The organism is Pseudomonas sp. BRG-100, from assembly GCF_000737955.1.
Classification (GTDB): Bacteria; Pseudomonadota; Gammaproteobacteria; order Pseudomonadales; family Pseudomonadaceae; genus Aquipseudomonas; species Aquipseudomonas synxantha_A.
Window position 1 is genome coordinate 3,345,139 of the sequence record NZ_JPRX01000001.1, and the last position, 57,302, is coordinate 3,402,440.

Annotated in this window: 48 protein-coding genes (2 of these 48 only partly in view); 23 read left to right on the plus strand and 25 right to left on the minus strand. The window is 60.4% G+C overall.

The genetic code is table 11. The features are described from left to right. On the plus strand, positions 1-865 hold the 3' end of the coding sequence (locus tag JH25_RS12615) for a cation:proton antiporter (protein ID WP_005792568.1). Its footprint begins 899 nt before the window's first position; only the last 865 of its 1,764 coding nucleotides appear in the window; its start codon lies off the left edge, out of view; the stop codon is at positions 863-865. Between the two features lie 16 nt (positions 866-881). Here the strand turns inward: JH25_RS12615 and JH25_RS12610 are convergent, their stop codons facing one another. The 3 genes from JH25_RS12610 to uvrD form a co-directional block, all read right to left on the minus strand. Next, positions 882-1,289, minus strand: a complete 408-nt coding sequence (locus JH25_RS12610; protein ID WP_032878652.1) for an SMI1/KNR4 family protein — start codon at positions 1,287-1,289, stop codon at positions 882-884. 135 nt (positions 1,290-1,424) lie between these two features. Further along, positions 1,425-2,294, minus strand: a complete 870-nt coding sequence (locus tag JH25_RS12605; protein ID WP_032878653.1) for a Tim44 domain-containing protein — start codon at positions 2,292-2,294, stop codon at positions 1,425-1,427. Between the two features lie 273 nt (positions 2,295-2,567). Then, complete coding sequence (uvrD, locus tag JH25_RS12600; RefSeq protein WP_032878654.1) at positions 2,568-4,751, minus strand: DNA helicase II; 2,184 nt, start codon at positions 4,749-4,751, stop codon at positions 2,568-2,570. 279 nt (positions 4,752-5,030) lie between these two features. Between uvrD and JH25_RS12595 the strand changes: the two genes are divergently transcribed. From JH25_RS12595 to JH25_RS28130, 3 genes are all read left to right on the plus strand, one after another. Beyond that, complete coding sequence (locus JH25_RS12595) at positions 5,031-7,904, plus strand: EAL domain-containing protein (RefSeq protein WP_032878655.1); 2,874 nt, start codon at positions 5,031-5,033, stop codon at positions 7,902-7,904. A 163-nt stretch (positions 7,905-8,067) separates the two neighbouring features. Further along, entirely contained in the window at positions 8,068-8,934 is an 867-nt protein-coding gene (gene hexR, locus JH25_RS12590; RefSeq protein WP_003177007.1) for a transcriptional regulator HexR, read from the plus strand. Between the two features lie 211 nt (positions 8,935-9,145). Further along, on the plus strand, positions 9,146-9,343 hold the full coding sequence (locus tag JH25_RS28130; RefSeq protein WP_078822668.1) for a PA3496 family putative envelope integrity protein: 198 nt from the start codon (positions 9,146-9,148) through the stop codon (positions 9,341-9,343). Here the strand turns inward: JH25_RS28130 and JH25_RS12585 are convergent. Continuing rightward, the gene (locus JH25_RS12585; RefSeq protein WP_032878656.1) at positions 9,273-10,247 is read right to left on the minus strand and encodes a LysR family transcriptional regulator; all 975 of its coding nucleotides are present in this window, start codon (positions 10,245-10,247) and stop codon (positions 9,273-9,275) included. The genes JH25_RS28130 and JH25_RS12585 overlap by 71 nt on opposite strands. Before the next feature lie 196 nt (positions 10,248-10,443). Between JH25_RS12585 and JH25_RS12580 the strand changes: the two genes are divergently transcribed. Further along, positions 10,444-11,859 carry an acetyl-CoA carboxylase biotin carboxylase subunit gene (locus tag JH25_RS12580; RefSeq protein ID WP_003195732.1) on the plus strand — a complete coding sequence of 472 codons (1,416 nt, stop codon included), beginning with the start codon at positions 10,444-10,446 and terminating at the stop codon, positions 11,857-11,859. A gap of 11 nt (positions 11,860-11,870) precedes the next feature. After that, positions 11,871-13,679 (plus strand): sodium-extruding oxaloacetate decarboxylase subunit alpha, encoded by a 1,809-nt coding sequence (oadA, locus tag JH25_RS12575; protein WP_032878657.1) that lies wholly within the window; start codon positions 11,871-11,873, stop codon positions 13,677-13,679. 67 nt (positions 13,680-13,746) lie between these two features. Here the strand turns inward: oadA and JH25_RS0127195 are convergent, their stop codons facing one another. From JH25_RS0127195 to JH25_RS12560, 4 genes are all read right to left on the minus strand, one after another. After that, complete coding sequence (locus tag JH25_RS0127195) at positions 13,747-15,138, minus strand: hypothetical protein (protein ID WP_050549375.1); 1,392 nt, start codon at positions 15,136-15,138, stop codon at positions 13,747-13,749. A gap of 125 nt (positions 15,139-15,263) precedes the next feature. Then, the gene (locus JH25_RS12570; RefSeq protein WP_032878658.1) at positions 15,264-16,559 is read right to left on the minus strand and encodes an autotransporter outer membrane beta-barrel domain-containing protein; all 1,296 of its coding nucleotides are present in this window, start codon (positions 16,557-16,559) and stop codon (positions 15,264-15,266) included. Positions 16,560-16,723: 164 nt separating this feature from the next. Next, positions 16,724-17,494, minus strand: coding sequence for an amino acid ABC transporter permease (locus tag JH25_RS12565; protein ID WP_032878659.1), 771 nt, complete (start codon positions 17,492-17,494; stop codon positions 16,724-16,726). Continuing rightward, positions 17,491-18,312: an ABC transporter substrate-binding protein gene (locus tag JH25_RS12560; RefSeq protein WP_032878660.1), complete on the minus strand. Its 822-nt coding sequence runs from the start codon at positions 18,310-18,312 to the stop codon at positions 17,491-17,493. Before JH25_RS12560 ends, JH25_RS12565 begins: the two co-directional genes overlap by 4 nt. A gap of 114 nt (positions 18,313-18,426) precedes the next feature. On the opposite strand from JH25_RS12560, the gene JH25_RS12555 reads away from it, so the two are divergent. Then, positions 18,427-19,329 (plus strand): homocysteine S-methyltransferase family protein, encoded by a 903-nt coding sequence (locus tag JH25_RS12555; protein ID WP_032878661.1) that lies wholly within the window; start codon positions 18,427-18,429, stop codon positions 19,327-19,329. 42 nt (positions 19,330-19,371) lie between these two features. Here the strand turns inward: JH25_RS12555 and JH25_RS12550 are convergent, their stop codons facing one another. From JH25_RS12550 to JH25_RS12540, 3 genes are read right to left on the minus strand one after another with little or no spacing between them, the layout of a single operon-like run. Continuing rightward, a complete protein-coding gene (locus tag JH25_RS12550) occupies positions 19,372-20,043 on the minus strand; it encodes a GNAT family N-acetyltransferase (protein WP_032878662.1) in 672 nt (223 codons plus the stop codon). 10 nt (positions 20,044-20,053) lie between these two features. Further along, positions 20,054-20,500 carry a GNAT family N-acetyltransferase gene (locus tag JH25_RS12545; protein WP_032878663.1) on the minus strand — a complete coding sequence of 149 codons (447 nt, stop codon included), beginning with the start codon at positions 20,498-20,500 and terminating at the stop codon, positions 20,054-20,056. Beyond that, on the minus strand, positions 20,497-21,135 hold the full coding sequence (locus JH25_RS12540) for an FMN-binding negative transcriptional regulator (protein ID WP_032878664.1): 639 nt from the start codon (positions 21,133-21,135) through the stop codon (positions 20,497-20,499). The genes JH25_RS12545 and JH25_RS12540 overlap by 4 nt, the downstream gene beginning before the upstream one ends. 87 nt (positions 21,136-21,222) lie before the next feature. On the opposite strand from JH25_RS12540, the gene pdxR reads away from it, so the two are divergent. After that, complete coding sequence (pdxR, locus tag JH25_RS12535; protein ID WP_032878665.1) at positions 21,223-22,761, plus strand: MocR-like pyridoxine biosynthesis transcription factor PdxR; 1,539 nt, start codon at positions 21,223-21,225, stop codon at positions 22,759-22,761. Positions 22,762-22,780: 19 nt separating this feature from the next. On the opposite strand, the gene JH25_RS12530 is transcribed toward pdxR, so the two are convergent. The 7 genes from JH25_RS12530 to aspA all read right to left on the minus strand — a co-directional run bounded on the left by JH25_RS12530 (position 22,781) and on the right by aspA (position 35,153). Then, complete coding sequence (locus tag JH25_RS12530; protein WP_032878666.1) at positions 22,781-27,388, minus strand: dermonecrotic toxin domain-containing protein; 4,608 nt, start codon at positions 27,386-27,388, stop codon at positions 22,781-22,783. Between the two features lie 151 nt (positions 27,389-27,539). Then, a complete protein-coding gene (locus JH25_RS12525) occupies positions 27,540-28,631 on the minus strand; it encodes a polyamine ABC transporter substrate-binding protein (protein ID WP_032878667.1) in 1,092 nt (363 codons plus the stop codon). Further along, positions 28,628-29,662 (minus strand): histone deacetylase family protein, encoded by a 1,035-nt coding sequence (locus JH25_RS12520; RefSeq protein WP_032878668.1) that lies wholly within the window; start codon positions 29,660-29,662, stop codon positions 28,628-28,630. The genes JH25_RS12525 and JH25_RS12520 overlap by 4 nt, the downstream gene beginning before the upstream one ends. 132 nt (positions 29,663-29,794) lie before the next feature. Further along, on the minus strand, positions 29,795-30,787 hold the full coding sequence (locus JH25_RS12515; protein ID WP_032878669.1) for an AraC family transcriptional regulator: 993 nt from the start codon (positions 30,785-30,787) through the stop codon (positions 29,795-29,797). A 49-nt stretch (positions 30,788-30,836) separates the two neighbouring features. After that, on the minus strand, positions 30,837-31,814 hold the full coding sequence (locus JH25_RS12510) for an asparaginase (protein WP_032878670.1): 978 nt from the start codon (positions 31,812-31,814) through the stop codon (positions 30,837-30,839). 76 nt (positions 31,815-31,890) lie between these two features. After that, positions 31,891-33,336, minus strand: a complete 1,446-nt coding sequence (locus JH25_RS12505) for an alanine/glycine:cation symporter family protein (protein WP_005792545.1) — start codon at positions 33,334-33,336, stop codon at positions 31,891-31,893. 392 nt (positions 33,337-33,728) lie between these two features. Next, positions 33,729-35,153 carry an aspartate ammonia-lyase gene (aspA, locus tag JH25_RS12500; RefSeq protein ID WP_032878672.1) on the minus strand — a complete coding sequence of 475 codons (1,425 nt, stop codon included), beginning with the start codon at positions 35,151-35,153 and terminating at the stop codon, positions 33,729-33,731. A 183-nt stretch (positions 35,154-35,336) separates the two neighbouring features. On the opposite strand from aspA, the gene JH25_RS12495 reads away from it, so the two are divergent. The 5 genes from JH25_RS12495 to JH25_RS12475 all read left to right on the plus strand — a co-directional run bounded on the left by JH25_RS12495 (position 35,337) and on the right by JH25_RS12475 (position 39,272). Beyond that, positions 35,337-36,245, plus strand: coding sequence for a LysR substrate-binding domain-containing protein (locus JH25_RS12495; protein WP_032881175.1), 909 nt, complete (start codon positions 35,337-35,339; stop codon positions 36,243-36,245). Positions 36,246-36,717: 472 nt separating this feature from the next. Then, on the plus strand, positions 36,718-37,209 hold the full coding sequence (gene purE / locus JH25_RS12490; RefSeq protein ID WP_003195648.1) for a 5-(carboxyamino)imidazole ribonucleotide mutase: 492 nt from the start codon (positions 36,718-36,720) through the stop codon (positions 37,207-37,209). Positions 37,210-37,220: 11 nt separating this feature from the next. Then, a complete protein-coding gene (locus JH25_RS12485) occupies positions 37,221-38,303 on the plus strand; it encodes a 5-(carboxyamino)imidazole ribonucleotide synthase (protein WP_032878674.1) in 1,083 nt (360 codons plus the stop codon). A 109-nt stretch (positions 38,304-38,412) separates the two neighbouring features. Continuing rightward, complete coding sequence (locus tag JH25_RS12480; protein ID WP_005792540.1) at positions 38,413-38,658, plus strand: GlsB/YeaQ/YmgE family stress response membrane protein; 246 nt, start codon at positions 38,413-38,415, stop codon at positions 38,656-38,658. Positions 38,659-38,735: 77 nt separating this feature from the next. Continuing rightward, positions 38,736-39,272 carry a DUF3299 domain-containing protein gene (locus tag JH25_RS12475; RefSeq protein ID WP_032878676.1) on the plus strand — a complete coding sequence of 179 codons (537 nt, stop codon included), beginning with the start codon at positions 38,736-38,738 and terminating at the stop codon, positions 39,270-39,272. Positions 39,273-39,389: 117 nt separating this feature from the next. On the opposite strand, the gene JH25_RS12470 is transcribed toward JH25_RS12475, so the two are convergent. Then, positions 39,390-40,289 carry a D-hexose-6-phosphate mutarotase gene (locus JH25_RS12470; RefSeq protein WP_032878677.1) on the minus strand — a complete coding sequence of 300 codons (900 nt, stop codon included), beginning with the start codon at positions 40,287-40,289 and terminating at the stop codon, positions 39,390-39,392. Between the two features lie 59 nt (positions 40,290-40,348). After that, on the minus strand, positions 40,349-40,753 hold the full coding sequence (locus tag JH25_RS12465; RefSeq protein ID WP_003176975.1) for an acyl-CoA thioesterase: 405 nt from the start codon (positions 40,751-40,753) through the stop codon (positions 40,349-40,351). Positions 40,754-41,158: 405 nt separating this feature from the next. Between JH25_RS12465 and JH25_RS12460 the strand changes: the two genes are divergently transcribed. From JH25_RS12460 to JH25_RS12420, 9 genes are all read left to right on the plus strand, one after another. After that, complete coding sequence (locus JH25_RS12460) at positions 41,159-42,448, plus strand: MFS transporter (RefSeq protein ID WP_005792537.1); 1,290 nt, start codon at positions 41,159-41,161, stop codon at positions 42,446-42,448. A gap of 197 nt (positions 42,449-42,645) precedes the next feature. Continuing rightward, positions 42,646-43,632: a phosphate ABC transporter substrate-binding protein PstS gene (locus JH25_RS12455; protein WP_005792536.1), complete on the plus strand. Its 987-nt coding sequence runs from the start codon at positions 42,646-42,648 to the stop codon at positions 43,630-43,632. 484 nt (positions 43,633-44,116) lie between these two features. Then, a complete protein-coding gene (locus JH25_RS12450; protein ID WP_177327432.1) occupies positions 44,117-46,150 on the plus strand; it encodes an ABC transporter permease subunit in 2,034 nt (677 codons plus the stop codon). A gap of 15 nt (positions 46,151-46,165) precedes the next feature. Continuing rightward, a complete protein-coding gene (gene pstA, locus JH25_RS12445) occupies positions 46,166-47,836 on the plus strand; it encodes a phosphate ABC transporter permease PstA (protein WP_032878679.1) in 1,671 nt (556 codons plus the stop codon). A gap of 164 nt (positions 47,837-48,000) precedes the next feature. Beyond that, entirely contained in the window at positions 48,001-48,834 is an 834-nt protein-coding gene (gene pstB / locus JH25_RS12440; protein ID WP_005792533.1) for a phosphate ABC transporter ATP-binding protein PstB, read from the plus strand. A gap of 70 nt (positions 48,835-48,904) precedes the next feature. After that, positions 48,905-49,666: a phosphate signaling complex protein PhoU gene (phoU, locus tag JH25_RS12435; protein ID WP_032878680.1), complete on the plus strand. Its 762-nt coding sequence runs from the start codon at positions 48,905-48,907 to the stop codon at positions 49,664-49,666. A gap of 167 nt (positions 49,667-49,833) precedes the next feature. Further along, positions 49,834-50,733 (plus strand): response regulator, encoded by a 900-nt coding sequence (locus JH25_RS12430; RefSeq protein ID WP_032878681.1) that lies wholly within the window; start codon positions 49,834-49,836, stop codon positions 50,731-50,733. Positions 50,734-50,919: 186 nt separating this feature from the next. Then, entirely contained in the window at positions 50,920-51,243 is a 324-nt protein-coding gene (locus JH25_RS12425; RefSeq protein ID WP_005792530.1) for a type II toxin-antitoxin system RelE/ParE family toxin, read from the plus strand. A gap of 4 nt (positions 51,244-51,247) precedes the next feature. Beyond that, on the plus strand, positions 51,248-51,547 hold the full coding sequence (locus tag JH25_RS12420) for a helix-turn-helix domain-containing protein (RefSeq protein ID WP_005792529.1): 300 nt from the start codon (positions 51,248-51,250) through the stop codon (positions 51,545-51,547). A 62-nt stretch (positions 51,548-51,609) separates the two neighbouring features. Here JH25_RS12420 and JH25_RS12415 read toward each other — a convergent pair whose 3' ends face one another. From JH25_RS12415 to phoB, 3 genes are all read right to left on the minus strand, one after another. Further along, positions 51,610-52,950 carry a hemolysin family protein gene (locus JH25_RS12415; RefSeq protein WP_005792528.1) on the minus strand — a complete coding sequence of 447 codons (1,341 nt, stop codon included), beginning with the start codon at positions 52,948-52,950 and terminating at the stop codon, positions 51,610-51,612. 208 nt (positions 52,951-53,158) lie between these two features. Further along, positions 53,159-54,445 carry a phosphate regulon sensor histidine kinase PhoR gene (gene phoR, locus JH25_RS12410; protein ID WP_236648093.1) on the minus strand — a complete coding sequence of 429 codons (1,287 nt, stop codon included), beginning with the start codon at positions 54,443-54,445 and terminating at the stop codon, positions 53,159-53,161. A gap of 81 nt (positions 54,446-54,526) precedes the next feature. Further along, entirely contained in the window at positions 54,527-55,216 is a 690-nt protein-coding gene (gene phoB / locus JH25_RS12405; RefSeq protein ID WP_005792526.1) for a phosphate regulon transcriptional regulator PhoB, read from the minus strand. 154 nt (positions 55,217-55,370) lie between these two features. Here phoB and JH25_RS12400 point away from each other — a divergent pair, with 154 nt between their 5' ends. Further along, positions 55,371-55,754, plus strand: coding sequence for a COG4315 family predicted lipoprotein (locus JH25_RS12400; RefSeq protein ID WP_032878683.1), 384 nt, complete (start codon positions 55,371-55,373; stop codon positions 55,752-55,754). Positions 55,755-55,862: 108 nt separating this feature from the next. Here the strand turns inward: JH25_RS12400 and ubiA are convergent, their stop codons facing one another. Both ubiA and JH25_RS12390 read right to left on the minus strand, forming a co-directional pair. Next, positions 55,863-56,753, minus strand: a complete 891-nt coding sequence (ubiA, locus tag JH25_RS12395; protein WP_032878684.1) for a 4-hydroxybenzoate octaprenyltransferase — start codon at positions 56,751-56,753, stop codon at positions 55,863-55,865. Beyond that, positions 56,753-57,302, minus strand: partial view of a chorismate--pyruvate lyase family protein gene (locus JH25_RS12390; RefSeq protein WP_032878685.1) — the 3' portion only. It continues 14 nt past the right edge of the window; the window shows 550 of its 564 coding nt (coding positions 15-564); its start codon lies off the right edge, out of view; the stop codon is at positions 56,753-56,755. Before JH25_RS12390 ends, ubiA begins: the two co-directional genes overlap by 1 nt.

Consider the following 57,302-nt stretch of genomic DNA (forward strand, 5'->3'; position numbering starts at 1 on the left):
GATCACCGTGGCTGTGGTACTGGGCAAAATGCTCTCCTGTGGCCTGGGCGCTTTTATCGCGGGCAATGATGGTCGTACTTCGTTGCGGGTCGGTATGGGGCTGTCACAGATTGGCGAATTTTCTTTCATCATCGCAGCGCTGGGGATGACTTTGCAGGTGACCAGCGACTTCCTGTACCCGGTGGCCGTGGCTGTTTCGGCAATCACGACCTTGCTCACCCCCTACCTGATTCGCGGGGCTGACCCGCTGTCGTTGAAGATCGCAGCGGTAATGCCCAAGCGCATGAGCCGGGTATTCGGACTGTATGGCGAATGGCTGCGCAGCATCCAGCCCCAGGGCGAGGGTGCAATGCTGGCGTCGATGATCCGCAAGATCATCCTGCAAGTCGGGGTGAATCTGGCACTGGTGATCGCGATCTTCTTCGCCGGCAGTTTTTTCGCGGCGCGCATCGGCGGGTATCTGGAAGGCTGGATCAGTGATCAGAGCTGGCAGAAGGCGTTGATCTGGGGCGGGGCGCTGCTGTTGTCGCTGCCGTTCCTGATTGCGGCGTATCGCAAGCTCAAGGCGCTGTCGATGTTGCTGGCCGAGATGAGTGTGAAGCCGGAGATGGCCGGGCGGCATACCCAGCGTGTGCGAAGGGTGATCGCGGAGCTGATTCCGCTGCTCTCGTTGCTGGTGATCTTCCTGCTACTGGCAGCCTTGTCGGCCAGCATTCTGCCGACCAACAAGTTGCTGGTGCTGATCGCCGTGGTCACGGCGGCTGTGGCTGCGGTGCTCTGGCGCTGGTTTATCCGGGTGCATACGCGGATGCAGGTGGCCTTGTTGGAAACATTAGATAACCACAAGGATACGCCGGAGCACTAAAGGTTGGGTGTGGGACTCAGCTTTCCAGCCAGACGTCCCGCGCCCAGTGCCACACCGATTCCCAGGATTCTTCGGTGACGATTTCTTCTTCGCCAGACCACAGCACCACGGTGCCGTCTTCTTCGACGCAGTAGTAGTCGTCACCGTCTTGGCAGATTGGGATCAGCTCACGAGGTACACCAAGGTCCCAGGCGTTTGCAGCCACTTCAGGCAGGTAGGTATGGGAGCCCGGGTCAGTAATGGTCACTGGCTCCAAGCTGCCGTACACCACATCACTGACGGTCAGCAGGAATTCCTTAAAGACGAACGGAATATTGATGAACAGCTGTTCTTCAACTTCCACCAGTTGGTCTTCGTCAGGCAGCTCCAAAGGAACCGGGACCGGTTCGTTGGCTTCACGCAATTGTTCGATGATTTCTTCCACGGCCGGGATCCTCTTGCTAGATGGCGCGGTTTATAGGGGCGTTTTATACAGTAGCTCGCTATAAGTGCAACCGTGAAATAGAAAACCCCGGACATGTCCGGGGTTTTTGTTACCGCTTGCTCAAACGCGTGAGTATCAGCTGTTCTGGCGGATACCGGCGACCAGCCATGGCTGGTTCTCGCCCTGAGCACGTTCCATGTTCCAGCTTTCGCTGAACACTTCGCCCTGGTCGAAACGCGACGACTTCGACACGCCGCTGAAGGTCAGGGTGGCGATAGTCTTGTCGGCACGATCATCCACACCTTCAAGCTGTACGCGCAGGTCGTCGATGTAGGTCGACTGGAACGCATCGCCGATCTCGGCGCGTTCGCGCTTGAGGAACTCCAGCAGTTGCGGAGTCACGAACTCGGCAATCTTGTCCATTTCGTTAGCGTCCCAGTGCTGTTGCAGGGACTGGAAGTGGCTGCGGGCCGCTTCGACGAAACGCTCTTCGTTGAACCAGGCCGGAGCATTGATCACCGGACGGGCGGCGGCAGGTGCTGCCGAACCACCGAAGATCGAACCCATGGCTGGCTTCTGCTCGAACACTTCACGCTGCATCGGCGCGCCGGCTGGAGCAAGGTGCTCCTGCTGCTTGCGGCGACGGGCAGCGATAAAGCGGAAGATCACAAAAGCGATGACGGCCAGGATCAGGATGTCGAAGATCTGCATGCCCTGGAAGCCGCCGCCCATGAACATGGACGCGAGCAGGCCACCGGCGGCGATACCGGCCAGAGGGCCCAACCAGCGCGAAGCACCGCCGGCCTTGGCAGCAGCGCCAGCCGCACCGGCTGCACCCGCAGTTGCGGCAGCACCGCCGGCACCGGCGGAGGGAGCCATTTGACTGGTTTGGTGAGTCGGCGCTGCGCCAGAGCTTTTGCCGCCACCGAAGCGTTTGGCGTTGGCGTCCAGGCTCATCGTCAAGCCGATGCACAACGCCATGGCGATGCTAAGAAAACGTTTCATAAAGGGAATTCCCATTTGTGGATTGCACGCGCGCCATGTTGCACAGGTGTCGTGGCAGTGGCTAGCGGCATAATGTTTCGGGCTTTTGCGTAAGACCAAATCCGAAGGGTCTGTAGGACTAACTACAGATATTGGCCCGTGCTCTTCTAAAACAAGGGTGGGCCAATAATCTTCATGTTACGCAGTGTTTCTTGTGGCGAGGGAGCTTGCTCCCGCTGGGCTTCGCAGCAGCCCCAAAAAACGGGCGAGCTGCCTCGCCACAAACAGCTCGCTTCAGACCGCTTCGAGCTTCGCGTAACCCATCATCAGCCACTTGCTGCCTTCGGCGAAGTTCACCTGCACCCGGGCCTGTGCACCGGCGCCTTCGAAATTGAGGATCACACCTTCGCCGAAGATCGCATGTTTGACCTGCTGGCCAAGGCTGAACGGGGTTTCAGGAATCTCGGAACCGGCAAACATAGTGCTGGAGTTCTGCTGCTGGCCGCCCCCGAACGGGCGACTGACGCTGTTGGACAGGCGCACTTCCTGGATCAAGCCTTTCGGCACTTCACGTACGAAACGCGACACCTTGTTGTAGGTCTCGCTGCCATACAGGCGCCGGGTCTCCGCGTAGGTCATCACCAGGTTCTGCATTGCCCGGGTAATGCCCACGTAGGCCAGGCGGCGCTCTTCTTCAAGGCGGCCGGGCTCTTCCAGGCTCATCTTGTGGGGGAACAGGCCTTCTTCCATGCCCACCAGGAACACATAGGGGAATTCCAGGCCCTTGGCGCTGTGCAAGGTCATCAACTGGATGCTGTCTTCATGCTCATCGGCCTGGGTATCGCCGGCTTCCAGTGATGCATGACCCAGGAAGGCGGCGAGCGGCGTCAGCTCTTCATCTTCCTCGGTGTTTTCAAAGGCGCGGGCAGCGCTGACCAGTTCCTCAAGGTTTTCTACCCGGGCCTGGCCTTTCTCGCCTTTTTCCGCCTCGTGGTAGGCGATCAGGCCGGACTGCTCGATCACGGTCTGGGTCATCAGGTGCAGGGGCATTTCTGCGCACTTGGCGGCCAGGTTCTCGATCAGCTCGACAAACACACCCAGCGCCCCGGCCGCACGGCCGGTCAAGCCTTTGTTGGCGATGAGCAAACGCATGGCTTCCCACATCGACACATCGGCATGGCGTGCATGGTCGCGGATCGCTTCAACGGTTTTCTCGCCAATGCCGCGGGCCGGGATATTGATCACCCGCTCCAGCGCCGCGTCGTTACCACGGCCTTCGAGCAAGCGCAGGTAGGCCATGGCGTTCTTGATTTCGGCACGTTCGAAGAAACGCTGGCCGCCGTAGATGCGGTACGGGATACGCTCGCGCAGCAAGGCTTCTTCCAGCACCCGCGATTGGGCGTTGGAGCGGTACAGAATCGCGATATCGCTACGGGCCAGCCCGGTTTTCAGCGCGCTTTCGATGGTTTCCACCACGTAGCGTGCTTCATCGTGTTCGTTGAACGCGGCATACAGGTTGATCGCTTCGCCTTCGCCGCCATCGGTCCACAGCTCTTTGCCCAGGCGCCCGGTGTTGTTGGCGATCAAGGCGTTGGCGGCCTTGAGGATCCCGGCGGTGGAGCGGTAGTTCTGCTCCAGACGGATGGTCACCGCGTCCGGGAAGTCCTCGGAATACTGATAGATATTCTCGATTTTCGCGCCGCGCCAGCCGTAGATCGACTGGTCGTCATCACCCACCACCATGAGGCTGTCGCCGCCCTTGGCCAGCAGGCGCAACCAGGCGTACTGCACGGCGTTGGTGTCCTGGAACTCGTCCACCAGGATGTGGCGGAAGCGCTTCTGGTAATGGGCCAGCAAACCGGGGTTGTCACGCCACAGGTCCAGCGCGCGCAGTAACAGTTCGGAGAAGTCGATCACGCCGGCGCGTACGCAGGCCGCCTCGTAGGCTTCATAAATGCTGCGCATGGTGGCCAGGAACAGGTCGCCGCTGGCCTGGATATGTTGCGGGCGCAGGCCCTCGTCTTTCTGGCCGTTGATAAACCACTGGGCCTGACGCGCCGGCCAGCGTTGTTCATCCAGGCCCAGTTCGCGGATCACCCGTTTGACCAGGCGTTGCTGGTCATCGCTGTCGAGGATCTGGAAGGTCTGGCTCAGCCCCGCTTCCTGCCAATGGGCTCGCAACAGGCGGTGCGCCAGGCCGTGGAAGGTACCCACCCACATGCCGGCCGGGCTGATGCCCATCAACTGCTCGATGCGATGGCGCATCTCGGCAGCGGCCTTGTTGGTGAAGGTCACCGACAGGATGGAATGCGGGGACGCGTTTTCGACCTGGATCAACCAGGCGATACGGTGCACCAGCACTCGGGTTTTACCGGAGCCAGCACCGGCCAGGACCAACTGACGGCCAACGGGGGCCGCTACGGCCTGGCGTTGGGCATCGTTGAGGGAGTTCAGCAAAAGAGAGAGATCATCGCGCATCGACGCATTCTATGGGCCTAAAGGGGCTCGGGCAAATCCCAATGCCCGGTGGTCGACGCAAAACACTTCGCACACCACCCAGCGGGCAAAAATTCTGTCGTGCGGGATGACCGGTTGGTCATGGGCCGCAGCCCGCGCCGCGTCTTGCTCGAGCTGTCTGGGCCAAAGGTTTGCGGCCCATTGCAGGCGGTTTTTTATGACGTGGGGCAGTTTGGCCCAGGCGCTTGCTTGTGTATGCTCCGTCGACGTTTCGGGCTCACCATTATAAGAACATCGCCTATGACCCTTAGCACTGATCTGTTTGGCCCCTCAGTGGCGCCCGCGCAGGTCATCCGCAAACACTATGCAACCCAAATGGCGGTCGAGCGCACACGCCTGCTGTATCAGGGCTCGTTGCTGCCGACGCTGCTGATGCTGGTCAATGGCCTGGTCTGCGCCTGGTTGTTGTGGAATCCCGAGCACTACCTGCTCGACAGTCTCTGGTTGCTCTGGTTACTCGCTCTGGTGGCGATGCGCGTGATCCAGGTGGCGGCTTTTGATTCGGCCATGCCCAGCCGCCAGGCCCAACCGGTGTGGCGGCGTATGTTCATGCTCGGCTCAGCGGTCAGCGGCCTGACCCTGTCCATTGCCGCCATCGCCCTGGTACCCGCCGACAGTTTCATGCATCAGGCCTGGGTGTTCGGCCTGATCGGCGCCGCTACCTTGTCGGCCAGCGTGGCCTATGCCGTGAGCCTTTGGGCCTTCCTGTCATTTGCCTTGCCCTGCCTGTTGCCGGCCATTATTTATCTTTTCTGCAATGGCACCCCACAGCAGCAGGGCTGGGGCGTGCTTGGCCTGATCCTGCTGGCGTCCCTGAGCCTGGTGGCGTGGCAGGTCAACCGCTTGATCCAGCGCGGGCTGTTGCGTCGCTTCCAGAACCAGGCCCTGATCGAGCACCTGCAGCAGGCCCGGCAGCGCAGTGAGCAGCTGAACCTGGAGCTGGTGCGTGAAGTCGAGCAGCGCCGCCAGGTCGAGCAGGACCTGCGCGAAGCCCAAATCGGCCTGCAAGACCGCGTGGCGCAACGCAGCCAGGAACTGGATGCCGCCAGCCTCGCCCTCAATACCAGCGAAGCGCGCCTGGCCATGGCCCTGCAAGCCAGTGAACTGGGCCTGTGGGACTGGAACCTGCAAACCGACGAAGTCCATCACACTCAGCTCAAGGAGCTGTTCGGCCTGGAGCCTGAATACGTCAAGGCGATGCTCAGCCACCTCAAGCCGCGCCTGCACCCCGACGACCTGCCATTGCTCAAGCACGCGCTGGTGGAGCACTTGAAAGGTCGCAGTGAGGATTATCAGGTGGAATACCGGATACGTCATGGCGATGGACATTGGATGTGGATCCAGGACCGTGGGCGTGCGGTAGAACGTGCGCCCAATGGCCGCGTCGTGCGGATGCTCGGCACGCGCCGCGACATCAGTGCCAGCAAGGCGCTGGAAGAACAGCAACGGCTCGCCTCGACGGTGTTCGAGGCGGCCAGCGAAGGCATCGTGATCCTTGATCCCGAGTACGCGCTGATCGCGGTGAACCAAGCGTTCAGCCGTGTCACCGGTTTTGACATCGACGACATGCTTGGACGCAATGTCGTGGAGCTGCCCAGCAGTCGCGATGCGCGGCGCCACTTCCCGATGATCCGCCAGGCCCTGCTCAGCCATGGCACCTGGCAGGGCGAGCTGGTAGAAACGCGCAAGAACGGCGAGCTCTACCCGCAGTGGCTGCAATTGAATGTGGTGCGCGATGTTCGGGGAAACGTCAGTCATATTGTAGGCTTTTTCGCCGATCTGTCGGCACGGCGCGAATCCGAAGAACGTATGCGCTACCTTACTCACTATGACGAGCTGACCGGCCTGGCCAACCGTTCGCTGTTTCGCGAACGGCTGCACGAAGCCCATCAACGCGTGCGCCAGGGCGGGCGCAGCCTGGCGCTGCTGCATATCAACCTGGACCGCTTCAAGTTGCTCAATGACAGCCTGGGCCATGAAGTGGCCGACCAGTTGTTACAGAAAATGGCCCGGCGTTTGATCAATGCGCTGCCTGAAGCCGACACCATTGCGCGCTTGTCCGGCGATGAGTTCGCGGTGCTGTTCGATGCCTACGGCAATTTGTCGAGCCTGGCGCGCGTGGCGACGCGGCTGTTGGCGAAACTGCGGGTACCGGTAACGGTGGAGGGGCACGAACTGGTGGTCAGTGCTTCTATGGGGGTCAGCTTGCTGCCGGATAATGCGCGGGAGATCTCTGCGTTGGTCAGCCAATCGAATATGGCAATGCAGCACGCCAAGCATCTGGGCGGCAATAATTTCCAGTTTTACACCGACAGTTTGCAAGCCAGCACCCTGGAGCGTCTGCAGTTGGAAAACCACCTGCGCAAAGCGATCGAGGAGCGCCATCTGAGCGTGTTCTACCAGCCGAAGTTGTGCCTGGCGACCGGCAAGCTGAATGCCGCCGAGGCGCTGATTCGCTGGGAGCATCCGCAGTGGGGCATGGTGCCGCCGGGGGACTTTATCGGCCTGGCTGAAGAAACCGGCTTGATCGTGCCGTTGGGAGAGTTCGTGCTGCGCCAGGCGTGCCGGCAAGCTTGTGAGTGGCAGCGCCAGGGGCTGGCGCCGATTCGCGTGTCGGTGAACCTGTCGGTGCATCAGCTGCGTCAGGGCAAGCTGGTCAGCCTGGTGCGTCAGGTTCTGGAAGAGACCGGGCTGGACCCGCAATACCTTGAGTTGGAACTCACCGAAAGCCAGTTGCTCGATAGCGTTGAGCACATCATCGCCACTTTCCAGCAGTTGCGTGACCTGGGGGTGAAGCTGGCCATCGACGATTTTGGCACCGGTTATTCGTCCCTCAGTTACCTCAAGCGTATTCCTGTGGATTACGTGAAGATCGACCAGGCCTTTATCCGTGGCCTCGGTCAGGCGCGTGAGGATGCCGCCATCACGCGGGCTATCATTGCCATGGCCCATGGGCTGGCGCTCAAGGTGGTGGCCGAGGGCGTGGAGGATCAGCAGCAGCTGGATTTCCTGCGCGGTGAACAGTGCGATGAGGTGCAGGGTTATCTGATCAGCCCGCCAATGCACGCCGAAGGGCTGGCGGATTTGTTACGCAAAAATGCAGATTTTTCTTAACGCCGCGTTGGCCGCCTTTATGGCTACATGGCGTCTGCCCGCTGAAACCAGAGGGGAGCAGGGCGATTTAGTGATGCATCGAACGGGCAAAACGACAATTCTTGTAGTATAACTACAAGCTTGCTACATCCCTGGCACCTGCCAATAACAAGAGTCCTGCCCTTTGAACCTGTTGCAACATATCGCCCAGTCGCGCCACCTGTTACGCAAATCGGAACTCAAGGTTGCCGATCATGTGCTGCTTGACCCTGCGGCCGTGATGCACAGTTCCATGGCCGATCTGGCTCACAGCGTGGGTATCAGCGAGCCGACCATCGTGCGCTTCTGCCGCGCCATTGGTTGCTCCGGGTTTCAGGATTTGAAACTCAAGCTGGCGCAAAGCCTGGCGGCCGGCGCGAGCTTCGGCCAGTTTGCGATCCATGAAGACGACTCCGTCGCCGACTACAGCCTGAAAATCTTCGACACCACCCTGCACACCCTGATGGAAGTGCGCGAGAAGCTCGACCCGGTGGAGCTGCAAAAGGCTGTGACCGCGATGTCCCAGGCCCAGCGCGTCGAGTTCTATGGCTTTGGCGCTTCCGGCGCGGTGGCTGCCGATGCCCAGCACAAATTCTTCCGTCTGCTGCTGACGGCCGCGGCCTACAGCGACCCGCACATGCAGGCGATGTCGGCAGTGACGTTGAAGCCCACTGACGTGGCCATCTGTATTTCCCAGTCCGGTCGCTCCAAAGACCTGCTGATCACCGCCAACCTGGTGCGTGAAAGCGGCGCTTCGCTGATCACCCTGTGCCCGAGCCAGACGCCATTGGCGGAGCTGTCCACGGTTAACCTGGCGATCGACGTGCATGAAGACACCGAAATCTACACACCGCTGACCTCGCGTATTGCCCACCTGGTGGTGATCGACGTGTTGGCGATGGGCGTGGCCATGGCTCGCGGCCCGAGTCTGGTCAACCACCTCAAGAGCGTTAAACGCAGTTTGCGCAGCCTGCGTCTGTCACCCAAGTCCGTCAAAGCCCTGGACGACTAAATACCTGCACACAGAACTCAATGTGGGAGGGGGCTTGCTCCCGATAGCAGTAGGTCAGTCAATGAATCTGTGACTGAAACTCCGCTATCGGGAGCAAGCCCCCTCCCACATTAGATTCTCCATGCATCCAGAATCTTCATGAGGCTGTCATCCCCCCGTCATCCGTCGCGCCCATCCTGTACTCCCCCGTACTCGCATTGGGAGACTCCACATGACTCGGCATTACGAAGACAGCAACAGCACCGTCAAGACCCGTCGTCAGCAGGAAGACCAGCGCCGCATGGCGTTCCGTCGCGCCATCGAAGACCGTTGCGAAGAGCGCCAGTTGCTCCAGAGCATCAGTGACTACCCGGAACTCCATTGGCAGGCACCCGTGGCTGCCCAGCGAAACGCTCAGCCAGTGCGCTGATCTGCACCCGTTCGCTGCGGATAAAGCCCAGGAACGCATGGGCCACCGGTGACAGGCGTTTGGCCTTGGCCTGCACCAGGCACCAACTGCGGTACAGCGGCAGTTCTTCCACCGGCAGCTCTTTGAGCCCGCCGGTGGCCAGTTCCAGGTTCAAGGCGTGGCGCGTCAGCAGCGCCACACCCAAACCTGCGACCACGCACTCTCGTTGCGCCTCGGCCGAGGCCACTTCCACGGTCTGTGTGAAGTGCACGCGTTTTTCCTTGAAGTACTCTTCGCACGCCAGCCGCGTGCCGGAACCCGGCTCGCGGATAAGTAGCGTGTAAGGCTCCAGGTCTTGCAGGCGCAGCGGCCCTTGCAGGCTCAACGGATGATCCGGCAGCGCCACCGCGACAATTGGATTATTGAGAAACGGCAGGAATTCCAGGCCCATGTCCTGGGGCACCATGGACATGATCACCAGATCATCGCGGTTATCCGAAAGCCTGCGGATTACCTGGGCACGATTGACCACGGTCAGGTGCAGTTGCACTTCCGGGTGCTGGCGCTTGAAAGCCGCAAACAGGTGCGGCACGAAGTACTTGGCGCTCGATTCCACCGCCAGCTTCAGTTGGCCCTGCAGTGAGCCCTGCATATCCGATAGCTGCATATCGAGGTTTTCCAGGCGCCCGAAAATATCGCGACTGGCCCGTTGCAGGGCTTCGGCGGCCTCGGTCATGTAGAGCTTCTTGCCGACGTAATCGAACAGCGGTTGGCCGATCAGTTCTTCCAGCTGGCGGATTTGCAGGCTGACGGCCGGTTGCGTCAGGGACATTTCCTCGGCGGCACGGCTGTAAGAGCGCAAATCGCACACCTCATGAAAGATCTGAAGTTGCCTTAATGTCAGCCTCATCAATGACTTACGCATTATTTATCCCCTCTCAACCCCGGCCATACCGTCAACTATAAGTCTTTGCTTATGCATGACCCAATAATTATTGATTTTTGTTAATCCCTTGGCGGGCTTAGTGTGTGTCTCGCGACTGTCATGAAACATTTGGTCACGCGCTGACCCACCTCAAGCGGGTCGAAGAACGCAGCAATCGGCTCAAGGGAATTTCCAAGTGATAAAAAAGATCCTGATCGCCAACCGTGGTGAAATTGCCGTACGAATCGTGCGTGCCTGCGCCGAGATGGGCATTCGCTCGGTCGCGGTTTACTCGGACGCCGACCGCCACGCGTTGCACGTCAAACGTGCCGACGAGGCCCACAGCATTGGTGCCGAGCCCCTGGCCGGCTATCTCAACCCGCGCAAGCTGGTGAACCTGGCGGTGGAAACCGGTTGCGACGCGCTGCATCCCGGCTACGGCTTCTTGTCGGAAAATGCCGAACTGGCGGATATCTGCGCCGAGCGCGGCATCAAGTTCATTGGCCCTTCGGCCGAAGTGATTCGCCGCATGGGCGACAAGACCGAAGCGCGCCGCAGCATGATCAAGGCCGGTGTGCCGGTCACTCCCGGCACCGAAGGCAACGTCGCGGATATCCACGAAGCGCTGACCGAAGGCGACCGCATTGGTTACCCGGTGATGCTCAAAGCCACTTCCGGTGGTGGCGGGCGCGGTATCCGTCGCTGCAACAGCCGTGAAGAACTCGAACAAGCCTTCCCCCGCGTGATCTCCGAGGCCACCAAGGCGTTCGGCTCGGCGGAAGTGTTCCTGGAAAAATGCATCGTCAATCCCAAGCACATCGAAGCGCAGATCCTGGGTGACAGCTTTGGCAACGTGGTGCACCTGTTCGAACGTGATTGCTCGATCCAGCGTCGCAACCAGAAGCTGATCGAAATTGCCCCCAGCCCGCAATTGACGCCTGAACAGCGCGCCTACATCGGCGACCTGTCGGTGCGTGCGGCCAAGGCCGTGGGCTATGAGAACGCCGGTACCGTGGAGTTCCTGCTCGCCGAGGGCGAGGTGTACTTCATGGAGATGAACACCCGGGTGCAGGTGGAACACACCATCACCGAAGAAATCACCGGCATCGATATTGTCCGCGAGCAGATTCGCATCGCCTCGGGCCTGCCGCTTTCGGTCAAGCAGGAAGATATCCAGCACCGTGGCTTTGCGTTGCAGTTCCGTATCAACGCCGAAGACCCGAAGAACAACTTCCTGCCCAGCTTCGGCAAGATCACCCGTTACTACGCCCCCGGCGGCCCCGGTGTGCGTACCGATACAGCGATCTACACCGGCTACACCATCCCACCGTTCTACGACTCCATGTGCCTGAAACTGGTGGTGTGGGCGCTGACCTGGGAAGAAGCCATGGACCGCGGCCTGCGTGCCCTGGACGACATGCGCCTGCAAGGCGTGAAGACCACTGCCGCCTACTACCAGGAAATCCTGCGCAACCCGGAATTCCGCAGCGGCCAGTTCAACACCAGTTTCGTGGAAAGCCACCCTGAGCTGACCAACTACTCGATCAAGCGCAAACCCGAAGAGCTGGCCCTGGCCATCGCCGCCGCCATCGCCGCCCACGCAGGCCTGTGAGGAATATAAGAATGAGCAAGAAGATTTTCGTAACCGACACTATCCTGCGCGACGCCCATCAATCGTTGCTGGCCACTCGTATGCGCACCGACGACATGCTGCCGATCTGCGACAAGCTCGACAAAGTCGGCTACTGGTCCCTGGAAGTCTGGGGTGGCGCAACGTTCGACGCCTGCGTGCGCTTTTTGAAAGAAGACCCGTGGGAGCGCCTGCGCAAACTGCGCGCCGCGCTGCCTAACACGCGCCTGCAAATGCTGCTGCGTGGCCAGAACCTGCTGGGCTACCGCCATTACAGCGACGATGTGGTCAAGGCCTTCGTGGCCAAGGCTGCCGTCAACGGTATCGATGTGTTCCGCATCTTCGACGCCATGAACGACGTGCGTAACCTGCGCGTGGCCATCGAAGCGGTCAAGGCTGCCGGCAAACATGCCCAGGGCACCATCGCCTACACCACCAGCCCGGTGCACACCGTCGATGCATTCGTGGCCCAGGCCAAACAATTGGAGTCCATGGGTTGCGACTCCATCGCGATCAAGGACATGGCCGGCCTGCTGACCCCGTATGCCACTGGCGAACTGGTCAAGGCGCTCAAAGCCGAGCAGAACCTGCCAATCTTTATCCACTCCCACGACACCGCCGGTTTGGCTGCGATGTGCCAACTCAAGGCTATCGAAAATGGTGCCGACCATATCGACACCGCCATCTCCAGCTTCGCCTGGGGCACCAGCCACCCGGGCACCGAGTCGATGGTCGCCGCCCTTAAAGGCAGCGAGTTCGACACCGGCCTGGACCTGGAGCTGCTGCAGGAAATTGGCCTGTACTTCTACGCGGTACGCAAGAAGTACCACCAGTTTGAAAGCGAGTTCACGGCGGTCGACACCCGTGTGCAGGTCAACCAGGTACCGGGAGGGATGATTTCCAACCTGGCCAACCAGTTGAAAGAGCAGGGCGCTCTCAATCGCATGAGCGAAGTACTCGCCGAAATCCCGCGTGTACGTGAAGATCTCGGCTTCCCGCCGCTGGTGACCCCGACGTCGCAAATCGTCGGCACCCAGGCGTTCTTCAACGTGCTGGCCGGTGAGCGCTACAAGACCATCACCAACGAAGTGAAGCTCTACCTGCAAGGCGGCTACGGCAAGGCCCCGGGCACTGTGAACGAAAAGCTGCGCCGTCAGGCCATCGGCAGCGAAGAGGTCATCGACGTTCGCCCGGCTGATTTGCTCAAGCCGGAAATGACCAAGCTGCGCGGTGAAATCGGCGCGTTGGCCAAGTCCGAAGAAGACGTGCTGACCTACGCCATGTTCCCGGATATCGGGCGCAAATTCCTTGAAGAACGCGACGCAGGCACCCTGGCCCCTGAAGTCCTGCTGCCGATTCCGGAGGCAGGCGGTGTGGCCCGTGCCGGTGGTGAGGGCGTGCCGACCGAATTCGTCATCGACGTGCACGGCGAAAGCTACCGTGTAGACATCACCGGTGTCGGCGTGAAGGCTGAAGGCAAACGCCACTTCTACCTGTCCATCGACGGTATGCCGGAAGAAGTGGTGTTCGAGCCGCTCAACGAGTTCGTCAGCAGCGGCGGCAGCAAGCGCAAGCACGCCACCGAACCCGGCCATGTCAGCACGGCGATGCCGGGCAATATCGTCGACGTGCTGGTCAAGGAAGGCGATGTGGTCAAGGCCGGCCAGGCTGTATTGATTACCGAAGCCATGAAGATGGAAACCGAAGTGCAGGCCGCGATTGCCGGCAAGGTGACCGCTGTTCATGTGGCCAAGGGCGACCGGGTCAACCCGGGTGAGATCCTGATTGAGATCGAAGGCTGATAACAGCCTTCGACACTACCGCTTAATCCTCGGGGGGGCAGGTGCCCTCCTTTTTTTTGCCTGAAACTCAGGCCTCTGTAGAGGTTTTGCGCCTGAAACTGACAAAGACCCCGCTGGGTGTGTAGATCAGCCTCGGCGTCAAGGTTTTAAGGTTGCTGGTGATCCTGTTGAAGCGTCCCTCAATCTGAGCAGCGTCGATAACACGTAACTGGCGGGTAAGCAGTTCGTCGTTTTCGTGTTCGACCTGGATATTCAGTGTTGTGCCCTTGAGGCGGGCCCTGTTGCCGACTTTCAAGGTGCTGTGCGCTTCACCCATGCCGAGGGTGAAGGCCAGGGTCGACCCGTTTGCCAGGTCAAGGTCGTGCTTGATTCGCGTCTGGCTTTTCAGCGCAGGGTCCAGCAGCAGCGTGCCGGCAACGTCAAGATTGGTTACCGTGCCTGCGGTGTAGGTTGCGCCTGCATCAATCGTCATTGTGCCCCCGATGTAACTCTGGTTGATCAGCGTTGCCCCGCGAGAGACTCGGCCTTGCTGATTGGCGTCCAGCGCACCGTCGAGGGTCCAGGCACCGCTGCCTATCCACAGGTGCTGGATACGAAGGGCGCCGTTGAAAGTGCCACCTTGGACATCGTCCAGCACGACGTGATTGGTGCCACTGCCACCGTCTACTTTGCCGTTGAATTGAGCGTTACCGCGCACAGTCAACACATCATCGCCACCCCCCATATCCAGGGCGATGCCTTTGGTGCCGCTTATCAGCCCATCGTTGGTGACTTGGTCATTGTGTTCTCCGATCAGCCTCACGCCGTAGCCGTTGCGACCGGTGATGATGCCCTCGTTGATCAGCGAGGTGCTCCCATAGGCCGGGCCCAAGTCCCCATCGTCCACCAGCACCCCATGATGTGCGCCGCGAATAACTCCACGGTTATAGATTTCGCCGCCGCCCATGGCGATGCCTTCGCTGGTGTTGGGGGCTCCGTTCTTGTCCGCGCCATTGGCCCCGGTGCCTTCAATGAGCCCGTAGTTGTGCACGCGTGCACGTTTGTCGATGTCCAGGCCATCACCGTCGCCATCATTCTCTTTGGATCGCTGGGCATCCGCGCCCCTGATGATGCGGTAGTTGACGACGTCTGCATTGCCCTTGGATTTCAGACCGGCCCCTTTATGGCCGATGATTACGCCGTAATTGATCAGCGTCACATCGTCGGTGGCTTTGATGCCGTTGCTGCCACCCGCTACCGCTCCGTGGTTGACGATTATGCTTGCTGCGCTGTTCGCGCTTATGCCGCTATACGACTCCTTGAAGCGCGTGGAAGGCCCGGTGGATATGTGCCCGTAGTTGGTAAAATGACCGCCGGTGGCGAGTTCGATAGCGTTACTTTTTTCAGCATAAACAGGGGCTGCTGCCGAACAGCCAGGCAGGGGGATATAGGCCGCAAGCTGGTGGGGTACTCGTAACATTGGGTTTCGACCTCAAGTGTGCTTGAGGTCGAAAACTAACGCAGGTAACAGCCGACAGATGTCGGCTGGCAGAGCAGATGGTTGTAAGAAGGCTCGCTGTCGGGATGTCGTCTGACGATGCTCGGTTAAAAGCTCATCGTCCATTGCCCCTTCAAACCCTGGTTGCGGCTATGGGTGCCAGCTTGGCCGCTGTAGGCCAGGCCCAGGGTGTGTTGCTTGGATAACGCAAGATCAACGCCCAAGTTTACGTCGAGGCTATTGCGGTCCAGGGACGTGCCGGTAATGGTGAAGCCATCAAGCGCAACGGGCGCATTGCGATAGGTTTGGTGCACCTGGCTGTCAACCGCGCCGTAGAGGTGTTTCCAGCCGGCGCTGAGGTGAGGCGTGAGGCTGACCTGATCATCGAACCTGTAAACCGTCGCCAAGCGCAGGCCAACGGTGCTGTTAAGGTTCTGCTGGGTCTGCGCGCCGACGTTCAGCGCGGTCAGGCCGCCACTTTCCTTGAAACTGTCGCGGTGATGACGCTGGTAGCCGAGGCCAGCGAAAGGCTCGATGTGGAGGTCCTGGCTGCCCAATTGATAGCCGAGCTCAGAGAACAGCGTTTGGCTTTGAGCATCGTAACGAGACTTGAGCGAGTCCTTGTAAACGAGCAGGTTGACGTCGCGCCGGTTGGTCCCGGCATGGCTGCTGTAAATCGCCCCCAGGCGCAGGGCCAGCGGGCCGTCCTGACGCACCGCGTATGCGCCCAGGTGCAAGCTGTCCAGTTCGGTAGAGAAGCGTTGCGCCTTTAGGTCACTGGCCGATTTTGCCCCCATAACACCCACACGCCAGGCGTTATCCACTGCCCAGTCGGCGCCCAGCATCAGACCCTTGCTATCGTGCTTCAGTCCGGCGCTGCCGCTTCGTTGGTCGAGGTGGCCGCCGTTACTCACCCCTTGTACCCAGAAACGACCGTTGTCATCGTCGGGCAGGTTGCGCAGGGACGAGAGCAATTGGCTGCTGATGTGGCTGGTGACGGCGTGCGTGGCGCTGAGCAGGTTCGCGTTTTGGCTACCGGCCAATTGCTCCAGGGCTGCGCCGATGCCGCCGGGCTGTGCGGCGAGTGCGTCATTTACCTTTTGCAGCTCCTTGAGCTTCTCCGAGGTCAATTCGCCGGACTTGAGCAGTTCAAGCAGTGCGGGCTCCAGCACCTTGGCCACTTGCACGCCATTGTAGGTGGAGGCTTGGCCAATGAAGTAGCCGGGGTAGGGCCCAGGGATTGGCGGCGTATCGACTTCAGGTTTGAAGGCCCCCTCAGCGTCGAGCGAATCATAGGGTTGGTGAGGCCTGTATTCAATATCGCCTCGTGCGTGCGCAGGTTGCACACTGAGGGCAATTACAAGACTGATAAATGCTGCGATTCTTTGCGGTGTAAAGGGCATGAATTACCGACCTCTGATGAATGAGGCCGGGAATGTAGCGGGGGCACAGGCGGATAACTGTCAGGCCATTGACCGCTGGTTTGCGGGAGTTGTCTTTAGTCAGGTGCGATAAAAAGCCCATCTGCGTTTGGCCGACCAAGGCGCTATACAACGGGTGCTGCGCTTTAACTGCGGTGCATATACCCCTTGCCGAAATGCCGCTCCATGCGCGCCTGGATCAGCTCCAGTCCCAGTGACAGTACCCAATAAATGATTGCCGCCGTGGTGAGCATCTCGATGTAGCGGTAGCTGGAGCGGCCATAGGACTGTGCCAGGAACATCACTTCCCATACCCCCATCACCGAGACCAGCGACGAGTCCTTGAGCATCGAGATGAATTGGTTGGTGGCCGGGGGGATGATGGTGCGCATGGCCTGGGGCAGGGTGACGTGCCAGAAAATTTCCCTGTCACGCATACCCAAGGCCAGCGCGGCCTCGCGTTGACCATGGGGCACGCCGAGGATGCCGGCGCGGAAAATCTCGCTCAGGTAGGCACCATAGTTCAGCGACAACGCGATGATCCCGGCGACGATGGCGCCCGGCACCAGGCCCAGTTGCGGCAGGCCCAGGTAAATCAGCAGGATCTGGATCAGCAGCGGCGTGCCACGAAAGAACGAGGCGTAGAAACTGGCAATGCCAAACGCCACCGCGCTTTTCGACAGGCGCCCCAGCGCGGTGATAAAGCCCAGCACCGATGACGCAAGCATGGCGCACAGGCACAGGAATAGCGTCAGCGCCGCACCTTGCAGAAAACCGTTGGGCGCCAGGTGCAGGCCGACCAGGTTGGGCAGCTTGTCGAGAATGATCGAGAACTTCAGGTCAAAGCTCAGGAAGAAACTGGCAAACAGGGCGAACAGCGCCGCCCAGGTCAGGTAAAGCCGTATGCGAAAACTCATTGGCTGATGTCGGCGCCGATCCATTTTTGCGACAGCTTGCTCAAGGTGCCGTCCTGTTTAAGCTGGGCGAAGACCTCACGCACTTTGCTGTCCCACTGCGCGTCGCCTTTCTCGATGGCTACCGAGTTGGGCTCCGAATACAGCGGTGCGCCGGCCAGCTTGAAGCGCTTGTCCTGGGTCAGGCGCGGCTGCGCGGTAACCAGGTTGGTGAGGATTGCGTCCAGACGCACGCCGGCGCCCAGGCCCAGGTCCTGGAACGCCACATTGTCGGTATCGTACGGGGCGATCTGCACCTCTTCGAACGGGTACTGCAGCTGCGTGTCTTCGGCGCCTTCGATGACCAGGTTCTTGTTCAGGTAACTCTCGTAGCTGGAGGCACTGGTGAGCCCGACTTTCTTGCCGCTCAGGTCCTTGGCTTCGTGGATGCGATCATCCTTGGCGTTGACCACGATCACCGCGGGCGAGGCGTAATACTCAACCGGGAAGTCGAACACCTCGGCGCGTGCCTTACTCGGGGTCATGGAGCAGATGCAAATGTCATAGCGCCCGCTCCAGCGGCCAGCGGCAATGACGTCCCATGAAGGCGTTTCCAGGCGCAGCTTCACGCCAAGCTTTTGCGCCACGGCCTTGGCCACATCCACATCGAAACCGTCGAGCTGGTTCTGCTCGTTGAGGAATGAAAACGGCGGGTAGCTTTCCATCAGCACGCCAACCAGTTCCTTCTTCTGCTCGATACGATCCAGCGTGGCACCGCCAAAGGCTTGGGTGGAAGCAGCCAACATCGTCAGGCCCAGGGCCAACAGCGGTCTGAATTTCAAAATCGAACACCTGAATAAAAAAGAGGTTGTTATTAACCGAACGGTACGCATTAAATAGTTATAAGAACGACTCTCATAGTGAGTTATTTTCATAAGCATATGAGTAAAAAGCATATGGGCGCAGCACGCACAGTAATTCTCGATGGTGGCATGGGCCGTGAACTGCAACGCCGTGGCGCGCCGTTCCGCCAGCCGGAGTGGTCGGCATTGGCCTTGAGCGAAGCGCCGCAGGCGGTGGAGGCGGTACACGCGGCCTATATCGACAGCGGTGCCGACGTGATTACCAGCAACAGCTACGCGGTGGTGCCCTTTCATATTGGTGAGGCGCGCTTTGCCGCCGAAGGCCAGGCGCTGGCCGCATTGGCCGGTGAGTTGGCGCGACGGGCGGTGCAGGCGTCCGGCAAGGCGGTGCGTGTCGCTGGCTCCTTGCCGCCGCTGTTTGGCTCGTACCGGCCCGACTTGTTCCTGCCGGAGCGGGTCAGCGAGTTGCTGACACCGCTGGTGCTGGGCCTGGCGCCTCACGTCGACCTGTGGCTGGCGGAAACCCAGAGCTCAATCGTTGAAGCGCGAGCGATTCATGCCGGCCTGCCGCAGGACGGTAAACCGTTCTGGCTGTCGTTCACCTTGAAAGACGAAGACACCGACGACGTACCGCGCCTGCGCTCCGGCGAACCGGTAGCGGAAGCGGCCGAGGCGGCGGCGCAGTTGGGTGTGCAGGTGTTGTTGTTCAACTGCAGCCAGCCGGAAGTGATCGGCGCGGCGATCGATGCCGCGCGGGAGACCTTCGAGCGATTGGGCGTAGCGATTCAGATCGGTGCCTACGCCAACGCCTTCCCGCCGCAACCCAAGGAAGCCACGGCCAACGATGGCCTGGACCCGTTGCGCGACGACCTCGACCCGCCGGGTTACCTGCATTGGGCTGCTGATTGGCAGGCGCGTGGCGCTAGCCATTTGGGTGGGTGCTGTGGCATCGGGCCGGAGCATATTGCGGTGCTGGCGCAGCGCCTGACCAACTGATCCACCGCCCCTCCCACATGGGTTTTGTGTTGCGAGTGAGATCTAGATTCGGCAGTCGGCCAGCGTTTTCAGCTGGCCCGAACCACTCTGGTTCGCCTCAGACAACCAGGCCTCAAATCCCGCGCCCACTTTGGGCCATTCCGAATCGATGATTGAATACCACGCGGTATCCCGGTTCTTGCCCTTGACCACAGTATGCTGGCGGAACACGCCTTCAAAGCTGAAGCCCAGGCGCTCAGCCGCGTACTTGGAGCGGGCGTTGGCGTTGTTGCACTTCCATTCCAAGCGGCGATTGCCCTGCTCGAAGGCGTACTTGGCCAACAGGTACACCGCCTCGGTGCTTTTGGGCGAGCGTTGCATCGGAGCACCGAAGGTGACGTGGCCGATCTCGATGCGGCCTTGCTCGGGCACGATCGACATCAGGCTGAGGATGCCCTGGACCTGGCCGCTCGCGCGGTCGATCACGCTGAAGAAATACGGATCGTTATGGGCCGCGTGATTATTCAGCCAGGCATCGAATGCGCTGCGTTCAGGGAAGGGGCCGTAGGGCAAATAGTCCCATAGCTTGGGATCGGCGCCGGGGCCTTGCAGGGCGTTGAACAGATCATCGCCGTGGCGCGCCGGATCGAGTTTTTCCAGGCGGATAAAGCGCCCTTCAAGCAGTTGAACCGTGGGTGACGGGACGCCTTTCCAGTCGGCGAGGGAAGTGGACATGCTGGGCTCCTTAAAGACCTTGGCGAAATTGGATGAAACCAGGGCGTTCGGCGATGCGTTCGTAGAGTTGGATCGCGGTGGCGTTGGTCTCGTGGGTCAACCAGTGCACTTTGCAGCAGCCATCGGCCTTGGCGGTGGCGTAGACGAACTCGATCAGCTTACGGCCTACGCCGGTGCCGCGTTGGGATGGGTCCACTAAAAGATCCTGCAGGTAGCACGAGTTCTCGATGCTCCAATTGGAGCGGTGATAGATGAAGTTAACCATGCCCACCGCCTTGCCGTCCTGCCAAGCCAACGCCGAGTGGGTCGGCTCGCGGGCGTCTATCAGGCGTTGCCAGGTGCTTTGGCTGACGGCGTCCGGCAGTTCGGTGTTGTAGAACTTCAAGTAGGCCAGCCACAACGGTAGCCAGGCGGCGTGGTCCGCGGCGGTGACTTGGCGGATGTCGATCGGGGTCATTCTGCAACTCCTTGGGGAATGAAACGGGCGAGATTCTGGTCGCGCAGATCAGCGCTGCCGGCCAGGGCTTCACGTACGCCGGCCATATCGGCTGCGCTGCGGTTCTGACTGAGCTTGCGTTTGCCGACCAGGCGGTCGATAGGCAGGGCAAAGCCAACGATGGCCTTGAGCATCGCGTCGATGTAGTCGGCCGGCGCGTCGCCGACGGCCCAGGGTTGGGCGCGGCCGCGTTCGTGGTGATCAGTGAGGGCGCCGACGACCTTGAGTAATCGCTCGCCGTCGCTGAACACGTCGGCCTTGCCGTAGGCGTGCACGGCGAGGTAATTCCAGGTGGGCACCACTTTGCCGTGCTCAGCCTTGGAGGGGTAAAACGCCGGGCTGACATACGCCTCGGCGCCAGCAAAGATGACCAGTGCTTCACTGCCGTTTTGCAGGTCGCGCCACTGCGGATTGGCCTTGGCCAGATGCCCATAAAGCGTACCGTTGGGTCCTTCGTCGGGATTGAGCAGCAACGGCAGGTGGCTGGCCTGCAGGCCGTTTTCACCCACGGTCACCAACTGCGCAAGGCGCGTGTGCTGGATCAGTTGCTGGATTTGGGGCAAATCATCGAGGGCGAAGGCGCGAGGTGTGTACATGGAAATTTTCCTTGGCGAATGCCTGCATCCTAGGCAGGCTAATGGCTCGTTGTAAGAGCCATCTAGCCCTCATTTCATAGGTCCAATATGCCACCCGTCATCCCCTCGATGTCGTTCGACCCTGCTGGCATCGAGTTGGATCGCCGCCAGGGCCTGACACGCCAGCTATACGACGCCCTGCGCCAGCGCGTGCTGGATGGGCGACTGGTCAGTGGCACGCGCTTGCCTGCCACCCGTGATATGGCGGCGGCGTTGTCGATCTCGCGCAACAGCGTGGTACGCGCATACGATCAGTTGTATGCCGAGGGGTTTATTGAAAGCCGGGTGGGAGACGGCACCTACGTCTCACAGCTGCCCACCGCAAAAAAACTATCCACAAAACTATCCACAGGGTTTTCAACAGGCTTACCCACAGCCTTATCCACAAATCGTCTGGATAATGCGCACACTCAGGCCAGCGAAGTTATCCACAGTGGTGGCCTGGACAGGGTCAGACATAACCATTTGGTCCAGCCTCCTTGCGGTCCGCCACGGGCTTTTCGGGTGGGGGTACCGGCCTTCGATCTATTTCCTTTTGAGGTGTGGGCCAAGCTTAATGGGGCGTTCTGGCGCAAGCCGGACCTGGCGCAGTTGTGCTACGGCGACCCGGCCGGTGACGAGCGTCTACGTGGCTTGATCGCCGCTTACCTGCGCACTGCGCGAGGTCTGCAGTGCACGACTGAGCAAATAGTGATCACCAGTGGCGCGCAACAGGCAATCAGCCTTTGTGCACAGTTGCTGGTGGAGCCTGGGGATTGCGTGGCGGTGGAAAACCCGGGTTATCGCGCGGCAGGCCATGCCTTTGCGTTGGCAGGTGGTCGATTGAAGGGTGTGCCGGTGGATGGCGAGGGTATTGACTGCGAGGTCTTGAACCGCCTGAAGGATTGCCGGGTGACCTATGTCACGCCGTCCCATCAGTACCCGTTGGGCGTGGTGATGAGCCTGGCGCGACGCCTGCAATTGCTGGCCTGGGCCGAGCGTACTGGCGGTTGGATCGTCGAAGACGACTATGACGGTGAGTACCGTTACACCGGAGCCCCCTTGTCGCCCTTGGCGGCGCTGGACCGTAGTGGGCGCGTGCTTTATGTCGGCACATTCGGCAAGGTGGCATTCCCGGCTTTGCGCCTGGGTTACCTGGTATTGCCGCCGGGTCTGGTAGAGGCCTTTGCTCAGCGCCGCGCCGTGGACATGCGTCATTCCGAAGTCAGCACTCAGGCCGTAATGGCCGAATTCATGGCGGCGGGGCATTTCCAGCGCCATATTCGGCGTATGCGCCGTGCGGCCCTGAACCGCCGCAACGCTTTGTTGGTCGGCTGGCCCAGCGAATTGCCAGGTGTCGGGGCCTTGCCCAGCGTTGCAGCAGGCTTACACCTGACGGTGCGCGTGGACAGCCTGGCCCGTGAGCAAGCGCTGCTTGCCCAAGCCCGCGCGGTAGATGTCGAGATCAACGGCTTGAGCGGCTACTGGCTGGCAGATACCGGCCCACCACCGGACCAGCGTGCCGGACTGGTGCTGGGGTTCGCTGCCGTGCCTGAGGCGGCCATCGAACAGGCGCTGGCCCGCTTGCGTCGGGTGTGGCTGGCTTGAATACGATCCGGCACTGAGGTTACTTCACCTTGAAAAACAACCGCTGGGCCTGGTCCCGGTTTATTTCGCTGAGGTAGAACGCGGTTTTTTGCTGTTCGTTGAGGCCGTCAAGACTGTCGGCATCTACTCCCCGGGCGTGCTCTTGCGGGGTTTTCAAGCGGCCCCTGAGAAAAGCCCTGGCGGGCACCCATTCGGCCGAATAATGGAAGTGTGCATACCACAGCACAGTTTTATCACTGCGGTTACTCAGGGTGTACTCATCCAGGTAGACCTTGACAGGCCCTTTGAGCCGGCGGCGCTTGACGGTTCTCTTGATTACGATCTCGTTGTTTTGCTTAAGCCATTCCACGCTACTGATGGTGGGTGGGCGTTTCTTGATCATTTGCAGTTTCTGGCGAGCCGCCTCTTGATAGAGTGCCTGCGCCGCTTCGCTCAGTTGTTTGTTGACCAGAGCCGCAGAGCCCCCGTTGCTCTCGGTGGAGTTGCTTTGGGTCAGAGCCTGCTCAATGTTTGCAGAGGCCTGTTCCAGTTTTAACGCATGCTGGTGGTACAGCCATTCAATGCCAGTAGCGCTGCGCTCCGGTTTGATCGCCTGTTGGCCAGTGCGCTGCTTGAAGGCCCCCAACCCGTCCAGAAGCTCCTGGGCCTGGCTGATACTGGTGGCGACGTCCAGAGTAGTGGTGGTAGTGGTGGTCTCGACGGGATTGACGTGCTGCACCCACACACCTGGGGTTTTTTCGTGAAAGGTCGCCATGATCTGCTGGTTGAGAGGAGAGATGACATCCACCATGCCGGTTTCATCGCCAGCTTCTGTCAGTCGTGGTACTCCCACCAATACCCCGTTGTAGCGCGTGTGAATGATTTTTTTCTTTGCTCTTGGCGGTGTTGAAGGCGGTGTCGGGCGACTTCTGAGCGTGTCCCGATCCGCGTGCAGCAGTTCCAGGCTACCCAGGGTTTCGCGGTAGAAATCGCGGATTTTTTCGCGCAGGGTCGTGATACGTGCAGGCAGGGTTGCGTCAGGAAACTCGTCCGGAAAATCCTGCAGGCGTTCGTCGATGATCTTGAACTGTTCCACCAGGCTGCCAAGGGTTTCGATGCGTTCATCCAAGCGTGGCTGGCTACGCTCCATCGACGTTTCATGCAAGGCCTGAATCGACAGGTTGGCGGCGTCGACGATGGTGTCAATGGCACTCCAGGCTGACGAGGCTGTGGCGATGCTGCTGCCGTCCAGGCATAAGTTGCGCGCCATCGACACTTGCAAGGCCCTGAGGTCGCGGGCGGTGTAGCTTGGCAATTTACTCCGGTAATTGCGAATTTGCTCGAATCCCAGCTCACCCAGCGCTTTGAGTTGGGTAAGCCGCGATTGGCTGTAGTTCAGGCGCTGGATCATGTCCTGGCTCAATTCGGTCATGATGCGGGCATCGTCGATATGACGTTCCTCTGGATGGCTGATTTGATGTTCGATCTGGTCGAGCACGGTTTTGAGTTTAGGTGTGAAGGCGACTTGCGCCTCGGTGATACCGGTCCGAGTCAGCTCCAGTTGGGCGCTCACGTAGCGGATTGCGTGTTGCTGATAGTCCGCGCTGGGCGAGAACACATTCAATATCTTGAGCTGTTGCAGTGCCTTTTCGTAGTCGCTGCTCTGGCTCTTGAGTTTTTGCAGGTAGGTTTGGCGGCTGATCTCGGATGAAGTGGATGACGCGGTGTCCGACATTGCCAGACGGGCCTGCTGCAACTCCAATTGCGCAGTGGGTTTGTTTTGTTCAAATAGCGTCAGGCGTCTTTTGGCTTCTATCGCGTTGATCTCAGCTTTGGATTTTGACTGCTCCTGCAGCTGCTTGGAACCGGCGCCGCGCAGGCGCAGACGAGTGTCGATGAACCATTGGCCCTGAGCGTTGTGAATCAACGCAGGTCCTGTTCGACCGGGCTGCTTCGGGTCGATGATGACTACCGCTTCATCTTCACCGGCACTGACCTCAAACCAGCGCTCCCCTACGGGGACGTAATACTTCTGTGCCTGATGAAAGAGATGCTGGTATTGGTTTTTTGAGGTTTCAGCCGCGCCGAGGCCTTGCGGTTTGCTGACCTTGAAGCTGTCGAGCACGGTTGCGAGTTCGCTGGGTATGCGCTTGATTGCGCCGCTGGTGTGCAGGTGCGGTAAATGTGTGGCCGGCAGCTCCTTGGTCAGGGTCACCTCTTGTTTGATCGTGACCTGCTTTGTGCTGGTCGCTTTGGTCAGCTTTGGCGTGGTCTTGCGTGGGTAGCCGGTACGGTGGCTGCGGCTGGCGGCGTGCAACGTGATCGCCATGCCGAGGTTCAACAGGACATCGGTGAGTGCCGACCACTCGGCTTGTTTTTCGTCGTGGTCATGGGCTTGCACAAAAGTTTGCAGTTGATCGACCACCTGCCAGATCCAGGCGCCCGTGCCGATGGTGCGCCCCAGAAACGGCAGCACCCCATTGAAGATCACCCAGCCGGCGTGTTTAAAGGTCGCCCAACGGCTTTCGGCGTTGGACACCGATTGGCGGTCGGCCAGTTCTATCAGGGCCTGGGCATTGGCCTTGAACATTGTGGTGAATCGATCACCGTTGAGTACTTCGGTGCCCAGGGTCATTGGCCCGCTCATGGTCCATAGCTTGTCGGGCTCCACCAGGTAATCGGCGACCGCCCAAGGTGAAGGCAGCGAGCCGGGAAATACATAGTTGGTATAGTCGCTGCGGACCGCATCCGGCAGCCAGGCCAAGACCGACTCGCACAAGCTGCTCGATTGCGCGATCGTATAGATGAGGTTGGCCGGCGACGGGAACTGCATCAGGGCTGGCGTGAACAGCGGCCGGTACAAGAGGCATGGCCCGGCCGCCGGGTCTTCGGGGCCTATCACGTACATGTTGGCGACCGTGTCCACAGAGGTGTCCGTGCGTCGGGTGGGCACGAAGGCCAAGGGCCTGAGTACGATGGTTTGCCCGTCCACTTTGCTGTCAGTGGCCTGTTCTTGCATCACCGCGGTCACATAACGGTAGCCCTGCTCGTCAATGCTGCCTTCCTGGCGGATCTTGGCCTGCAAGGCCTGCATCGGCAGTTGGATACGCAGGTGTTGGCTATATAGCGTATTGCGGCGTGCAGATTCCCGAGTGTCATCCAGCAGCTTTTCCTTGATCAGCGCAGGGTAGGTACGGCCAATATCGGCATCGGTGGCCAGCGATTCAAAATAGGCAGGGGTCATCCACTCAGGCAGGTGGGAACCATTGCTGGTCTTGACCACTTTGTTACCGACGGGCACTGCAATCAGGTTTTGCAGGGCCAGTTCAACCAGGCTGAACGTGTTGCTCTCAACCTGGCCCGGAACGACGAAAGCGCCCCACACGACCGGGCTCTCTATTTGCAGGAAGATCTTCTCCAAGGGCAGGTTAGTGCTATCCGGGTGGTCCTTGATCACCTTTGCCTTGATGACCTTCAACGCGTACGCCTCGATAGTAGGGACGTCGTCCAGGAACGACCGACCGGCATTCTGGTTATGCAGCGCGGCGAGGTCTTTGAGGTGCCGAGCATAGAAATTCGAGTCGCTGGGTGAAGCGTTTGTCAGCCAGTCGGGCATCTGCTCGCGGTACCAGGCCAGATCCGGGCTGCTTTGCGCAGGCGGAGGGGCAGCAGCAGGTGGCGTGCCCAGTGCCATATCGACGTTGTTGGTTTTGCGCAGGTCGGAGAAGTCGATTTCAGCGATGGTATCGATCTGCAATGACACCAAGGCACAGGCTTGGTGATCAAAGAAATTGCCGTCCGGTTCAAACAGACGCCATTGGATTTGCGGGTCCGTGACAGAGCCCGACAGGTGCGCGGGCAAGGATTGGCCCAGGTGCTCCAGCGAAGGAAACTTTTCATAACCCTTGAGCAGCGAATGCGTGAGGACTGTGGTTTTGCCTTCGTGTTCGCCGATCAATACCGCGATGATCACATCATTGACGTGCTTGACCTGCCCTTCATCGTCGACTCGGTCGATATCAACCAGGCAAGCCCTGAGCTTGTAGAGGTCGTTGCCCTTTCTGTCGGCTTTGTCGGGGTGAGTGAACAGGGCGCGAGCCATGGCACACTCGGTGGCGGTCCAGTCATCGGCGGCCTCGACATCCCACACCGTGCGCAGCAGGTTCGACAGCTCGTGCCAATGTGGGCCGCTGCCGTTGGTTTGATTCCAATAGTTGATCGTTTGTTGCTGGTAGGCCCGCAGCATCGAAGGCGCAAGTTGGTTGATGGTCTTGGCGATTTCAGTCACGCGCACGGGCAGGTGTACCGCCGGCTCGATGATCGGTTGCTGCGTGAGAAAGTGCTCGCCCTGAAGGTACAGGATCGGCACCGCCAGCACTGCCTGCCTGGCAAGGATGTCACTCAGGGCCTGGTACTCGGTGGGGCCGGCGCTGACCCGGTCGTCATCCAGGTTCCAGGTGGGCGTTGCGAGCATGACGGTGTCCGGGTCGATATCCAGCGTCGGGTACTGCTCCTGTAGCGCCTCGCGCAGCAGCAGGGTTGCAGTCTCCCTGAACGAAGGACCTGTAGAGAATTGGGTGAGCAGCGCTATGCGTGCATCCGGACGCGATGTGTTCGAGGGCGTGGTCGTTGAAGCGGGGGCGTTCATGGTGAGGCTTCCCTGTCTGGCCGTTTGGTGGAACCAGCCCTGAGGTCAAGGCTAGAAATTTCCATGCTAGGGCGCGGCCACACAGAGAGGCGGTGCTTAGATAGGCCACCTTCACAAGCGCATTCGAAGGTACACGTCAAACCAAGGTGCTTCAGGTGCCGGATTTGATCCTGGTCCAGGCCCTTGTCCTGGCGCGTTCGGCTTTGCTGTCCAGGGGGATGAGGGTGTAGAGCGTGGCCATGGCGGTGTCGGTCGGGTACAGGTTGGGGTTGTGGCGAATGGTCGGGTCGACCCTCTCGGTAGCGTCCCTGTTTGGATTGGGGTACCCGACGAAGTCACTGATGGGCGCGATCACTGTGGGTTGCAGCAGGTAGTTGATGAAGGTGTAGGCGTCGTTCGGGTTTTTGGCGCCTTTGGGAATGGCGAGCATGTCGAACCAGATCGGCGCGCCTTCCTTGGGCAGGCGCATGTCCACGGTCACGCCATTCTTGGCGTCTTTGGCACGGTTGGCGGCTTGGGAAAAACTGCCGGAATAGCCCACCGCCACGCAAATATCCCCGTTGGCGATGTCGGCCATGTACTTGGAGGAGTGAAAGTAAGTGATAAACGGGCGGATCTTCATCATCAGTGCTTCGGCCTTGTCGTAGTCCTTGGGATTGCCGCTGTTGGGGTCCAGGCCAAGGTGTTGTAACGCCAGGGGCAGTATTTCCGAGGGCGAGTCCAGCAGTGCGACGCCGCATTGCTTGAGCTTGCTGAGGTTTTCCTCCTTGAAGATCAGGTCCCAGCTGTCCACGGGGGCGTTGTCGCCCAGGGCCGCCTTGACCTTGGCTGGGTTGAAGCCGATCAGGATGGTGCCGTACATGTAGGGCACGGCGTATTGATTGCCGGGGTCGTTGGCTTCGATCAGCTTCATCAGCTTGGGGTCCAGGTGCTTCCAGTTGGGCAACTGGCTTCGATCCAGGGGCTGGAACACACCGGCTTCGATCTGCTTGGCCAGGAACACATTGGACGGCACCACCACGTCATAGCCGGAGTTGCCGGTGAGCAACTTGGCTTCCAGGGCTTCGTTGGTGTCGAAGATGTCATACACCAACTTGATCGACGGGTTCTGTGCCTTGAAGTCTTCCAGCGCCTTGGGCGTGATGTAGTCGAACCAGTTGTAGACCTTCAGGGTTTTTTCTTCGGCCTGGGCTGCGCCACTGACAACCACGGCACACAGGGCGAGCGACTTGAGTATGTTCATTGGGCTGCTTCCTCGAAACCTTCCAGCACGTTGACGGCGTTGATGCCGATTTCCTCCACCGCGTAGCCGCCTTCCATCACGAACAGCGTGGGCTTGCCCAGGCGGGCAATGCGCGCGCCCATGGCCAGGTAGTCCGGGCTGTCGAGCTTGAACTGCGAGATAGGGTCGTCCTTGAAGGTGTCCACGCCCAGGGACACCACGATGATGTCGGCGGCGTAGCGCTCGATCTCTGTGCAGGCTTGTTCAAGCGCTGCGCTCCAAGCCTCCCAGCCTGAACCTGCGGGTAGCGGGTAATTGAAGTTGAAACCTTCTCCGATGCCTTCTCCCTGCTCATCTGCATACCCGAGGAAGAACGGAAACTCTGCCTCCGGATGGCCGTGGATCGAGGTGAACAGCACGTCGCTGCGTGCATAAAAAATCGACTGTGTGCCGTTGCCGTGGTGGTAATCCACGTCGAGGATCGCGACCTTTTTGCAGCCCTGATCAAGGAACGCCTGGGCCGCGATGGCTGCGTTGTTGAGGTAGCAATAACCGCCCATCAAATCGCTGGCGGCGTGATGCCCAGGCGGGCGGCACAGCGCGAAGGTACTGTGGGCGCCTTGCGCGATGGCGGCCTGGGCTGTGAGGGCGACTTGCGCGGCGCTGTAGGCTGCTTGCCAGGTGCCGGCGGTAATCGGCGCGCCACCGTCGAAACTGTAATAGCCCAACTGGCCGTGCAGGCTGGTGGGAATCACGCGGCGCAACGTGCGGGCGGGCCAGGTGTAGGGCAGCAGGTCGCCGTCCTGGCCGTATTCGGTCCAGCGTTGCCAGGCGCCTTTGAAGAAATCCAGATAGTCGCGGCTATGGACGCGTTGCAGCGGCGCCAGGCCAAAATCCTGCGGGGCCTGCACGGGGCCCAGTTCCCGCGTCTTGACCCGTTGCAGCACGTGGTCGGCACGCGAGGGCATTTCAAAGCAGGGCATCAGTTGCCCGTCCATCAGTTCACAACGGCCGTGGTGCAGGTGGTGATCGTCCGAGTAGATCGTCAGCATTTGTTGTTCTCCGCAAGCTGTATCGGTGTATGCAGTCTTGCGGTGGGCGCGGTTTATGAGAACGTCAGGAGCGGCCAAAAGGGGATCAATATGGCCAAAGTGTGTGTCCGCAATTCGCCCCTCATTGGCGCGTCATGCACGAAATTGGCTTGGCGTTACGCCGCTCCAGCGCACGAAGGCATGTCTGAAACTCGCCGTTTCGCTGAACCCCAGCGTCTCGGCAATTCGGTGGATCGGCCACAGGTTGTCAGCCAACAACTGTTTGGCGCGTTCAAAGCGCAACTCATCGAGCAGTTCCTGATAGCTGCAGCCCAGGTCATGCAGGTGCCGGCGCAGGGTGCGCGCCGAACAGTTCATCTGCTGCGCCAGGCCATCGAGCCCAGGGGCGGCGTGCAGTTGTGCGGCCAGCAACTGGCGGATTCGCCCCAGCCAGGCCTCGCGCCCGGTGAATTCGGTGTTTTGTTTGCGGCAACGTTCGACCATGGCCTGGTGGGTGACCGTGTCGGCCAGGGGCAACGGTTGGGCAAGCCAGCGTTTATCAAAGGCGAACGCGTTGGCAATAGCCTGAAACTGTAGCGGGCAGTCGAAGCTCTCGGCGTAGCGCGCCTGATAATCCGGCGCGTCGTGCTCAAAACGAGCGCCCAGCAAGGGCAGGGGATGGCCGAGCAGGTCGTCACAGATGACCTTCAGTGATCCCAGACACAACTCGACATTGAAGGCGGTCAGGGCCGGGTTTTCGCGGTAGTCGCCGGCCGTGAACCAGATACGTTCGCCGTCTTCCTCCAGGCTCAGTTCGAAGAGTGTTCCCAACAGCGCCGGATACCGCAGGGCCAGGTGCAAAGCGTCACCGAAAGTGGCACTGGTGAGCAGGGCATAGCCCAGTATGCCGTAGGAAGAAACATGCATACGCCGGCCAACGATCAGGCCGATATCGCGCTGACGGGCCACGGCATTGGCGCACACTTGCATCTCCTGGTGCGTGGCGATGCGCGTGTCGGCGCGGCTCAAGTCCGCCGCGCAGATGCCGCTGCCGGCCAGCAACGCTTCGTGGGGCAAGCCTTCGGCCTCGAAGGTACTGAGTACCAAGGACACGGCATTGAGGGTGGTGAGGTGGGAGTGCAGCATGGGAACTTCCAGCCAGGAGAGGCTGGAAGTAGAGCAAGTTACATGCCGGTCAGCTCAGTTCGCCGCACAGGTCCAATTCCACCAGGCGACGGATTTCGCTGGTCTCCAGCCCGGCACCGAGCAGGGCGTTGAGCTTGCCGAACGCTGCCTCGCGGGTCATGCCGCCACCGGACAGTACGCCCACATCGCGCAGGCGGCTGCCGGCCTCGTAGACGTCCAGTTCTACACCGCCTTCATGGCATTGGGTGATAGCAACCACCACCACATCCTGGTCCTGCGCACGTTGAAGGCTGGCCAGGAAGGCTGGGTTGTCACTTGGCCCGGTGCCGCTTCCGAAGCACTCCAGTACCAACGCCTGAATGCCGCTGCCAATTACAGCGTCCAGTTGCGCGGCATCAATACCCGGCACCAACGGCAGTACGGCGACATTCGCCAAGGCTTTGGGCTGACGGTAATCCAGCGCGGCCGGCAGGGACTCGGTGCGGGCAATGCCACCCTGGCGTTGCAAGGTCGCAAACGGATTGCGCCCGAAACTGCGAATTTTCGCGCAACGGGTCGGCGCCATCAGCGCGCCGTGGAAGTACAGGTGTACACCCGCTGCCAGGCCTTCGCCCAATGCCGCCAAAGCACCGCTGACATTTTCCCAGGCATCACTGTCCGGCACGCCGGCCGGCAACATCGAGCCGGTGAACACCACCGGTGCGGGCAAGCCCAGCAATTGGAAACTCATGGCCGCCGCGCTGTACGCCAGGGTGTCAGTGCCGTGCAGGATCAGCACCGCGTCGCAGCCGTCGTCCACGGCTTCAACCACGGCGGTACGCAGGCGCTGCCAGTAGGCGGGGGTCATGTTGGCGCTGTCGATCAGTGGCGACATTTCCCGGAACCGCCACGTGGGCACTGGCGCGTCGGCAAGCTGTTCGCGCATACGCGCCTCAAAACCTGAAGCGGGTGCCAGGCCATTGGCGCTGGCCTGCATACCGATGGTGCCGCCGGTGTAGAGCACCATCACGTTGTTAGCTGGTTGCATGAGAAATCTCCTGAACGAAAAACGCCGCCGGGCCCAGAGCATGCCCAAGGCCGGGCGGCGTGTCATCTAGCGGTGATCAACGTTGCGCTTGAGCGCTCAGTTCAGCCGAGGGTGCTGCTTCAGGCTTCACCGGATTGGCCGGCCAGGCCTTGCGGTCCAGGTCCAGGTCAGGGAACTGGCTGGAGTCGAACACCGGGGTCTTGATGCCCGCTGCACGCTGGTTGTCGTAGTCGTTGAGGATGCGCATGGCGATCTTGAACAGGAATGCCAGGGCGAACAGGTTGACGAACGCGAGCATGGTCATGGTGATGTCGGCGAAGGCGAACACGGTGCTCAGGTTCTCGATCGAACCCCAGAAAATCAGCACCAGCACCAGTGCGCGATAGCCCATCAGCACCTTGCGGTTATTGCCGACCAGAAAGCGCAGGTTGCTCTCGCCCAAGTAGTAGTTGTACATGATCGAGGTGAACACGAACAACGCCAGGGCCACCGAGATGAACATGCGGCCCCAGTCACCGACCACCGCCGCCAGGGAGTTCTGGGTCAGGGCAATGCCGTCGCCTTCAAAGCCTGGGGTGTAGAAACCCGACAGCAGGATCAGCAACGCAGTACAGGTGCAGATCACGAAGGTGTCGAGGAACACGCTGAACGCTTGCACCACGCCCTGGGCGATCGGATGCTCTACCGAAGCCACCGCGGCTACGTTAGGCGCACTGCCCAGACCTGCTTCGTTGGCGAACACGCCGCGCTTTACACCCATGATGATCGCGCTGCCCACCAGGCCACCGAAGGCTTGGTCGAGGCCGAACGCGCTCTTGACGATGGTCGCGAGCATGGCCGGCACGTGGTCGAATTGCAGCACGATCACGTACAGGGTCACGGCGATGTACACCAGGGTCTTGACCGGTACCAGCAGGTCGGCAATCGACGCAATACGCTTGATCCCGCCGATGAACACCAGGCCCAACAACACCGCCAGCGCGAGGCCGGTGTAAGTGGTGTCGAGGCCAAAGGCGTTATTGAGCGAGTGGGTCACGGCGTGGGCTTGCAGGCCGTTGAAGGCAAAACCGAAGGTCACCAGCAGCAGGAACGCCATGACCATCCCCAGCCAACGCTTCTGCAGGCCGTGCTGGATGTAATAGGCCGGGCCACCACGGTAGGTGCCTTCAGCGTCGGTGCGCTTGTACAACTGGCCGAGGGAGCACTCGATAAAGCTCGAAGACATGCCCACCAGCGCGGTGACCCACATCCAGAACACCGCCCCCGGACCACCCAGGGTCACAGCAATACCGACACCCGCGATGTTACCGGCACCCACGCGGCCGGCCAGGCTGAGCATCAGCGCCTGGAACGAGCTGAGTTGACCGGCGCTGCTCTTGAGGCTGTCTTTAAACACCGAGAACATGTGGAAAAAGTGACGCAATTGAACGAAACGCGAGCGGATCGTGAAATAACCGCCGAGCCCGACTATGAGCACGATCAGTACTTTCCCTGAGAGGAAGTCGTTGATGACTTCGAGCATGGAGTGTTCCTCGCTGATTTTTCTGATGGCAAACGCAGGACGGTCCGACGCATCGCTCAGCACCAGGCAGTGCACGACGCTTCGATCCCCATCCTTTTGCGGGTGTTGTTATTCATGCGGTTTCGCGTGGTACCCGGGCCTCGTTACCGATGGCCGCAGACGCGAGAGGGGCGGCACTATACCTAGGCGAGACTGATCCGTCTGCACGGGCTGATTAAAGGTTTCAGCCACGCGGTGGCAAGCAAGGTGGGTTTGCAGGGCGATATTGGAGTTTTTATGGGCTTCATTTCACAACCTTGAGGCAAAAAAAAGGGCCTGAAGAACGAGCCTTCAGGCCCTCAAAAGGTGAGAGGTGTCTAGTCCCTCAGCCTGGTGAGCGGTGCAACAAACGCTTAGGCCTTCAGCGGGACCAAGCGTGGAGCGATCATGTTTTCCGGGCGCAGGATGTCGTTGAGCATGGCGTCGTCGAGCAAGCCTTCTTCACGCACCAGTTCCAGCACGCCGCGGCCGCTTTCAAGAGCGATACGCGCGATGCGGGTGGCGTTTTCATAGCCGATGTAGGGGTTCAGCGCGGTGACCAGGCCGATGGAGTGCTCCACCAGTTCGCGGCAGCGTGCTTCGTTGGCGGTGATGCCGACGATGCAATGCTCGCGCAGCATGTCCATGGCGCGTTGCAGCAGGCGGATCGAGTCGAAGATCTTGAAGGCGATCAGCGGCTCCATCACGTTCAGTTGCAATTGGCCGCCTTCGGCCGCCATGGTCAGGGCCAGGTCGTTGCCGATGACCTGGAATGCCACCTGGTTAACGGCTTCCGGAATCACCGGGTTGACCTTGCCGGGCATGATCGAGCTGCCTGGCTGGCGCGCCGGCAGGTTGATCTCATTGATGCCGGTGCGTGGGCCGCTGGACAGCAGGCGCAAGTCGTTGCAGATCTTCGACAGCTTCACCGCGGTACGCTTGAGCATGCCGGAGAACAGCACGAAGGCGCCCATGTCGGAGGTGGCTTCGATCAGGTCGGCCGCCGGTACCAGCGGCTGACCGCTGATGGTGGCCAGGCGTTGTACGGCCAGGGCCTGGTAGCGTGGGTCGGCGTTGATGCCGGTGCCGATGGCGGTGCCGCCCAGGTTCACTTCGGTGAGCAGCTCCGGCGCCAGGGTCTTCAAGCGCGCCAGGTCTTCACCCAGGGTGGTGGCGAAGGCGCGGAATTCCTGACCGAGGGTCATCGGCACGGCGTCTTGCAATTGGGTACGGCCCATTTTCAGCACATGGCTGAACTCGGCGCCTTTGGCGGCGAACGCCTGGATCAGGCTGTCGAGGCTGGCCAGCAGCGCGTCATGGCCCAGCAGCAGACCCAAGCGGATCGCGGTCGGGTAGGCGTCGTTGGTCGACTGCGCCATGTTCACGTCGTTGTTGGGGTGCAGGTACTGGTATTCGCCTTTCTGATGGCCCATGGCCTCCAGCGCGATGTTGGCGATGACTTCGTTGGCATTCATGTTGGTTGAAGTGCCAGCGCCGCCTTGAATCATGTCCACCACGAACTCTTCGTGGAAATCGCCGCGGATCAGGCGGGCACAGGCTTCGCTGATGGCAGCGTGCTTGGCTTCGCTGAGCTGGCCCAACTCGCGGTTGGCGTCAGCCGCTGCTTGCTTGACCATTGCCAGGCCGACCACCAATTTCGGGTAATGCGAAATCGGAACGCCCGAGAGGCGGAAGTTGTTCACCGCTCGCAGGGTCTGGATGCCGTAATACGCTTGAGCAGGTACTTCGAGTACGCCAAGCAGGTCTTTTTCTGTACGGAAAGATGCAGCAGAGGACATGACGGAAATCATCTCGATATGGACCCGGAACTGGCCGGAACGCTGCGAATGCTAGGCTTGTAGAAGTTTTTGGGCCAATGCTGTTAAACACTGGGCTATGCACAAACGGCATAATGTGGATGTGACCCAGCCATGATGGCGGGCGTGTGTGCCAAAATGGTGCATTCGGCGTGGGAGGCAATGATGAACCTTGAAAGCAAATGGCTGGAAGACTTCAGCGCCCTGGCGGCGACGCGCAGCTTTTCCCAGGCTGCGGAGCGGCGTTTTGTGACGCAGCCGGCGTTCAGTCGCCGTATTCGCAGCCTTGAAGCCGCGTTGGGCCTGACGCTGGTCAACCGCTCGCGCACGCCCGTGGAGCTGACAGCGGCGGGGCAGTTGTTCCTGGTGACGGCGCGCACCGTGGTCGAACAGCTCGGCGAAGTACTGCGGCATTTGCATCATCTGGAAGGCGGGCAGGGTGAAGTCATGCAGGTGGCGGCCGCACACTCGCTGGCACTGGGGTTCTTTCCACGTTGGATCGCACAGCTGCGCAACGAGGGGCTGAACATCGCCACGCGATTGGTTGCCACTAACGTCGGCGACGCTGTGCACGCCCTGCGCGAAGGCGGTTGCGACCTGATGCTGGCGTTTTACGACCCGGATGCCGCCATGCAGATGGACGCCGAGATATTCCCATCGCTGCACCTGGGCAACACCGAAATGCTCCCGGTGTGCGCCGCCGATGCCGATGGCAAGCCGCTGTTCGACCTGGAAAGCGAGGGCAGTGTGCCGTTGCTGGCCTACAGTGCCGGGGCGTTCCTCGGCCGCTCGGTGAATTTACTGCTGCGCCAGCGGGCCCTGCGGTTCACCACCATTTACGAAACCGCCATGGCTGACAGCCTCAAGAGCATGGCTCTTGAAGGCTTGGGCATCGCCTGGGTGCCTCAACTGAGCGTGCGTGCCGAACTGGCTCGCGGCGAACTGGTGGTGTGCGGCGGGCCGCAATGGCACGTGCCCCTGGAGATTCGCTTGTATCGCTGTGCGTTGGTGCGCAAGGCGAATGTGCGGTTGCTGTGGCGCAAACTGGAAGGAGGCGCGGCGCAAAGTACCTGAGCCTGACACAGATCCAATGTGGGAGGGGGCTTGCTCCCGATAGCGGTGTGTCAGGCGCTGATTAGGCCACTGAAACACCGCTATCGGGAGCAAGCCCCCTCCCACAGGGTTTTGCGGTGCAGGGGACTGACTCAAGAGTCAATAAAACCGCCGGTTTGAGCGGCTAGACAGATGGTCATTCCAGGGGCTGTTTATCTGGATTATTACGGTATACTGCGCGGCCTTCGGCCGGTTCAACCGGCCGCGTTTCGAGGTCAGAACTCGCCGAGCGAAGATCAGGCAAGGCAAAAACAAGCGAGGAAGCGGAGTTGGCTTTAGCCAATGAGCATTCCGAGTTTGTTTTTAACGCAGCCTGATTGAGCGCAGGCAGTTCTGGCCCGAAACTAATTCGTACAACAAGCCACGCCGGTCTCCTGCGTGGCTTGTTGTTTTTTGACGCGCCTGCGGGCGCCCAGAGAGAAGAGGCACGACGATGAGTGCATTGGTTGGCGTGATCATGGGCTCCAAGTCCGATTGGTCCACCCTTAGCCACACCGCCGATATGCTGGAAAAACTCGGCATTCCGTATGAAGTGAAGGTGGTCTCTGCCCACCGCACCCCGGATTTGCTGTTCCAGTATGCCGATGAAGCAGAATCCCGTGGCATCGAGGTGATCATCGCCGGTGCCGGCGGCGCGGCGCACTTGCCAGGTATGTGTGCGGCCAAGACGCACCTGCCGGTGCTTGGCGTGCCGGTGCAGTCGTCGATGCTCTCGGGCGTGGATTCGCTGTTGTCCATCGTGCAGATGCCGGCCGGTATCCCGGTAGCGACCCTGGCGATCGGCAAGGCCGGCGCGATCAACGCTGCATTGCTGTCGGCCAGTATCCTGGGCGCCAAGCACCCGCAGTTCCACGCGGTGCTGAAAAAATTCCGTGCTGAGCAGACAGACAGTGTGCTGGACAATCCAGACCCACGCATCGCCTGAGGTTGTTGACGATGAAAATCGGTGTAATCGGTGGTGGCCAACTCGGTCGCATGCTGGCCCTGGCGGGCACTCCGCTGGGGATGAACTTCGCTTTCCTGGACCCGGCGCCAGATGCCTGCGCCGCCGCCCTGGGTGAACACCTGCGCGCTGACTACAGCGACCCGGATCACCTGCGCCAACTGGCCGACGAAGTCGACCTGGTGACGTTCGAGTTTGAAAGCGTCCCGGCCGAAACCGTGGCCTTCCTGTCGCAGTTCGTACCGGTGTACCCGAGCGCTGAAGCCTTGCGCATCGCCCGGGACCGCTGGTTCGAGAAGAGTATGTTCAAGGACTTGGGCATCCCCACCCCGGCCTTCGCCGACATCCAGTCCCAGGCAGACCTGGACGCCGCTGTCGCCAGCATCGGCCTGCCTGCGGTGTTGAAAACCCGCACCCTGGGTTACGACGGCAAGGGCCAGAAAGTGCTGCGTACCGCCGCCGATGTGGTTGGCACCTTCGCTGAGCTGGGCAGCGTCGGCTGCCTGCTGGAAGGCTTTGTGCCATTCACCGGTGAAGTATCGCTGATCGCCGTGCGTGCCCGTGATGGTGAGACGCGCTTTTACCCGCTGGTGCACAACACCCACGACAGCGGCATCCTCAAGCTGTCCGTGGCCAGCACCGACCACCCACTGCAGGCCCTGGCCGAAGATTATTCCAGCCGCGTGCTCAAGCAACTGGATTACGTCGGCGTGATGGCGTTCGAGTTCTTTGAAGTCGACGGCGGCCTCAAGGCCAACGAAATCGCCCCGCGTGTTCACAACTCCGGGCACTGGACCACCGAAGGCGCCGAGTGCAGCCAGTTCGAAAACCACCTGCGGGCGGTGGCGGGCTTGCCGTTGGGCTCCACGGCCAAGGTCGGCGAGAGCGCCATGCTCAACTTCATCGGCGTAGTCCCGCCGGTTGAGCGGGTGATTGCCATCGATGACTGCCACCTGCATCACTACGGCAAGGCGTTCAAGGCCGGACGCAAAGTCGGGCACGCAAACCTGCGCTGCAAGGATCGCGCAACGCTGCAGGCGCAGATCCTCAAGGTCGAAGCGCTGATCGCCGAGTAATAAGCCGGGAGTCGGCGGGAACCATTGGTCACCGTCGTCTCTCTGATTGCAGGATGATAAAGCCTGACTAGGCTTTGTCATGACTCACATTCAATCAGAGGGAAATGCCATGGGTATCATTGGAACCATCTTTATCGGCTTGATCGTTGGCCTGCTGGCGCGTTTCCTCAAGCCGGGTGACGACAGCATGGGCTGGATCATGACCATTCTGCTGGGTATCGCCGGCTCCCTGGCCGCGACCTATGGCGGCCAGGCACTGGGGATCTACCAGGCAGGCCAGGGCGCGGGCTTCATCGGCGCGCTGGTAGGTGCCATCGTGTTGCTGGTGATCTACGGCCTGATCAAAAAGAAGTAATCAGCCGACAAAGTCCTCTGCGCTGCGCAGGCGCAGAGGGCTAGAATGCTCGGCACTTGTATTTGCCGAGCCTCTCCATGCGCCGTCTATTCTTGACTCTCCTCCTGCTGGGCTCTGGCCTGGCGCACGCTGGCGAACTGCCGGAAACCGACTGGCTCGACCTGATGCCGCTTTCGGACCAGAAAGCCCTCGAAGCCATGCCAGAGATCGACCATAACTCCCCCGAAGCCCAAGGCACGTTCACTGAAAAAGGTGGCTTGAAGCAGAGCAAAGGCTTGCCCGCAGTGATGTATTCCACCAAGACCGTGGCGGCCATGAACGGCAAGAATATCCGCATTGGTGGGTATCCGGTGCCGTTGGAAACCGATGCCAAAGGCCGCAGCACGCTGTTCTTCCTGGTGCCGTATCCGGGCGCCTGCATCCATGTGCCGCCACCGCCGCCTAACCAACTGGTGCTGGTGCGGTATCCCAAGGGGTTGAAGCTGGATGATATCTACACGCCGCTGTGGGTCACGGGCATGTTGAAGGTGGAGAAGGTCAACAATGACTTGGCCGATGCAGCGTATGCGCTGGAGGCGGGGAAGGTGCGGGTGGTGAAGGAGTCCGATCTCTAACTGGCGCTACCAATCCCTGTGGGAGCTGGCTTGATCTGCGATGCAGGCGACTCGGTGTGTCAGTTGCACTGAGGCGATGCTATCGCAGGCAAGCCAGCTCCCACATTCTGACTGGGTTTACAAAGTGATATTGGTGATACGAACGCCCAAGGTGTGGCTTTTACCGGGGGCCAGGCTTACCACATCATCCAGCACATTCGCCGTCTCGATGCACAACATGCCCTGCCAGCCATCGTCAGCCATGTCATCAAGTGCCTTGGCCCGTTCGGTCCAGGGGTTCCAGATCACGGTGGACTTCGAGCCTTCGCTGGTGAGTTGGACGCGGCGCTGCCAGTCTTTATCGACAATGCTCAACTGCGCCGGTGTATCCAGGTATATGCGATCGGTTTCGCCAGTGAAGTGCAGCAGCCCGGATTGCTGTTTCTCGGTCCACCCATCAGCAGTATCGATATAGGCCAAGCCATCCACCCCCTCGACCTGCACGTTGCGCACGTCGCTCACAGCAAAGTAGGTGTGCAGTGCCTGGCTGAAGGTCACGGTGTCGGTGCCACGGTTGTGGCTGGTGAGGCGGATATGCAGTTGCTCGTCCAGCAGCAGGCTCAGCGTCAAGTCAACCTGATGGGGCCAGCCGGGAAAGCCGTTCGCAGGAGTCGGCAGCACCAGCTCGATACGCAGGGCTTCACCTTCGATTGCCGTCCCGGCCAACTCCCAGAGCGCGGTGCGCACAAAGCCGTGGGCGCCGGCAGGCTGATCGCTTTGGCGCATGGCTTTTACGCTCTGCGGGTTACGGTCGAAAACACCAAACCACGGCCAGCACACCGGCACGCCGGTACGGATGCCTTTGCCCCGCTTGAACACCGCCGCGGGGTTCGGCCATATCAGTGGCTGTTCGCCCTCGCGCTGGTAACTGAAGATATGCGCACCCTGTTGGGCCACCATCAGCTCGGCGCCGTTGTGGCGGATGCGCCAGCAGTCCAGCTCGTCGATTTTCATCGTCTCAACGTGGGGCGTAGGCATAACAAAGCTCTCTCAAGTGGCAGGCAATGGGGCAATTGACCGTTAAAACCCGGCGAGGTTTAACGCGCCCGTGACGGTACCGAACGGGTGCGACCGCTGCCGTCGATGGCGACGAACACAAATACCGCTTCGGTGACCTTGCGCCATTCGCTGGACAGCGGGTCATCGCTCCACACTTCGACCATCATCTGGATCGAGCTGCGGCCAATTTCCAGAGCCTGGGTATAGAAGGAAAGCTGTGCACCCACGGCTACCGGTACCAGGAAGGCCATGCGATCAATGGCGACGGTGGCTACGCGCCCGCCGGCGACCTTGCTGGCCATTGCCGTGCCTGCCAGGTCCATCTGCGCGACCAGCCAGCCGCCGAAGATATCGCCAAAACCATTGGTTTCACGCGGCAGTGCAGTGATTTGCAGGGCGAGATCGCCTTGCGGGATAGGATCTTCTTGTTCGAGTTCGATCATGCCGAGGGTGCCTCTGACCCGTGACGCTTCATGGGTATTTGAAGTGGATAGCCGTCTTCTGGAAAAACGTTTCAGCACCAACATACACCGCTCGATGCGTTTCTCGTAAGGCGAACTAAAGGGAAACTCTGCCAAATCGGCTGGATGGTACCCAACAACGTTTTGGCACAGCAGCCCCTCAAGACAGCGGGTCTGGCGCTTGCACTGGCGAGTATATCGAGACCCTGGCGCCACGACGACCTCCGGACGCTCATTTGGTCGGTAAATAGACGCTGTATCGGGGCTTTTGCGCGCAACTGTGTTCCTGGCGCTGTGCTTTTTCAGGCGATTTGCTATCTTGCCAAACCCGCCGCAAGTCACGGGCGTGCAGTCCTTTACGATGATTACTATAAGAGAAGCCTTGCCATGTCCTCCGTGCCCGCAAGCAGTGCGCAGCCCTCGCGCCCGCTGACCCGCAACGACTACAAAACCCTGTCGCTGTCTGCCTTGGGCGGGGCGCTGGAGTTCTACGACTTCATCATCTTTGTGTTTTTCGCCACCGTGGTCGGAAAACTGTTCTTCCCCGTCGACATGCCCGAATGGCTGCGCATGATGCAGACCTTCGGCATCTTCGCCGCCGGCTACCTGGCCCGCCCACTGGGCGGCATCATCATGGCGCACTTCGGCGACCTGCTGGGGCGCAAGAAGATGTTCACCCTGAGCATCTTCATGATGGCCGTACCCACCCTGATCATGGGCCTGCTGCCCACCTACGCGCAGATCGGCCTGTGGGCGCCGCTCTTGCTGCTGCTGATGCGCGTCATCCAGGGTGCGGCGATTGGCGGCGAGGTACCGGGCGCCTGGGTGTTCGTCTCCGAGCACGTTCCGCCGCGCCACATCGGCTACGCCTGCGGCACCCTGACCAGCGGCCTCACCGCCGGTATTCTGCTCGGCTCGCTGGTAGCTACTGCGATCAATACGGCCTATACCCCGGAGCAGGTCTCCGATTACGCCTGGCGGATCCCATTCCTGCTTGGCGGTGTATTCGGTCTGTTGTCGGTGTATCTGCGCCGCTGGCTGCATGAAACGCCGATCTTCGCTGAGATGCAGCAACGCAAGACCCTTGCTGCCGAGCTGCCGTTGCGTGCAGTGCTGCGTGACCACCGTGGCGCCATTGTGTTGTCGATGTTGCTCACCTGGCTGCTGTCCGCCGGCGTCGTGGTGGTTATCCTGATGACGCCGACCGTGCTGCAAACCGTCTACCACTTCAGCCCCACGGTGGCACTGCAAGCCAACAGCCTGGCCATCGTGACCCTGAGCCTGGGTTGCATCGCCTCGGGTGCCCTGGCCGACCGTTTTGGCGCCGGTCGCGTGCTGGTCACCGGTTGCGCACTGCTGCTGGCGACCTCCTGGACGCTGTATCACAGCCTGATGGCCCACCCGGACTGGCTGTTTCCGTTGTACGCATTGACCGGTTTGTTCGTGGGCACCATCGGTGTAGTGCCCTACGTGATGGTCAAGGCGTTCCCGCCAGTGGTGCGCTTCAGCGGCCTGTCGTTCTCCTACAACGTCGCCTATGCCGTATTCGGTGGACTGACGCCATTGGCGGTGTCGCTGCTGATGAAGGAGAGCCCGATGGGCCCGGCTTACTATGTGGCCGTCCTGTGTGTGATGGGGATGTTGGTGGGTGGGTATCTGTGGAAACGCGGTCGCTAACGCCAGCCTGATCTACTGTGGTGAGGGAGCAAGCTCCCTCGCCACAATGAGAGTGCCTGTTCCGTTTTTTACTTCGCATACCTTTGCTTCCCGATAGTGGCCTTTCATCTAATTGTCACATTGCAGACATAGAGTGTTCACACGGCCTCTCGATACTTGGCCCCGATCCAATTATCCCTATCTGCTAGGAGCAAGGCATGAAACTGAAACGTTTGATGGCGGCAATGACTTTTGTCGCTGCTGGCGTTGCGACCGCCAACGCGGTGGCCGCTGGTGTTGATCCGGCAATCCCGGCGTACGTCAAGACCACTGGTGTGTCGGGTAACTTGTCCAGCGTCGGCTCCGACACCCTGGCTAACCTGATGACTTTGTGGGCTGAGGGTTACAAAAAGGAATACCCGAACGTCAACATCCAGATTCAAGCTGCCGGTTCCGCCACCGCGCCACCTGCGCTGACTGAAGGCACCTCTAACCTGGGCCCGATGAGCCGCAAGATGAAGGACACCGAACTGGCGGCCTTCGAGCAGAAGTACGGCTACAAGCCAACCGCTATCCCGGTTGCCGTGGACGCCTTGGCGGTGTTCGTGCACAAGGACAACCCGATCCAGCACCTGACCATGGAGCAAGTCGACGCGATCTTCTCCTCGACTCGCCTGTGCGGCGCCAAAGCTGACGTTAAAACCTGGGGCGACCTGGGTGTGACCGGCGACCTGGCCAACAAGCCAGTGCAATTGTTCGGTCGCAACTCGGTATCCGGCACCTACGGCTACTTCAAGGAAGAAGCCCTGTGCAAAGGCGACTACAAGCCAAACGTGAACGAACAACCTGGCTCGGCTTCGGTCGTGCAGTCGATCAGCTCCTCGCTGAACGGCATCGGTTACTCGGGCATCGGCTACAAGACCGCCAGCGTGAAGACCGTGGCCCTGGCCAAGAAAGGCAGCACTGACTTCATCGAAGACAGCGAAGAAAACGCCCTGAACGGCAAATACCCGCTGTCGCGCTTCCTCTACGTGTATGTCAACAAAGCCCCGAACAAGCCTCTGGCCCCGCTGGAAGCCGAGTTCGTGAAACTGGTGCTGTCCAAGCAGGGCCAGGAAGTTGTCGTCAAGGACGGCTACATCCCACTGCCTGCCAAAGTGGCCGCCAAGGCCTTGGCTGAGCTGGGTCTGAAAGAAGGCAACTAAGCCTGCGATACCTGATGTAGACGCATGCTTTTCTGTGGGAGCGGGCTTGCCCGCGATGCTGGCGACGCGGTTTAGCGTTGAAATCGTGTTGATGCCATCGCGGGCAAGCCCGCTCCCACATAAGCAGTCTGCATCCCTAATTTTTAATCCGCTGCCAGCCCTGCTTCGCGGCGGATTTTTTGCGTCACTGCACTGTCATCTTTCTGTCATACAGGATCGCTAGGGTGTGCGCATGAATGATCTGGCCAATTCCACCATGACGACAACTTCTCCCCCCAAGCGCATTGATTTCAATACGCCTGAGCTGCAACGCAAGCGCCGCATTCGCGCGCTCAAGGATCGCCTGACCCGCTGGTATGTGCTGGTCGGTGGCCTCGCCGTCCTTGGCGCCATCACCTTGATCTTCTTCTTCCTCGCCTACGTCGTTGCACCTCTGTTCCAGGGCGCCTCGTTGACCAAGGAAGACGCGCTGACCCCCGCCTGGATGCAGGACGCCGGCAAGCCGTTGATGATCTCCCTTGAAGAACAGAACCAGGTCGCCATGCGGGTTTCCGACAAGGGCCAGGCGCTGTTCTTTGAAGTGGACTCCGGCGCTGAGCTCAAGCGTGTCGACTTGCCGCTTCCGGCCGGTGCCAGCGTTGTTTCTATTGGTGAAGACCAGCCGGGCAGCCCGCTGGTTATCCTTGGTTTGTCCAATGGCCAGTCCCTGGTGTTCCGCCACACCTATAAAGTGTCGTACCCGGACGGCAAGAAGACCATCACCCCAGCGATTGAATACCCTTACGGCGAAACGCCGATCGTGTTGGATGAGGCCGGTCGCCCACTGGAGCATGTCGCCCTCAACGCCACTGACTCCACCTTGGTGGTGGCCGGTTCGGCGGGTTCGTACCTGAACGTGCTGTCGTTGAGCCGCGAAGAAAACATGATGACCGGTGAAGTCACCAGCGAGCAGAAGCGCATCGAGCTGCCGCAGATGACCGAACCGGTGAAAGCCATCTTTGTCGACCCACGCCAGCAATGGCTTTATGTGATCAACGGTCGCGCCCTGGCCGATGTGTTCAGCCTGCGCGACAACAGCCTCAACGGTCGCTACAAACTCCTGGAAGACGGCGCAGCCGAAGTCACCGCCAGCACTCAGCTGGTGGGCGGTATCTCGCTGATCGTCGGCAACTCCAAGGGCGGCCTGGCCCAGTGGTTCATGGCCCGCGACCCGGATGGCGAGCAACGCCTGAAACAGATCCGCACCTTCCAGATGGGCACTGCGCCCATTGTCGAAATCAGTGCTGAAGAGCGCCGCAAAGGCTTCACCGCGCTCGATGCCGCTGGCCAGTTCGGCGTTTTCCACAGCACCGCTCACCGCACCCTGCTGGTCGACCCGGTGGTCGACGGCCAGGGCCTGTTCGGTATGTCGCCACGGGCCAACCGCGTAATCGTCGAGGCCGGCGGCAAGCTGCAACCGCTGTTGCTCGACAACCCGCACCCGGAAGTCTCGTGGAGCGCGTTGTGGAGCAAGGTCTGGTACGAGAACTACGACGAGCCTAAATACGTCTGGCAGTCCACCGCCGCCAACACCGACTTCGAACCCAAGATGAGCCTGGCCCCGCTGACCTTCGGCACGTTGAAGGCTGCGTTCTACGCCATGCTGCTGGCCGCGCCGCTGGCGGTTGCCGCCGCGATCTACACCGCTTACTTCATGGCCCCGAGCCTGCGCCGCAAGGTCAAGCCAGTGATCGAACTGATGGAAGCCATGCCGACCGTGATCCTCGGCTTCTTCGCCGGCCTGTTCCTGGCGCCGTACGTGGAAGGGCACTTGCCGGGCATTTTCAGCCTGCTGATGCTATTGCCGATCGGCATCCTGGTCGCCGGTTTTGTCTTCAGTCGCTTGCCCGAGTCGATTCGCCTGCGGGTGCCGGACGGCTGGGAAAGCGCGATCCTGATCCCGGTAATCCTGCTGGTGGGCTGGCTCTCGCTGTACATGAGTCCATACCTGGAAACCTGGTTCTTTGGCGGCGACATGCGCATGTGGATCTCCCATGACCTGGGGATCACCTACGACCAGCGCAACGCCCTGGTGGTCGGCCTGGCCATGGGTTTTGCGGTGATCCCGAACATCTACTCGATCGCCGAAGACGCCGTGTTCAGTGTGCCACGCGGCCTGACCCTGGGCTCCCTGGCCCTGGGCGCCACGCCCTGGCAGACCATGACCCGCGTGGTCATCCTCACCGCCAGCCCGGGCATCTTCTCGGCACTGATGATCGGCATGGGCCGTGCTGTGGGCGAGACCATGATCGTGCTGATGGCCACCGGTAACACTCCGGTCATGGAGATGAACCTGTTCGAGGGCTTGCGCACCCTGGCGGCCAACGTCGCGGTGGAAATGCCCGAGTCGGAAGTCGGTGGCAGTCACTACCGCGTGCTGTTCCTCTCGGCACTGGTACTGCTGCTGTTCACGTTCATCATGAACACCCTCGCCGAGCTGATTCGTCAGCGTCTGCGCAAGAAATACTCGTCGCTTTAAGAAAGGTAGAAGTCTGTGAAACAGAACTCCCTGAATGGATGGTTCAAGAGCGGCGCCCCAGGCGTCTGGATCAGCGGTGGCGCGGTGTCCATCGCGGTCATCATGACCATTGGTTTGCTGGCTGTGATTGCCGTGCGTGGCCTGGGCCACTTCTGGCCGGCCGACCTGATCCAGGCCAACTACAACGTGCCGGGCCAGGCCAACCATATCGTCATCGGCGAAGTGGTACAGAAAGAAGAAGTGCCGCGTGAGCGCCTCAAGAGCGCCGGCCTGCCGGTGCCGGACCAGGGCCCGGAATTCATGACTCGCGAGCTGATCAAGGTCGGCAACCGCGACTTGAACGGCAACGACTTCACCTGGATCGTCGGCGAATGGTTGAAGGACCAGACCAAGCCGGCCAACCTGATGGCCATTGAGCGTCGTGAGTGGGGCAACTTCTACGGCACCCTGGTCAACGTCAAGCAGGACGGCAAGGTCATCGCTGAAGGCGAGGCCGCATGGCCAGAGCTGCAAGCTCGCGTGGACCGTGTCAACAAGCTCGCCGCCCAGCTCAAGACCCTGGAAAAAACCGATATCGGTGCGATCAACGCCGGCCTGGAACGCATCCGCCTGCACGGGCGCAAACTGGAACTGGAAGGCAAGCTCGACGCCGCCGCCCAGGCCGATATGGACGCCGACCGCGCCGAACTCAACGCCCGCTATCAAGATATCGAAGCGCGCCTGGCCGACTTGCACGCTCAGTTCAACCGCGACGCCCTGACTGCCCGCGACGGCAACGGCAAGGAAGTGGAGATCGGCATCGGCAAGGTGGTGCACGCCTACCAGCCTAACGCCATGGGCACCCTGACCAAGATCGGCTTCTACTTCAGCAAGGTCTGGGAATTCCTCAGTGATGACCCACGGGAAGCCAACACCGAAGGCGGGATTTTCCCGGCCATCTTCGGCACCGTGATGATGACCCTGATCATGGCGATGATCGTGACCCCGTTTGGCGTGCTGGCGGCCGTGTACCTGCGTGAGTACGCCAAGCAGAACACTCTGACGCGGATCATCCGTATCGCCGTGAACAACCTGGCGGGCGTACCGGCCATTGTCTACGGCGTATTCGGCCTGGGCTTCTTCGTCTATGTACTGGGTGGTTCGGTTGACCGCCTGTTCTTCGCCGAAGCCCTGCCGGCGCCGACCTTCGGTACTCCGGGCCTGCTCTGGGCCTCGCTGACCCTGGCGCTATTGGCGGTGCCGGTGGTGATCGTGGCCACCGAAGAAGGCCTGGCGCGCATTCCTCGCACGGTGCGTGAAGGCTCCCTGGCACTGGGCGCGACCAAGGCGGAAACGCTGTGGAAGATCGTGCTGCCGATGGCCAGCCCGGCCATGATGACCGGCATGATCCTCGCCGTGGCCCGCGCCGCCGGCGAAGTGGCGCCGCTGATGCTGGTGGGCGTAGTGAAGCTGGCTCCGTCGCTGCCGCTGGACGGCAACTATCCGTACTTGCACCTGGACCAGAAGATCATGCACCTGGGCTTCCATATTTATGACGTCGGCTTCCAGAGCCCCAACGTCGAAGCCGCACGGCCGCTGGTGTACGCCACCGCGTTGCTGCTGGTGCTGGTGATCGCCACGCTCAACCTGTCGGCGGTGTGGATTCGTAACCACCTGCGCGAAAAATACAAGGCGCTGGACAGCTAACACCATTCAATGTGGGAGCTGGCTTGCCTGCGATGCAGACGACGCGGTGTATCAGTAAGACCGCAGTGATGCCATCGCAGGCAAGCCAGCTCCCACAGACACAGAATTTGAGTAAGCCGCCCCGGCGGTTCAACGAAACGAATTGGTAGCACAGGGAGCATCCCATGCAACACGAAAACCAACCTCACGGCATCAACATGTCTGCCCTGGGTCGCGACAAACAGAGCCTGAGCCTGGCCCAGGAAACCGTGGCCATCGAAGTCCCGGGCCTGAGCCTGTACTACGGCGAAAAACAAGCGCTGTTCGACGTCAGCATGAACATCCCCAAGCAGCGCGTGACCGCCTTTATCGGCCCGTCCGGCTGCGGCAAGTCGACATTGCTGCGCACGTTCAACCGTATGAATGACCTGGTGGACGGTTGCCGTGTGGAAGGTGCGATCAATCTCTACGGCACCAATATTTACCGCAAGGGTGAAGACGTGGCCGAGTTGCGACGCCGGGTGGGGATGGTGTTCCAGAAGCCCAACCCGTTCCCCAAGACCATTTATGAAAACGTGGTCTATGGCCTGCGCATCCAGGGCATCAACAAGAAGCGCGTCCTCGACGAAGCGGTTGAATGGGCTCTCAAGGGCGCCGCGTTGTGGGACGAGGTCAAGGACCGTCTGCACGAGTCGGCACTTGGCTTGTCCGGCGGCCAGCAGCAGCGTCTGGTGATCGCCCGTACCATCGCCGTAGAGCCGGAAGTGCTGCTGCTCGACGAACCGTGCTCGGCGCTCGACCCGATCTCGACCTTGAAAGTCGAAGAGCTGATCTACGAGCTCAAGTCCAAGTTCACCATCGTTATCGTGACCCACAACATGCAACAGGCGGCGCGGGTTTCGGACTACACCGCGTTCATGTACATGGGCAAGCTGGTGGAGTTCGGCGATACCGATACCCTGTTCACCAATCCGGCGAAGAAGCAGACCGAAGACTACATCACCGGTCGCTACGGCTAGGAAGCTGTGGTTCTGATTGCACTGACGCTGCGGTTCTCCGCACCTTACCGGACGCTCCAAGGACGCCAACATGATTAGCAAAGAAGGCCTTACCCATCACATCTCCGCGCAGTTCAACGCCGAGCTTGAGGAAGTGCGCAGCCACCTCCTGGCGATGGGCGGGCTGGTGGAGAAGCAAGTCAACGATGCCGTCACCGCGCTGATCGAGGCCGACTCGGGCCTGGCCCAGCAGGTGCGCGAGATCGATGACCAGATCAACCAGATGGAACGCAATATCGATGAAGAGTGCCTGCGCATTCTTGCCCGTCGCCAGCCGGCGGCCTCCGACCTGCGTTTGATCATCAGCATCTCCAAGTCGGTGATTGACCTGGAGCGCATTGGCGACGAAGCCACCAAGATCGCCCGGCGTGCCATCCAACTGTGCGAAGAAGGTGAAGCGCCACGCGGTTATGTGGAAGTGCGCCATATCGGCGACCAGGTGCGCAACATGGTGCGCGATGCCCTCGACGCGTTTGCGCGTTTCGATGCAGACCTGGCGTTGTCGGTGGCTCAGTACGACAAGGTCATCGACCGCGAGTACAAGACCGCCTTGCGTGAACTGGCCACCTACATGATGGAAGATCCACGTTCTATCTCGCGGGTCTTGAGCATTATCTGGGTGCTGCGCTCGCTGGAGCGGATCGGCGATCACGCGCGTAATATCTCGGAACTGGTGATCTACCTGGTGCGCGGTACCGACGTTCGGCACATGGGCCTCAAGCGCATGAAGGCCGAAGTTGAAGGCTCCGGCGATCAAACGCCTAATGTTCCAGGCGAACCTGACGATAAGTAAGGTTGCCCGTGAAATTAACGCCCGGCCATTGGCCGGGCGTTTTCGTTTGTGGCAGCTGAATTTTTTGCGCGGGCGGCGAATAAAGTCCGAACGTGACTGCAAGGTTTTGGCAAAATGCCATCAGTCAGGCGTACTGCCAGCCGAGGTTTTTATAGGATGAAGGGTCGATGAGCAAAGTCAGTGTATTGGTGGTGGATGACGCCTCGTTTATTCGCGACCTGGTGAAGAAGTGCCTGCGCAATTACTTCCCCGGAATCAAGATCGAAGATGCGGTGAACGGCAAAAAGGCGCAATCCATCCTGATGCGCGAAACCTTCGACCTGGTGCTGTGTGACTGGGAAATGCCTGAGATGTCCGGTCTTGAGCTCTTGACCTGGTGCCGCGAGCAAGCGCATCTGAAGGCCATGCCGTTCGTGATGGTGACCAGCCGTGGCGATAAGGAAAACGTGGTTCAGGCGATCCAGGCCGGCGTTTCCGGCTATGTCAGCAAACCGTTCACCAACGAGCAACTGCTCAACAAGGTCAAGCAGGCCCTGCACAAGATCGGCCGCCTCGACGCACTGATCGCCAGCGCGCCGACCAAGATGAACTCGGCCTTCGGCAACGACTCCCTGAGCGCCCTGACCGGCGGCAGACCCGAAGCGGTCAAGCCGGCCCCGGTGGCGGCACCCAGTAAAGGTCTGCTCAACACCCCACCCGTGAAGGCCCCAGCAGCAGCGGCGCCGGCTGGCAGTCGCGGTCAGGGCCAGTTGCGCCTCGCAAGCGGCACTCAGCAATGCGTGATCAAGGCCCTGAGCATCAAGGAAGCGTTGCTGGTGGTAAAGCGCGGCGACGTCCTGCCTCAGGTACTGGAAAGCGCCGTGCTCGACCTTGAGCAGGGCGACAACGCCGAAGTCGCACGCCTCAACGGCTACCTGCATGCCATCGTCGCCTACGAGCCCAAGCCCGACAGCGACTGGTTGCAACTGACCTTTCGCTTTATCGACCAGGATGCGCAGAAGCTGGACTACATCTCGCGCCTGATTGCGCGCGGTACGGCGCAGAAGCATTTTGTGCCGGGTGCCTGATGGCCTGAATCAAGCAATCGACCGGTTGTCTGATTCCTGCTGGATGGCTTGATTTATATCTGTTCCGATATAGGCTCTCGATAACGCTTCAGTGGTGTCGAGCCTTTGCTATGCCTTGAAACAAAGCTGCACCGCCTTTGGTTGAGTCGTCGATTACGCTTTTTCTTTCCAGGAAAGGAGAAGTCAATGCCAAGGCACAAGGATGTGGTGTTTCTAGGAAGCTCGCTCAAGGATCTCAAGGATTTTCCTCTCGACGCCCGAAGGGCAGCCGGTTTTCAGTTGGATCTGTTGCAACAGGGTGAGCAGCCCTTCGATTGCAAGCCGATGAAAACGATCGGGAGGGGCGTCAATGAGATTCGGATCACTGAAGAGTCGGGAGCGTTTCGAGTGTTCTACGTGGTCAATCGGCCTGAAGCTGTCTATGTGCTGCACGCGTTGCGCAAGACCACACGGAAAACCGAAGGGCGGGATATCGAATTGGCGCGTGCCAGATTGCAGGAATTAGGTTAAGCCCATGACAAATCAAAAGTTACATACCGAACGTTTCAACTCTGTGTGGGATGCTCTGGAGGACACGCCAGCGCAAGCCGCCAATATGCGCCTACGCTCAAAGCTGCTGTTGGAGTTGTGCAACACCATTCGTAGCTGGGAGCTGTCCCAGAAGGATGCGGCGCTAAGGCTGGGTATCAGCCAGCCTCGCCTGAACGACGTACTTAACGGCAAGATCGACAAGTGTTCTCTTGATGCGTTAGTCAATCTGTCGGCCGCGGCGCAGATGAATGTGGATATCTGTTTCAACGCGCTGCCTGCGTGACGATCGTTTAGGTCGTCACGACGCTTGGGATATTGCCCAATTTTGCATTGGGCAATCGAAGGTCAGTCCAGCAGCAAGACCTTGGCCAGTACTATCTTGGGCCCTTTCATCTTCTTGATGATGATCCGCAAGCCTTCCACTTCCAGCACTTCCTCTTCTTCCGGCACGCGCTTGAGGGTGTCGTAGATCAGGCCGGCCAGGGTTTCGGCTTCGATGTGGTCCAGGTCGACGCCCAGCAGGCGTTCGACTTTGAACAACGGCGTGTCGCCACGTACCAGCAATTTGCCGGGCTGGTAGGCGAGGATGCCGCGCTCGGCCTTGCGGTGTTCATCCTGGATATCGCCCACCAGTACTTCCAGCACGTCTTCCATGGTCAGGTAGCCGATGATCTTGCCGTCGGCTTCCTCCACCAGGGCGAAGTGCGCGCCGCCTTTGCGGAACTGCTCCAGCAGTTGCGACAACGGCATGTGCCGCGAGACGCGTTCCAGCGGGCGGGTCAGTTCGGCCAGGTTGAAGGATTCGGGAATATGGTCCAGGGCGGCCAGTTCCAGCAGCAGATCCTTGATGTGCAACAGGCCCACGAACTCATTGCGCACCGCGTCATACACCGGGTACCGGCTGAATTTGTGGCGACGGAACAGCGCAAGAATCTCTTTGAGCGGGGCGTTGAAGTCCAGGGTCACCAGGTCTTCCCGGGAGTTGGCCCAGTCCACCACTTCCAGTTCGCCCATTTCCACCGCAGAGGCCAGTACGCGCATACCTTGGTCGCTCGGGTCCTGGCCACGGCTGGAGTGCAGGATCAGTTTGAGCTCTTCGCGGCTGTAATGGTGCTCATGGTGGGGGCCAGGCTCGCCTTGGCCGGCGATGCGCAGGATGGCGTTGGCGCTGGCGTTGAGCAGGTAGATGGCCGGGTACATCGCCCAGTAGAACAGGTACAGCGGTACTGCCGTCCATAGCGACAGCAGCTCGGGCTTGCGAATCGCCCAGGACTTGGGCGCCAGCTCACCGACCACGATGTGCAGGTAGGAAATCACGAAGAACGCGGCAAAGAACGACACGCCCTTGATCACTTCCGGCGACTGCACGCCGATCGCGCCCAGCATTGGCTCGAGGATGTGCGCAAAGGCCGGTTCACCGACCCAGCCCAGGCCCAGGGACGCCAGGGTGATACCCAGCTGACAGGCCGACAGGTAGGCGTCGAGCTGGCTGTGTACGGTACGCAGGATCTGCCCGCGCCAGCCGTTTTTGTGGGCGATGGCCTCGACCCGCGTGGCACGCAGTTTGACCATGGCAAATTCCGCCGCAACGAAGAAACCGTTGAGCAGTACCAGGATCAGTGCAAAAAGAATCATGCCGAAATCGGCGAAGAGTGTAGCGAGGGTAATGCCAGGGGAAGGGTCCATGATGGGGTTTTGCAGGTTCCGTGTGTTCAATAAGGGATGACAGGTGAGCCTGAAAGGCAGGCGCAAGTCGGCCAATGTAGCGGCTGACGGGGCGCTTGCCTAGTGCCCGCTGCCGGGCGGGGCAAGGAACCTGTTCTCCAAAAGCATACAAATCCAATGTGGGAGGGGGCTTGCCCCCTCCCACATTTAGATTTGTGCTGTATTTGAGTTATTCATCATTGTCGATCACTGGCGAACGCGTTACCTGCGTTGTCGGAAAATGGCAGGTAAACGTACTGCCATGCCCCAGCACGCTGCTGATTTCCAGGCGCGCCCGATGGCGCAACAACACATGCTTGACGATCGCCAGGCCGAGCCCCGTGCCGCCGGTGTTGGAGTTGCGGCTGGAGTCAACGCGGTAGAAACGTTCGGTGAGGCGCGGCAGATGCTTGGCGTCGATGCCGATACCCGAGTCCTGCACGCTCAGGTGCGCGCCCTGTTCGTCGGCCCACCAGCGAATACGGATATTGCCCTTGTCCTGGGTGTACTTCACCGCGTTGAACACCAAATTGGAGAACGCGCTGCGTAACTCGCCCTCACTGCCCTTGAGCAGCACCGTCGGGTCGGCTTCCAGGGTGATCTGCTGGCCGCGTTCACCGGAGAGCGCCTGGGCGTCATTCTTGATGGTGTGCAGCAGGCTTTGCACTGCCACCGGGTGGTTATCCGAGGGGTAATCGGTGGCTTCAAGCTTGGCCAAAAGCAGCAAGTCGTTGAGCAGGGTCTGCATCCGCGAGCCTTGCTGCTGCATCTGCTGCAGGGCGCGGCTCCAGCGCGGGTTGATCTCGTCGACGTTGTCCAGCAGCGTCTCCAGGTAGCCGCAGATCACCGTCAGCGGTGTGCGAAGCTCGTGGGAGACGTTGGCGACGAAGTCCTTGCGCATCTGTTCAAGCTGATGGATGCGGGTCACATCACGCACCAGCATCAAGTGCTCATTGTTGCCATAGCGCGTCAGGTACAGCTGGATGCGTACGCGGTCGTTGGTGGGCGACGGGATTTCCAGGGCTTCTTCGTAGTTGTCCTGCTCGAAGTATTCCTTGAAGCGCGGGTGGCGCACCAGGTTGGTCACCGGCTGGCCGCTGTCTTGTGGCGTCTTGAGACCCAGCAGGGTTTCGGCGGCGCGGTTCCACCATTCCAGGTTACCGTCGCTGTCGAGCATGATCACGGCGTCCTTGAGCGCCGCGGTGGATTCCTGCACCCGGTCGATCACCGCTTGCAGGCGCCCGCGTACCCGTTGGTCGCGGCGTTGCAGGTGGTAGATGCTGTCGAACACCTCACCCCACAGGCCATAGCCATCGGGCGGCGCCTCGTCGGGTTTGTGCTGGCGCAGCCATTCATGCAGGCGCAGCAATTGTTTGAGGGTCCAGCCCAGGTACAACGCGATGCCGGCGGCCAGGCTCCAGCCGTAATAGCCACTGATCAGCCCGACCAGCAGGCAAGCAGTGATCAACAGAAGCATGTGGCGGATCAGGGTGCCATGCCAGTTCTGGTTCACTTAAACATGCGTCCTTGTCAGCTGTTAAGGGAGGAAGGGGCTGGCTCAGCTTTTGGTGGAAAACCGATAGCCGGTGCCGCGCACGGTTTGTACCAGATTCTCGTACGCGTCGCCCAAGGCTTTGCGCAAGCGGCGGATATGCACGTCCACGGTGCGCTCCTCCACATACACATTGCCGCCCCACACCTGGTCCAGCAATTGGCCGCGGGTGTAGGCGCGCTCCTGGTGGGTCATGAAGAATTGCAGCAATCGGTATTCGGTCGGGCCCATCTCGGCGGGCTTGCCGTCGATGGTCACGCGGTGGCTGATCGGGTCCAGAATCAGGCCGTCGACTTCGATCGGCGCTTCGCCATCGGTCGGGCCGGCACGGCGCAATACGGCTTTGAGGCGCGCCACCAGCTCCCGAGGGGAAAAAGGTTTGGTGATGTAGTCATCGGCGCCCACTTCCAGGCCCTGGATCTTGTTGTCCTCTTCACCCTTGGCGGTGAGCATGATGATTGGGATATCCCCGGTCAGTTCGTCACGCTTGAGGCGCCGGGCCAACTCGATGCCGGACGTGCCGGGCAGCATCCAGTCGAGCAGGATCAGGTCCGGCTTGCGGTCGACGATAATGGCGTGGGCCTGCTGGGAGTTTTCCGCCTCCAGGCAGTCATAGCCGGCCATTTCCAACGCAACGGCGATCATCTCGCGAATGGGCGCTTCGTCGTCAACAATCAGAATGCTCCTGCCAACCATGCTCAAAATCCTCTTGTCATTTAACTGTCTTGCGCCGCATTAGATAACGGAATTATTGCAGTCGTGTGACAGTAATTTAGTCGCTTGGGCAATTCAGGGCACTCTGGACTACCCTTTGGGTCCGAATCCTGACAACCACAAAAGGAAGGTTCCGATGACTTACAGCACGATTTCCTGGAAAGCCCTGCTGCTATCCGCAGCCTTGGCACTGCCAGGCCTGGCGTTTGCGGCAGAGCCTGCGATGACTAAAGAAGGGATGTTGGTGGATCACAAGGGCATGACGCTCTACACCTTCGACAAGGACGCCGATGGCAAGTCAGTGTGCAAGGACCAGTGCGCGACCAACTGGCCGCCGTTGAAGGCCGAGTCCACCGACACCACGACCGGTGACGGTGAGTGGACGGTGATCACCCGCGACGACCAGACCAGCCAGTGGGCCTACAAAGGCAAGCCGGTCTACACCTACAAGGACGACAAGAAAGCCGGTGACAAGACCGGGGATGGCAAGGGTGGCGCCTGGCACATCATCAAGCCTTAAGTCTGCGGTGCTGCTGAATCCATCGGGGGCAAGCCCCCTCCCACACTTGAATGTATTCACACATCAAAATGTGGGAGGGGGCTTGCCCCCGATGGCGTCAGTCCTGCACTACCGAACCGCGTAATCCACCACAATCCCGACAAAAATCGCCAACCCCGCCCAATGGTTATGCAAGAACGCCCTGAAGCACTTCATACGGTCCCTGTCCCGGGTGTACCAGAACTCCCAGGCAAAACAGCCCGCCGCCGCCAGCAACCCCAGTTGGAACCAACCCCCCAGTTCAAACCGCGTGCCGGCCAGCAACAGGCACACCAGCGACAGCCCTTGCAGGGTCAGGATGATCACGCGATCAGCATCACCAAACAGAATGGCGGTGGATTTCACCCCGATCTTCAAGTCGTCATCACGGTCGGTCATGGCGTAATAGGTGTCGTAGCCCACGGTCCACAACAGGTTGGCGATATACAGCAACCACGCGGTAGCGGGCAGATGGCCGGTCTCGGCGGTAAACGCCATCGGCATGCCCCAGGAAAACGCCGCGCCCAGCACCACCTGCGGGTAGTAGGTGTAGCGCTTCATGAACGGGTAGCTGGCCGCCAGCGCCAGGCCGCCCAGCGATAGCAGGATAGTGCTGGCGTTGGTCAGCAGCACCAGCAGGAAACTGACACCCATCAGCACGGCAAAAAACACCAATGCCTCTTTCGAGCTGATCTTGCCGCTCACCAGTGGGCGTTGCTCGGTGCGCTTCACATGGCCATCGACCTTGCGGTCAGCCCAATCATTGATCACGCAGCCACCGGCGCGGGTCAGCACCACGCCCAACACGAAAATCACGATATTAAGCAGCGACGGCGAGCCCTCGCCAGCAATCCACAGTGCCCACAATGTCGGCCACAGCAACAGGTAGATGCCAATGGGCTTGTCCATGCGCGTCAACTGAATGAAATCCCAGGCCCTGGGGTTCAGGCGGTTCAAGGACTTGAGCAGACGTTGATACATCAGCAGTTCTCCGGATGGTCATGCAGCGCGTGCCAGAAACTCGGCAGGAAGACTTCTGCCACCAGCACGCTCAGCGCGCCGCGATCGAAGCGAGAGCGGCGCGCCCACAAACCGTCGATCTGGTCCGCTGCCGGCAGCCATGGGCGAGGGTAATGGCACACTTCGATGGCCTGGCGGGTAAAGGCGCGGTCGCAGAACAACAGCTCCCCCAGCGAGCGACTGCCCAGCTCGTCCATGTGCAGCCCGTCGCCCTGCAAGGCACTGCGCGCCGCCACGCTGCGGGCAAACACCCACGGCTGGTCATGCCCACGCAGGTACACCTCGCGCACCCAGCCGATGCTGGCCGGGGCCAGGCCCAGGGCGGCACATTCATCGTCGCGCAATGGCTGCCAGCCTTCGAACAGCGGCGTCACGCTGAAACCGTCGTTGGACAGCCCTGTCAGCCGTCGCGTCAGCGAGCCTTCGTCAAACAGCCAGTTGAGGGTCAAGGGCGTGGGCAAGGGACTCAGAAGGCTCTGGGTCAGCCATTGGCAAGCATCGGAAGGGGCG

Excerpts from the sequence above, each read along its gene's own strand:
- purE (WP_003195648.1), top strand. The coding sequence starts at position 36,718 with ATGAGTGCATTGGTTGGCGTGATCATGGGCTCCAAGTCCGATTGGTCC.
- JH25_RS28130 (WP_078822668.1), top strand. The coding sequence starts at position 9,146 with ATGACTCGGCATTACGAAGACAGCAACAGCACCGTCAAGACCCGTCGT.
- JH25_RS12470 (WP_032878677.1), bottom strand. The coding sequence starts at position 40,289 with ATGCCTACGCCCCACGTTGAGACGATGAAAATCGACGAGCTGGACTGC.
- oadA (WP_032878657.1), top strand. The coding sequence starts at position 11,871 with ATGAGCAAGAAGATTTTCGTAACCGACACTATCCTGCGCGACGCCCAT.
- JH25_RS12570 (WP_032878658.1), bottom strand. The coding sequence starts at position 16,559 with ATGCCCTTTACACCGCAAAGAATCGCAGCATTTATCAGTCTTGTAATT.
- JH25_RS12505 (WP_005792545.1), bottom strand. The coding sequence starts at position 33,336 with ATGCTCGAAGTCATCAACGACTTCCTCTCAGGGAAAGTACTGATCGTG.
- JH25_RS12550 (WP_032878662.1), bottom strand. The coding sequence starts at position 20,043 with ATGTCCACTTCCCTCGCCGACTGGAAAGGCGTCCCGTCACCCACGGTT.
- JH25_RS12555 (WP_032878661.1), top strand. The coding sequence starts at position 18,427 with ATGGGCGCAGCACGCACAGTAATTCTCGATGGTGGCATGGGCCGTGAA.
- JH25_RS12515 (WP_032878669.1), bottom strand. The coding sequence starts at position 30,787 with ATGCTGCACTCCCACCTCACCACCCTCAATGCCGTGTCCTTGGTACTC.
- pstB (WP_005792533.1), top strand. The coding sequence starts at position 48,001 with ATGCAACACGAAAACCAACCTCACGGCATCAACATGTCTGCCCTGGGT.
- JH25_RS12450 (WP_177327432.1), top strand. The coding sequence starts at position 44,117 with ATGCAGGACGCCGGCAAGCCGTTGATGATCTCCCTTGAAGAACAGAAC.
- JH25_RS12400 (WP_032878683.1), top strand. The coding sequence starts at position 55,371 with ATGACTTACAGCACGATTTCCTGGAAAGCCCTGCTGCTATCCGCAGCC.
- JH25_RS12425 (WP_005792530.1), top strand. The coding sequence starts at position 50,920 with ATGCCAAGGCACAAGGATGTGGTGTTTCTAGGAAGCTCGCTCAAGGAT.
- JH25_RS12480 (WP_005792540.1), top strand. The coding sequence starts at position 38,413 with ATGGGTATCATTGGAACCATCTTTATCGGCTTGATCGTTGGCCTGCTG.
- JH25_RS12415 (WP_005792528.1), bottom strand. The coding sequence starts at position 52,950 with ATGGACCCTTCCCCTGGCATTACCCTCGCTACACTCTTCGCCGATTTC.
- JH25_RS12530 (WP_032878666.1), bottom strand. The coding sequence starts at position 27,388 with ATGAACGCCCCCGCTTCAACGACCACGCCCTCGAACACATCGCGTCCG.
- JH25_RS12565 (WP_032878659.1), bottom strand. The coding sequence starts at position 17,494 with ATGAGTTTTCGCATACGGCTTTACCTGACCTGGGCGGCGCTGTTCGCC.
- JH25_RS12605 (WP_032878653.1), bottom strand. The coding sequence starts at position 2,294 with ATGAAACGTTTTCTTAGCATCGCCATGGCGTTGTGCATCGGCTTGACG.
- JH25_RS12545 (WP_032878663.1), bottom strand. The coding sequence starts at position 20,500 with ATGACCCCGATCGACATCCGCCAAGTCACCGCCGCGGACCACGCCGCC.
- JH25_RS12420 (WP_005792529.1), top strand. The coding sequence starts at position 51,248 with ATGACAAATCAAAAGTTACATACCGAACGTTTCAACTCTGTGTGGGAT.
- JH25_RS12460 (WP_005792537.1), top strand. The coding sequence starts at position 41,159 with ATGTCCTCCGTGCCCGCAAGCAGTGCGCAGCCCTCGCGCCCGCTGACC.
- JH25_RS12485 (WP_032878674.1), top strand. The coding sequence starts at position 37,221 with ATGAAAATCGGTGTAATCGGTGGTGGCCAACTCGGTCGCATGCTGGCC.
- JH25_RS12495 (WP_032881175.1), top strand. The coding sequence starts at position 35,337 with ATGAACCTTGAAAGCAAATGGCTGGAAGACTTCAGCGCCCTGGCGGCG.
- phoB (WP_005792526.1), bottom strand. The coding sequence starts at position 55,216 with ATGGTTGGCAGGAGCATTCTGATTGTTGACGACGAAGCGCCCATTCGC.
- JH25_RS12455 (WP_005792536.1), top strand. The coding sequence starts at position 42,646 with ATGAAACTGAAACGTTTGATGGCGGCAATGACTTTTGTCGCTGCTGGC.
- JH25_RS0127195 (WP_050549375.1), bottom strand. The coding sequence starts at position 15,138 with ATGTTACGAGTACCCCACCAGCTTGCGGCCTATATCCCCCTGCCTGGC.
- uvrD (WP_032878654.1), bottom strand. The coding sequence starts at position 4,751 with ATGCGCGATGATCTCTCTCTTTTGCTGAACTCCCTCAACGATGCCCAA.
- phoR (WP_236648093.1), bottom strand. The coding sequence starts at position 54,445 with ATGCTTCTGTTGATCACTGCTTGCCTGCTGGTCGGGCTGATCAGTGGC.
- phoU (WP_032878680.1), top strand. The coding sequence starts at position 48,905 with ATGATTAGCAAAGAAGGCCTTACCCATCACATCTCCGCGCAGTTCAAC.
- JH25_RS12595 (WP_032878655.1), top strand. The coding sequence starts at position 5,031 with ATGACCCTTAGCACTGATCTGTTTGGCCCCTCAGTGGCGCCCGCGCAG.
- JH25_RS12520 (WP_032878668.1), bottom strand. The coding sequence starts at position 29,662 with ATGCTGACGATCTACTCGGACGATCACCACCTGCACCACGGCCGTTGT.
- aspA (WP_032878672.1), bottom strand. The coding sequence starts at position 35,153 with ATGTCCTCTGCTGCATCTTTCCGTACAGAAAAAGACCTGCTTGGCGTA.
- pdxR (WP_032878665.1), top strand. The coding sequence starts at position 21,223 with ATGCCACCCGTCATCCCCTCGATGTCGTTCGACCCTGCTGGCATCGAG.
- JH25_RS12525 (WP_032878667.1), bottom strand. The coding sequence starts at position 28,631 with ATGAACATACTCAAGTCGCTCGCCCTGTGTGCCGTGGTTGTCAGTGGC.
- JH25_RS12585 (WP_032878656.1), bottom strand. The coding sequence starts at position 10,247 with ATGCGTAAGTCATTGATGAGGCTGACATTAAGGCAACTTCAGATCTTT.
- JH25_RS12475 (WP_032878676.1), top strand. The coding sequence starts at position 38,736 with ATGCGCCGTCTATTCTTGACTCTCCTCCTGCTGGGCTCTGGCCTGGCG.
- JH25_RS12540 (WP_032878664.1), bottom strand. The coding sequence starts at position 21,135 with ATGTACACACCTCGCGCCTTCGCCCTCGATGATTTGCCCCAAATCCAG.
- ubiA (WP_032878684.1), bottom strand. The coding sequence starts at position 56,753 with ATGTATCAACGTCTGCTCAAGTCCTTGAACCGCCTGAACCCCAGGGCC.
- JH25_RS12510 (WP_032878670.1), bottom strand. The coding sequence starts at position 31,814 with ATGCAACCAGCTAACAACGTGATGGTGCTCTACACCGGCGGCACCATC.
- JH25_RS12465 (WP_003176975.1), bottom strand. The coding sequence starts at position 40,753 with ATGATCGAACTCGAACAAGAAGATCCTATCCCGCAAGGCGATCTCGCC.
- JH25_RS12430 (WP_032878681.1), top strand. The coding sequence starts at position 49,834 with ATGAGCAAAGTCAGTGTATTGGTGGTGGATGACGCCTCGTTTATTCGC.